At 49.5% G+C, this 50,593-nt stretch carries 47 protein-coding genes, 1 pseudogene and 3 riboswitches; of the genes and pseudogenes, 32 read left to right on the top strand and 16 right to left on the bottom strand.

Annotated elements, in window-relative coordinates:
- The 3 genes and pseudogenes from YWK_RS20225 to YWK_RS0115445 all read left to right on the top strand — a co-directional run.
- Positions 1-312: pseudogene (locus YWK_RS20225) on the top strand (IS110 family transposase); the annotation flags it as partial.
- A gap of 433 nt (positions 313-745) precedes the next feature.
- Positions 746-1,681, top strand: a complete 936-nt coding sequence (locus YWK_RS0115440; RefSeq protein ID WP_026965507.1) for an ABC transporter ATP-binding protein — start codon at positions 746-748, stop codon at positions 1,679-1,681.
- Positions 1,668-2,618 carry an ABC transporter permease gene (locus tag YWK_RS0115445; protein ID WP_026965508.1) on the top strand — a complete coding sequence of 317 codons (951 nt, stop codon included), beginning with the start codon at positions 1,668-1,670 and terminating at the stop codon, positions 2,616-2,618. The genes YWK_RS0115440 and YWK_RS0115445 overlap by 14 nt, the downstream gene beginning before the upstream one ends.
- 73 nt (positions 2,619-2,691) lie before the next feature.
- On the opposite strand, the gene YWK_RS0115450 is transcribed toward YWK_RS0115445, so the two are convergent.
- Positions 2,692-3,336 carry a cation diffusion facilitator family transporter gene (locus tag YWK_RS0115450; RefSeq protein WP_245578638.1) on the bottom strand — a complete coding sequence of 215 codons (645 nt, stop codon included), beginning with the start codon at positions 3,334-3,336 and terminating at the stop codon, positions 2,692-2,694.
- A 1-nt stretch (position 3,337) separates the two neighbouring features.
- A complete protein-coding gene (locus YWK_RS0115455) occupies positions 3,338-3,706 on the bottom strand; it encodes an ArsR/SmtB family transcription factor (RefSeq protein ID WP_084453766.1) in 369 nt (122 codons plus the stop codon).
- A 140-nt stretch (positions 3,707-3,846) separates the two neighbouring features.
- Positions 3,847-3,909, top strand: a riboswitch (Fluoride riboswitch).
- Positions 3,910-3,978: 69 nt separating this feature from the next.
- On the opposite strand from YWK_RS0115455, the gene YWK_RS0115460 reads away from it, so the two are divergent.
- From YWK_RS0115460 to YWK_RS0115470, 3 genes are all read left to right on the top strand, one after another.
- Positions 3,979-4,377 carry a fluoride efflux transporter FluC gene (locus tag YWK_RS0115460; RefSeq protein WP_026965511.1) on the top strand — a complete coding sequence of 133 codons (399 nt, stop codon included), beginning with the start codon at positions 3,979-3,981 and terminating at the stop codon, positions 4,375-4,377.
- Positions 4,374-4,733 carry a fluoride efflux transporter CrcB gene (gene crcB / locus YWK_RS0115465; protein ID WP_051375656.1) on the top strand — a complete coding sequence of 120 codons (360 nt, stop codon included), beginning with the start codon at positions 4,374-4,376 and terminating at the stop codon, positions 4,731-4,733. The genes YWK_RS0115460 and crcB overlap by 4 nt, the downstream gene beginning before the upstream one ends.
- 95 nt (positions 4,734-4,828) lie before the next feature.
- A complete protein-coding gene (locus tag YWK_RS0115470; protein ID WP_026965513.1) occupies positions 4,829-5,362 on the top strand; it encodes a manganese efflux pump in 534 nt (177 codons plus the stop codon).
- Here the strand turns inward: YWK_RS0115470 and YWK_RS0115475 are convergent.
- Both YWK_RS0115475 and YWK_RS21165 read right to left on the bottom strand, forming a co-directional pair.
- Positions 5,324-5,710 (bottom strand): FluC/FEX family fluoride channel, encoded by a 387-nt coding sequence (locus YWK_RS0115475; protein WP_026965514.1) that lies wholly within the window; start codon positions 5,708-5,710, stop codon positions 5,324-5,326. The genes YWK_RS0115470 and YWK_RS0115475 overlap by 39 nt on opposite strands.
- A 41-nt stretch (positions 5,711-5,751) precedes the next feature.
- A riboswitch (Fluoride riboswitch) is annotated at positions 5,752-5,813 on the bottom strand.
- A 110-nt stretch (positions 5,814-5,923) separates the two neighbouring features.
- On the bottom strand, positions 5,924-6,505 hold the full coding sequence (locus YWK_RS21165; protein ID WP_051375657.1) for a LabA-like NYN domain-containing protein: 582 nt from the start codon (positions 6,503-6,505) through the stop codon (positions 5,924-5,926).
- Between the two features lie 490 nt (positions 6,506-6,995).
- On the opposite strand from YWK_RS21165, the gene YWK_RS0115485 reads away from it, so the two are divergent.
- From YWK_RS0115485 to YWK_RS20235, 3 genes are read left to right on the top strand one after another with little or no spacing between them, the layout of a single operon-like run.
- Positions 6,996-7,961, top strand: a complete 966-nt coding sequence (locus YWK_RS0115485; protein ID WP_051375658.1) for a phosphodiester glycosidase family protein — start codon at positions 6,996-6,998, stop codon at positions 7,959-7,961.
- Positions 7,962-7,973: 12 nt separating this feature from the next.
- Positions 7,974-8,987: a hypothetical protein gene (locus tag YWK_RS0115490; protein WP_026965516.1), complete on the top strand. Its 1,014-nt coding sequence runs from the start codon at positions 7,974-7,976 to the stop codon at positions 8,985-8,987.
- 21 nt (positions 8,988-9,008) lie between these two features.
- The gene (locus YWK_RS20235) at positions 9,009-9,830 is read left to right on the top strand and encodes a polysaccharide deacetylase family protein (RefSeq protein WP_245578639.1); all 822 of its coding nucleotides are present in this window, start codon (positions 9,009-9,011) and stop codon (positions 9,828-9,830) included.
- 31 nt (positions 9,831-9,861) lie between these two features.
- On the opposite strand, the gene YWK_RS0115500 is transcribed toward YWK_RS20235, so the two are convergent.
- From YWK_RS0115500 to YWK_RS0115520, 4 genes are all read right to left on the bottom strand, one after another.
- Positions 9,862-10,047 carry a hypothetical protein gene (locus tag YWK_RS0115500; RefSeq protein WP_026965517.1) on the bottom strand — a complete coding sequence of 62 codons (186 nt, stop codon included), beginning with the start codon at positions 10,045-10,047 and terminating at the stop codon, positions 9,862-9,864.
- A 140-nt stretch (positions 10,048-10,187) separates the two neighbouring features.
- Positions 10,188-10,436, bottom strand: a complete 249-nt coding sequence (locus YWK_RS0115505) for a hypothetical protein (protein ID WP_026965518.1) — start codon at positions 10,434-10,436, stop codon at positions 10,188-10,190.
- Positions 10,437-10,677: 241 nt separating this feature from the next.
- Positions 10,678-10,812 (bottom strand): hypothetical protein, encoded by a 135-nt coding sequence (locus YWK_RS22720; RefSeq protein ID WP_281172262.1) that lies wholly within the window; start codon positions 10,810-10,812, stop codon positions 10,678-10,680.
- A gap of 291 nt (positions 10,813-11,103) precedes the next feature.
- Entirely contained in the window at positions 11,104-11,694 is a 591-nt protein-coding gene (locus YWK_RS0115520; RefSeq protein ID WP_026965519.1) for a Uma2 family endonuclease, read from the bottom strand.
- Positions 11,695-11,865: 171 nt separating this feature from the next.
- Positions 11,866-12,003: riboswitch (FMN riboswitch) on the top strand.
- 140 nt (positions 12,004-12,143) lie between these two features.
- Here YWK_RS0115520 and YWK_RS0115525 point away from each other — a divergent pair.
- Together YWK_RS0115525 and YWK_RS0115530 are read left to right on the top strand one after the other, a co-directional pair.
- Positions 12,144-13,097: a DMT family transporter gene (locus tag YWK_RS0115525; protein ID WP_026965520.1), complete on the top strand. Its 954-nt coding sequence runs from the start codon at positions 12,144-12,146 to the stop codon at positions 13,095-13,097.
- 387 nt (positions 13,098-13,484) lie between these two features.
- Positions 13,485-15,254 (top strand): LysM peptidoglycan-binding domain-containing protein, encoded by a 1,770-nt coding sequence (locus YWK_RS0115530; protein WP_026965521.1) that lies wholly within the window; start codon positions 13,485-13,487, stop codon positions 15,252-15,254.
- A gap of 156 nt (positions 15,255-15,410) precedes the next feature.
- Here the strand turns inward: YWK_RS0115530 and YWK_RS0115535 are convergent, their stop codons facing one another.
- Positions 15,411-15,992, bottom strand: coding sequence for a LysE family transporter (locus YWK_RS0115535; RefSeq protein WP_026965522.1), 582 nt, complete (start codon positions 15,990-15,992; stop codon positions 15,411-15,413).
- A 110-nt stretch (positions 15,993-16,102) separates the two neighbouring features.
- Between YWK_RS0115535 and YWK_RS0115540 the strand changes: the two genes are divergently transcribed.
- On the top strand, positions 16,103-16,657 hold the full coding sequence (locus YWK_RS0115540) for a helix-turn-helix domain-containing protein (protein WP_026965523.1): 555 nt from the start codon (positions 16,103-16,105) through the stop codon (positions 16,655-16,657).
- 154 nt (positions 16,658-16,811) lie between these two features.
- Here the strand turns inward: YWK_RS0115540 and YWK_RS21170 are convergent, their stop codons facing one another.
- Positions 16,812-18,095: a L,D-transpeptidase family protein gene (locus tag YWK_RS21170; RefSeq protein WP_051375659.1), complete on the bottom strand. Its 1,284-nt coding sequence runs from the start codon at positions 18,093-18,095 to the stop codon at positions 16,812-16,814.
- Between the two features lie 458 nt (positions 18,096-18,553).
- Between YWK_RS21170 and YWK_RS0115550 the strand changes: the two genes are divergently transcribed.
- Positions 18,554-19,378: an SDR family oxidoreductase gene (locus tag YWK_RS0115550; RefSeq protein ID WP_026965524.1), complete on the top strand. Its 825-nt coding sequence runs from the start codon at positions 18,554-18,556 to the stop codon at positions 19,376-19,378.
- A 54-nt stretch (positions 19,379-19,432) separates the two neighbouring features.
- The gene (locus YWK_RS0115555; RefSeq protein WP_051375661.1) at positions 19,433-21,301 is read left to right on the top strand and encodes an ABC transporter ATP-binding protein; all 1,869 of its coding nucleotides are present in this window, start codon (positions 19,433-19,435) and stop codon (positions 21,299-21,301) included.
- Positions 21,302-21,386: 85 nt separating this feature from the next.
- Here YWK_RS0115555 and YWK_RS0115560 read toward each other — a convergent pair whose 3' ends face one another.
- Complete coding sequence (locus tag YWK_RS0115560; protein ID WP_026965526.1) at positions 21,387-21,827, bottom strand: hypothetical protein; 441 nt, start codon at positions 21,825-21,827, stop codon at positions 21,387-21,389.
- Positions 21,828-22,148: 321 nt separating this feature from the next.
- Between YWK_RS0115560 and YWK_RS0115565 the strand changes: the two genes are divergently transcribed.
- Entirely contained in the window at positions 22,149-22,916 is a 768-nt protein-coding gene (locus YWK_RS0115565; RefSeq protein ID WP_026965527.1) for a YwmB family TATA-box binding protein, read from the top strand.
- Between the two features lie 73 nt (positions 22,917-22,989).
- Here YWK_RS0115565 and YWK_RS0115570 read toward each other — a convergent pair whose 3' ends face one another.
- From YWK_RS0115570 to YWK_RS0115580, 3 genes are all read right to left on the bottom strand, one after another.
- Positions 22,990-24,597 carry an MDR family MFS transporter gene (locus YWK_RS0115570; RefSeq protein WP_051375662.1) on the bottom strand — a complete coding sequence of 536 codons (1,608 nt, stop codon included), beginning with the start codon at positions 24,595-24,597 and terminating at the stop codon, positions 22,990-22,992.
- Positions 24,598-24,600: 3 nt separating this feature from the next.
- Positions 24,601-25,080, bottom strand: coding sequence for a MarR family winged helix-turn-helix transcriptional regulator (locus YWK_RS0115575; protein ID WP_026965529.1), 480 nt, complete (start codon positions 25,078-25,080; stop codon positions 24,601-24,603).
- A gap of 594 nt (positions 25,081-25,674) precedes the next feature.
- A complete protein-coding gene (locus YWK_RS0115580; RefSeq protein WP_026965530.1) occupies positions 25,675-26,457 on the bottom strand; it encodes a tyrosine-protein phosphatase in 783 nt (260 codons plus the stop codon).
- 383 nt (positions 26,458-26,840) lie between these two features.
- Here YWK_RS0115580 and YWK_RS0115585 point away from each other — a divergent pair, with 383 nt between their 5' ends.
- From YWK_RS0115585 to YWK_RS0115595, 3 genes are all read left to right on the top strand, one after another.
- Positions 26,841-28,391: a peptidoglycan-binding protein gene (locus YWK_RS0115585; protein ID WP_026965531.1), complete on the top strand. Its 1,551-nt coding sequence runs from the start codon at positions 26,841-26,843 to the stop codon at positions 28,389-28,391.
- 260 nt (positions 28,392-28,651) lie between these two features.
- On the top strand, positions 28,652-29,254 hold the full coding sequence (locus YWK_RS0115590) for a hypothetical protein (RefSeq protein ID WP_026965532.1): 603 nt from the start codon (positions 28,652-28,654) through the stop codon (positions 29,252-29,254).
- Positions 29,255-29,724: 470 nt separating this feature from the next.
- Complete coding sequence (locus YWK_RS0115595; RefSeq protein ID WP_051375663.1) at positions 29,725-30,810, top strand: LCP family protein; 1,086 nt, start codon at positions 29,725-29,727, stop codon at positions 30,808-30,810.
- A 91-nt stretch (positions 30,811-30,901) separates the two neighbouring features.
- Here YWK_RS0115595 and YWK_RS0115600 read toward each other — a convergent pair whose 3' ends face one another.
- Positions 30,902-31,582, bottom strand: a complete 681-nt coding sequence (locus tag YWK_RS0115600) for a YveK family protein (RefSeq protein WP_026965534.1) — start codon at positions 31,580-31,582, stop codon at positions 30,902-30,904.
- A gap of 18 nt (positions 31,583-31,600) precedes the next feature.
- On the bottom strand, positions 31,601-32,305 hold the full coding sequence (locus YWK_RS0115605) for a CpsD/CapB family tyrosine-protein kinase (protein ID WP_026965535.1): 705 nt from the start codon (positions 32,303-32,305) through the stop codon (positions 31,601-31,603).
- Positions 32,306-32,720: 415 nt separating this feature from the next.
- On the opposite strand from YWK_RS0115605, the gene YWK_RS0115610 reads away from it, so the two are divergent.
- From YWK_RS0115610 to YWK_RS0115680, 14 genes are all read left to right on the top strand, one after another.
- Positions 32,721-34,115, top strand: a complete 1,395-nt coding sequence (locus tag YWK_RS0115610) for a sugar transferase (protein WP_026965536.1) — start codon at positions 32,721-32,723, stop codon at positions 34,113-34,115.
- Positions 34,116-34,196: 81 nt separating this feature from the next.
- Entirely contained in the window at positions 34,197-35,078 is an 882-nt protein-coding gene (galU, locus tag YWK_RS0115615; protein WP_026965537.1) for a UTP--glucose-1-phosphate uridylyltransferase GalU, read from the top strand.
- Positions 35,078-36,286, top strand: coding sequence for a glycosyltransferase (locus tag YWK_RS20250; protein WP_084453775.1), 1,209 nt, complete (start codon positions 35,078-35,080; stop codon positions 36,284-36,286). Before galU ends, YWK_RS20250 begins: the two co-directional genes overlap by 1 nt.
- Entirely contained in the window at positions 36,283-37,590 is a 1,308-nt protein-coding gene (locus YWK_RS0115625) for a UDP-glucose dehydrogenase family protein (protein ID WP_026965538.1), read from the top strand. The genes YWK_RS20250 and YWK_RS0115625 overlap by 4 nt, the downstream gene beginning before the upstream one ends.
- Before the next feature lie 122 nt (positions 37,591-37,712).
- Positions 37,713-38,837, top strand: a complete 1,125-nt coding sequence (locus tag YWK_RS0115630) for a glycosyltransferase family 4 protein (RefSeq protein ID WP_026965539.1) — start codon at positions 37,713-37,715, stop codon at positions 38,835-38,837.
- Entirely contained in the window at positions 38,834-39,982 is a 1,149-nt protein-coding gene (locus tag YWK_RS0115635; RefSeq protein WP_026965540.1) for a glycosyltransferase family 4 protein, read from the top strand. Before YWK_RS0115630 ends, YWK_RS0115635 begins: the two co-directional genes overlap by 4 nt.
- Before the next feature lie 973 nt (positions 39,983-40,955).
- A complete protein-coding gene (locus tag YWK_RS0115645; protein ID WP_342664254.1) occupies positions 40,956-41,636 on the top strand; it encodes a glycosyltransferase in 681 nt (226 codons plus the stop codon).
- A gap of 376 nt (positions 41,637-42,012) precedes the next feature.
- On the top strand, positions 42,013-43,215 hold the full coding sequence (locus YWK_RS21590; RefSeq protein ID WP_084453771.1) for a glycosyltransferase family 4 protein: 1,203 nt from the start codon (positions 42,013-42,015) through the stop codon (positions 43,213-43,215).
- Positions 43,216-43,607: 392 nt separating this feature from the next.
- Positions 43,608-44,540, top strand: a complete 933-nt coding sequence (locus tag YWK_RS20255) for a glycosyltransferase family 2 protein (protein WP_051375665.1) — start codon at positions 43,608-43,610, stop codon at positions 44,538-44,540.
- A 370-nt stretch (positions 44,541-44,910) separates the two neighbouring features.
- The gene (locus YWK_RS22910) at positions 44,911-45,231 is read left to right on the top strand and encodes a glycosyltransferase (protein ID WP_026965544.1); all 321 of its coding nucleotides are present in this window, start codon (positions 44,911-44,913) and stop codon (positions 45,229-45,231) included.
- A 407-nt stretch (positions 45,232-45,638) separates the two neighbouring features.
- On the top strand, positions 45,639-47,207 hold the full coding sequence (locus YWK_RS0115665) for an oligosaccharide flippase family protein (protein ID WP_026965545.1): 1,569 nt from the start codon (positions 45,639-45,641) through the stop codon (positions 47,205-47,207).
- A gap of 13 nt (positions 47,208-47,220) precedes the next feature.
- Positions 47,221-48,297, top strand: coding sequence for a glycosyltransferase family 4 protein (locus YWK_RS20260; protein WP_051375666.1), 1,077 nt, complete (start codon positions 47,221-47,223; stop codon positions 48,295-48,297).
- A 231-nt stretch (positions 48,298-48,528) separates the two neighbouring features.
- Entirely contained in the window at positions 48,529-49,794 is a 1,266-nt protein-coding gene (locus YWK_RS0115675) for a hypothetical protein (RefSeq protein WP_026965546.1), read from the top strand.
- Between the two features lie 564 nt (positions 49,795-50,358).
- On the top strand, positions 50,359-50,593 hold a 235-nt coding region (locus YWK_RS0115680), incomplete at its 3' end, for a transposase (RefSeq protein ID WP_026965547.1).

Here is a 50,593-nt window from a genome sequence, read left to right on the forward strand (position 1 = left end):
CATACAGTAGAGGCCGTAAGAAACCTCGTACGTCAACTCGACGGCGAGGGAGTAAAACTGGAGTTCTGCTACGAGGCTGGACCCACGGGCTATGGCCTGTATCGATTGCTCCATGCAATGGACGTCTCTTGTACTGTTGTGGCTCCTTCACTCATTCCCAAAAGACAGGGCGATAGGGTAAANACNGACAAGCGGGATGCCTTACGGCTGGCACAACTATTTCGAGCTGGTGAGTTGGTTCCGGTCTTTGTTCCGAGCGAGGAAGACGAGTCTCTTCGGGACTTGGTACGGGCCAGAGAAGACGCCCTCGAGGATAAGCTCCTAACGGCGGCTTTCGCCACAGAAGCGCGACTCCAAAAATCTGCATAACCAATCAGAACGCGGTATAAAGAGGAGCCGCGTATTTGTGCATTTTTATGTTGCGGAAAACACCCCATCAAATAGAAAGAGGGCGGCCCGGCCTTACCCTGGCGGGGCCGCCTCAATTGTTAGGTTCACGGGGAACACTGGGATAGCGGCAGAACGTCGGTTACGGGTAGTTTTCAGCGCACGTTTGTGAAGCACTACTGCATTGATTAGCTTCTCGTGGCTTCCAGGCGTCTCTGCCAGTTGTGGAAATGCACTAAAACTGAAGGTCGGGCTTCTTTGCTTGCGAAGTTATCAATCGAAAGTTTCCGTATATTATGGATGCGATTGATCTGGAAAAGAATTGCATGTACGATGGGCTGGGATAGGAGGATGAGATATGGCCGAACAAGCCGCGGTCGAGATTCGCAACTTAACCAAAGTCATTGGTAAGAAAACCATCGTCGATAACCTTTCCTTGACGATTCCCAAGGGAGAGGTATTCGGTTTCCTGGGGCCGAACGGCGCGGGTAAGACGACGACCATCCGGATGATGGTCGGGTTGATCTCCATCACCAAAGGCCAAGTCCTGATTCATGGCATCGATATCTCGAAGGATTTCACAGCGGCCATGAACCACGTGGGGGCCATCGTTGAGAATCCGGAGATGTACAAATATCTCACGGGCTATCAAAATCTGCAGCACTTTGCCAACATGTCCACCGGGGTGACGCGCCAGCGCATTGACGAAGTGGTCAAACTCGTGGGGTTGGAGCAGCGGATTCACGAGAAAGTGAAGACGTACTCGCTGGGCATGCGTCAGCGTCTAGGCTTGGCGCAGGCGTTGCTGAGGAAGCCAGACGTGCTGATTCTCGATGAGCCCACCAACGGGCTGGATCCCGCCGGAATTCGGGAATTGCGAGATCTCCTGAGGTATCTGGCCAATACCGAAGGAACGGCCGTCATTGTGTCGAGCCACTTGTTGTCTGAGATGGAACTGATGTGCGACCGGGTGGCCATCATTCAGGCAGGCAAGCTGATTGACGTCAAATCTCTCCGAGATATGGTGTCCAACGAAGGAGCGCAGCTCGCCACGGAAATCGAGGTGGACAGGCCAGAGGCGGCCGTTGTCTTGTTGCAGACAAAGCATCCCAACCTCGCAGTGAAACAGAATGGCGACAAGATTGAACTGATGGTGGCGCGGGACCAGATTCCTTCCGTGGTACACAGCCTCGTCATGGGCGACGTCAAAATTTACGCAGTACATAGTGTGAACAAGTCTCTGGAAGATACGTTCCTAGAGATTACGGGGGGGAGCTCCGATGTTGTTATTTAACCTGATTCGGAACGAAAACATAAAAATCTACCGTCGGCTCCGGACCTGGATTCTGGTGGGGATCATCCTCTTAGCCACGGTGCTTGTGGCTGTGGTCATGCATAGCCGTCAACAGGACACACCCAATTGGAAACAAACCTTGATCACGCAAAATCAAGAGATGCAGCAACAGTTGAACCATGGTGCAGGACACATGCCCGCGGCAGCGTTGGATGGCATGAAGCAGTCGATTCAGCTGAATCAGTACTACATTGACCACAACATCAACCCGAATCACACCACGGGTTGGAAGTTCGCCGTTACCGCAGAGAACTTGTCTGGTTTGTTGATGGCGTTCATTGTGGTCATTGCCGGCGACATTGTGGCGAGCGAGTTCAGTACAGGCACCATCAAGATGCTGCTCACACAGACCGCAACGAGAGCACAAATCCTATTGTCCAAATACCTGGCCACCCTGCTGTTCGCGTTGTTTATGACGGCGGTGCTCTTTGTCTTTTCGTTGCTTTGCGGATGGATATTCTTCGGCTTCTCCGAAGCGGGGGAACCCCACATTTACGCGGATGCCAACGGGCATATTCAGCACATGAGTACCGCCTCGTACCTGCTCATGCAATACGGATTCTTATTGATAGACATTGTCATCACAGCTACCATCGCATTCATGATTTCCGCCATTTTCCGCAGCAGTACCCTGGCCATCACCATTTCCATTCTCGCTTACTTTGTGGGCAACACGTTGGTCACGGCGCTCAGCAGTTACTCCTGGGTGAAGTACATACTGTTTGCCAACACGAACTTGTCGCAATACGTGGTGGGTGGACCACACATCAAAGGCATGACCTTGGGATTTTCCGTCACGATGCTGGTGATTTACTTTGTGGTGATGAACGTCTTGTCGTGGCTCATCTTTATGAAGAGAGACGTCGCGTACACATAAGGCGGTCTCGGGATGTCAACGCATCCAGCCCACGAGAAAGCCGAGGACATGTTCCTCGGCTTTTTACCTCATCTTAGTGGCAACAGCCACACGCATCTTCCTTTCCCCGCGCCTCCTGAACGGCTTCCCAGCCTTCTTTGACCACAAAATAAACGAGTGCAAGTGACGCAATGGAATCAATCCACCACCAGCCGAGAATGGCATTGAAAACCGCACCCGCAAGAACTGTCCAAGCCATGTACGCACAAACGATGCTGCAGGCACCGTCCGCCCGAAGGGCTGAACTGCCGATTTCAGAGCCAATGTGCTTCTTTGCTCGTGATAAGTACGGCATGATAATCCCTGACGCAACCGCTAATCCAATGCCCAAATACGTCGATTCCGCTCCTTGATGCGACACTAATTTATCAATGGATGCCACCAGGATGTACACCGCGAGCAATAGTAGCGCAATGCCAACCACCCAGGAAGATGTTTTTTCGGCTCGTTTTACCCGAGCCAAACTTGCCCCTTGTGCTTCCACGGTTAATCGCCACAACAGGACCCCGCCCGCGATGAGTTCAATGATGCTGTCTGCCCCGAACGCGACCAACGAAAGCGAATGGGCGATGATGCCGGAACCTATGGCAACCGCCCCCTCAATGACCATCCAAAGGAGAGAAACGATTTCAATGCGAACGCCCTTTTTTACAGATCTTGCGTGCGTGGCAGTGGACACCTTATTCATCCCTTCCCTGTGCATGTGTTACGTGATCCAGCGCCATCTGTAACAATCCAATGATGTGGGCATCGTCACAGGTGTAATACATCGTATTTCCTTCTCGCCTGAACTTCACAATCCGAAGAGCTTTTAGATATCGCAATTGATGAGATACCGCCGACTGCGTCATACCGAGGATTTCTGCTAAATCGCATACACACAGTTCGCGACGTGACAAGTTGTACAGGATTCGTATCCGTGTAGGATCAGCGAGAGCTTTAAAGGATTCGGACAACTGTTCCACAACGGACAGCTCTAGCTGTTCCACACTTTCAATGGCTTCCTGATGAACCACGTTGCAACAAGTCTCTTGATTGACATCAATCATAACGTCACCTCCTATATGAACAATTACTCATATACTCATTATATACACGACAGAACAAAATCGTCCCGCATTTCCTTTCTATCTTCAAACGTGTACGAGCATCACTGGAGCATTGGGCACTTGTCATTTATAATATGCCTAACTGAATCGGTGATGGAGCTCACCGTAAACCGCCCGTAAGGGATGATGGCTCCTGCAAGGAACTGTGGTATCACACGGTGATTTGCAGGAGCCTTTTTGTTTTTTCGAAATCGACGGAGAGGAGAGAGACGATGAACGTTGTTGCGATTTTTCTTGGAGGTATCCTCGGTGGTATTTTACGCTATCTTGTAGGGTTTGCCATCCCTGCGCCCGACGGTTTTCCTCTGGACATTCTCATCATCAACCTAGTGGGCTCGTTTGCGCTCGGTGCGCTGTACGGCATGGCCGCGCGCACCAAAATGAAACCTTGGTTGCGTGACGGTATAGGGACTGGCTTTATCGGTTCATTTACGACCTTTTCGACGTTCTGCTTCGGTACGATTAAGCTAGCCCAATCTCATGCATGGATGGCACTGATCTATGTGGTGGCCAGTCTCAGCTGTGGACCGCTACTCGCTTATGTGGGGAATGGTACGGCGCTATGGATTGGCACCCGCAGGGAAACTCAAGTCGGGGAGGTTTCTGCATGAGCATGCTTCTTCCCGTCCTTGTTGGTGTGGGTTCTGCCGTTGGGGCTGTCGCACGATATGGAGTCAGTTGCTGGGTTGCCAAAGTGAACTCATCGATATTCCCTTGGGGAACTTGGCTCATCAACATGGTTGGAACCGCCCTGTTCGGGTTGTTTACCTTCCGTTTTAAGAACACGTCACCCGATTTGATGATGTTGTTCGGGACAGGATTCTGTGGTGGTTTTACCACGTTCTCGACCCTATCGGTGGAAACGGTGACGCTGTTTCGAAGCAACCGATTGGTGGGCGTCGTTTATCTGGTGAGCTCCCTTGGCGTCGGATGTATCTTGGCTTGGCTGATGGATGTGTGGATGTGACGCGACGGATTAGTCGCATGTCTATGGAGCATTCCACGGCATCTCCATATCCTACTGTAACCGCTTGATTTCGGTGAAATGGGGGTGCCATCAACATGTATGTCGGGTCCATGATGATGAGCGCTACGATTGCTGCCAGTGCCAATATGGGCAACATGGGGATTGGTGTCAAAGGACATCGTTTGCCACTGATGTTTTGCTTTGTTATCGCTGCCTTATCCATGACCACGTGTCTTCTCGGTGGCTTCAGCGCTCTACACATTGAACATATGATGTCACCCAGACTTTGTAGCTTCTTTGGTTCTGGCGTGCTCGTTACCGTCGGTCTTTGGACCATGCTAGAGGCGTTATATCACCAAATTCGCCCGGAAGAAACCACTGGCATGCGATTCGGATTCCATGAAATGATGTTGATGGGACTGGCACAAGCACTCGCTGACTTATCTGTAGGTCTTGGAATCGGATTTTCCCATGTCGCGGTTTGGTTCACGGCCGTCTGTGTTGGTGTGTTCAGCCTACTGTTCTTGCTCATGCCTTCACAGCTCTTCACCCGATGGACCACCAGAATGGGACAACATACCGCGATGGTTTCAGGAACTCTGCTGGTTGTTGCAGGACTGCTCCTCTAGTCCCATCCGTCTGCAAGAATGCTGTGCAAAGATCATGCCAACGGCAGACAGTAGGATGGATCCGAGCGTGACGACCATGCTTTCCACAGCATCCAGCGTGTGTACTGAATACAGGTGAATGGTGTTGAACATCAGCGAAGAAAACGTCGTAAACGAGCCGATAAAACCTGCATTGATGCCAATGACCATCCAAGGTTTGACGCGAATGGCCCGCCACAGGATGGACAGCACACCAAGTGTGACGGCACCCACTGCGTTCAAAATGAGGGTACTCGACCACGTGTCTCCACAGGCAAACCGAATCACACCGCCTAGAAACCCGAACACAAGTACGGATAGGACGTTCATCCGCTTCACCCCTTGTGAAAAGAAAATGGCTCCTGCGAATGATGTTCGCAGGAGCCATTAATCCTTTCGGATGTTCATGGTGAGCTCCATCACCGATTCCATTGTTGCTACAGCGTATGTCGATTTTTACGTCGCGTGACGGGCAGAAGCACAGAACCACGAAATAAGCAGGGCCATCCTCTGTCTGAGAATAGCCCCTTTTCCGATGATACGTTACGCAGTGACGTTGTTAGAGGTGTTGCGCCGCGTTTGATACTGACCGAGCCAGCATTGTTGAAAGTCTTCTTCGGTAAGTTCGAAAACTTCGTCTGCTTCTTTGCGCAATTCCGTTGGTTGACCTGGCGTCAAGACCACTTCCACAATTTTGCCGAGTTTCTTAATCTCCTGAATCGGTGTGATATAGTCTGTGTCGCCACTAAAGATGATGGCTGTGTCATAGCTGTTGGTATATGCACCTATCAAGAGCTGTGTGGCAAGATTTACATCCGTACCCTTTTCGACAGGAATGTAGGTGTTGGGATTGTTGGGGTCAAATGGGACGCCGGGAATTTTGAGCTTCTGAATCCATCCTTGTACAACAGTGAAGCGCGGAATGTGGCTAAGAGCAGCGACGAGGCCTTGCTGTTGCGGATCGTTGACCGTATAGAAGTAAGAGCGCAACAGCTGACGATTGGGGCGTTTGTTCACGACCAAATCACACATTTGCTGGAAGTTGTAACGCGGTGGTTGCTTCAAATAAAACTTGCACGCATGATAAAAGTTGTTGCCGTCAATGAACACCATAACCCTTTCCACAGGATTCCTCCCTTGCGTAGTAAAGAAGGCCAGGCGTACCTGACCTCCCGACATTAGATATGTAGTTAATGAAGCCGTAGCAACATTAACGCCGATATATTCATCACCGACCCGCCGGACGGTGAATATCGTTGCTGAAAATATATTATGCAATCGGATAGAAAAATGCAATACCTTGTCGAAAAAAGGCGATTCCGCGCACGGTTGCGCGCTGGCGGAAAACTACTAAAGCAGACAGGACCTACCGATTCATATGCGAGGAGACCGTCGTTTTTCTGCGCCGTGGCGCGCAGTTTGCCGGGAGGATTGTCCGGAAGTTGACACATCCACCCCCGCTCATGTCATTGAAAATCTTGTCGAACCCGGTATGATGGAAAAAAGGCCAGGCCAGCCGTGAATGGCTGGCTGTATCACAGGATAGTTTGGACAACATATAAGCAAAATACACCCGTGAACCGCTGGTTCGCGGATGGATTCAGGAGGTACATGCGTGCGATTACTGCGAGCCATTACGTTTCTGGTCCTCGTTGGGATATATGCGTTCATCTCGAGTTCTCTCCTCATTTTTCACGGCCCGTTCGACGGTCTGCGGGAATACGTAATTGACTCCTTCACCACCTCGCGGCACGGATACTTGTTGCGGCCGCTGTCCCTGTTTACGTTGTCCCAAAAAGTCATTGATGCACACGATCCAAACCTGATGAACGGACAAGCCGGCATATCGTCGTTGGCGCAGGCGGAGAGAGATTTCCGAAGCCTCACCGGCGATAACCGAATTGAGCTGCAAACATACAAAGGCAGTACGTACACGGCGAATATAATGCTGATTCACGATCCGCTGCGCGTGAAAGTGGCGGTAACGAAATACCTGGGCAACGTCGGCCAATCGGTGAGCGAGATGGTCCAGGAACAAGGCGCCGTAGCGGGGATTAACGGCGGCGCGTTTAAGGATGTCGGTTGGCAAGGGACCGGCGGTGTTCCGCTCGGCATCACGATTGCGGATGGAAAAGTCGTGGAGTCAACCTCCAGTCAGCAACCGATTATCGGTTTGACGAGGAACGGGGCTTTGATTGCAGGAACCTATACGCTGCCGCAACTGAAGCAGCTGAATGTCGATGAAGCGCTGTCGTTTGGCCCTGTGTTGATTCAAAACGGAAAGAATCTCATCCATGGCACCGGCGGGTGGGGTTACGCACCGCGCACGGCCATCGGCCAACGTGCGGACGGAACCATCATCTTCGTCGTGACCGACGGTCGATTTGTCCATGGCCCTGGCAACGTCGGGGCATCGCTCGCGGACATCGCGCAACTGATGCAGAACTACGGAGCGGTTGTAGCCGCCAACTTGGACGGAGGATCTTCTACAACGATGGTGTACAACGGCAAGTTGGTGAACGACCCGACGGACATCCTCGGCCAACGGAAAGTCGCCACAGCCTGGATTGTCACGCGGTAGGGGGTGCGGTACATGACGAAGAGAAGAAGGCGATTCATTGCAGCGTTGATTTTAGCCTGTACACTCGTGACCATCGGAGAATGGGCGATATTTTCCCACTACGACGCCTTGGTGAGTGGCAGGGAAGTCCAGCCATCCACGGCGCAACCCAAACCGATGGAGACATTCAAGAACATCCACGTGCTGAACGACAACCCGAAGCTGGTGGCCTTGTCTGAGCATGGGCAATTGTTGGCTTATGTCGATCCGCAAAATACCCTCCGCGCGGTCGACACCACCAACGGCAAGGAAGTGTTCAGCAAGGCGCTGAATCACCAGGCGACGGAACTAGACTGGATTGGCGACGACAGCGTGTTTGTCGGAACGCAAATTGACGAAGGGTCTTCCACCACGCTGGTTCTCAATACCATCAACGTCAGCTCTGGAGATGTTCGGACCATTCACGAGTTCCAAGGGTTCTCCAAGTCGGCGAAATTCCAGGCCATCACATATAGCCCGTACACCAACGACGTGTACGTGCTCATCAGCGGCGATACAAACAGCGTAATGTATCATTTCGATACTAACGGCGAAATGCACCAAGTCGCTTTAAGTGGTCGCTATGTGACCAATGCGGCGGTCACGCAAACCACGGACACCTTGTTCTTTCAGGACAAGGCCGAAGGTACAGACAACGTGCTGAAGTACGACAAAGGCACGACCCAATTGCTTCACCGTAACAGCCGGATTCTTCGCGTGCTCAACGACACGCTGTTCTTTAGCGTGTTGGACAGCAGCGGGAACGTCGTCCGCATTGACGAAGAGCACGACGGCGTCACCTCGGTCTTCATGACGCTCGCAAACCCGGCGCCGGCAGACAAAGTGTTTGTGGACGACGACGGCCACGTGATTGTCGTCTCTGGCAACGCCTATACGGACGAGCGGACGAATAAAACGACGTCTTTGCCGCAGTATAATAATCTGTCCATCCGTGACAACGCCATGATCTTTTTTGGCGATGATGGCAAAGTGACCGTCGTATCTTAATTCGTCCAGGAGGGATGAGGCATGCACAAACTCAGCGGGGTTCAGCGTGCCTTCGCCCGCAGGTGTCTTGCTTGCGGATGGTGGTTGGGTGTGGCTGCGCTCCTCATTCAGGCTGGCAGTATGCCACACGCGTTTGCGAGCACGGCAACAACGCGTCTGATTTCGCAAACCAACCACCCTCCGAAGTCCGTGGGCCAACACGTGAATCTGAGCAGGATGTTTCCTGGAGTGGTGTACTACCATGGGCCGGCTTCGCAAAAACAGGTTGCGCTCACGTTTGACGACGGACCGGACATGCGATATACACCGCAGATTCTCGACATTCTCAAAAAGTACCACGTGAAGGCCACGTTTTTCGTGCTTGGATTCCGCGCAAAAGCGCACCCTGACATGGTCCGGCGTATGGTGCGAGAGGGACACACCATCGGGAATCACTCGTGGAATCACTTGGACCAAGTCCGCCTGGCCCCGGATAAAGTCCGTGATCAGGTGGTGCGAGCGGATAAAGTATTGTACCCGCTGGTGGGCTATCACCCAGAACTGTTCCGGCCCCCGTACGGCAAAGCGGACCCAGACACCGTTCGCATCATCTCTGGCATGGGGTACAAAGTGATTGACTGGTCGGTCGACACCCGCGACTGGGCCGGCACCCCTGTCCCCGCCATCTTGTCTCTGGTCCGCAAGGAAGTCCGGCCAGGCGGCATCATTCTTGAACACTGTGCTGGCAACGCCAACGTGGACCTGAGTAACACCGTGCAGGCACTGCCACAGGTGATTCAATACTTGAGAGCGCAAGGCTATCAGTTGGTGACCGTACCGCAGCTGATTGGTACTGAGCGATGAAAAAAGCCCGCCGAAGCGGGCTCCATCATTTTTATTTTGATTCCGATTCGACTTGGAATACCGATGTAACCTGACTTGGATTTATCCAGATTCCCTTGTCAAGTTCCACGACAGCTAATCCAGCGTGAGCCGTACGATTCAGCCTGTCTACTACCTCGTTTGCCTTTCGATTACTGAGTTCTAGCTTCTGGCCGTCTGACAGAAATATTCTTACCATTTCTATCACCCTCCAGATATCTCATTGTACACCACATGGGCTTTCTCTGCATGGCTTTGCACACCATGTAGGTCATCGTCTGGGCTGGTCGTGTGGTTGAAAATAAAAAAACTCGCGAAGCGAGCATGTGACGTACGTTGTCACCCGTGATGGCCACCGCCACCGTCAAATCCACCATCAAAGCCACCGTGATGGTGATGAGCGTGATGGTCTCCGTATTGCGAATGATCTACATGATGGTGATGATGTTTGTGACAGTCAGCATCGATAGGGTCATACACGTTGGTGTTGTCATCGATGCGTCTCTTCCTGCTCCACTGCTGCCTTGTTGCTGTCATAAGACTTACGCCAATCAATACAACAAAAACGACGACAATGACCATACCCATAGAAGTCGCCTCCTTCGATGAGAACAGTATAATCGAAAAAACCTGTCAGTCCGAATGGCTCTGACTGTATCATCCGCCCACTGCACGACACCGCCCCGGTATGGTGGCAGGGCCGGTGGACTCGGCCGATTCACAGGGCCAATGTAATAAAAAGAGCACCGGCCGTAGCCGATACCCTGGGTCATATGCAACAAGGCATCCGCCGCAGCGAGTGCTCTGTCAATATATTCACTTTCATGTCTTAACACACAGGCGTTGTTGTGCAAGTCGTCGTATATCCGCCGTGATGCGGAATAATCAGGAAGAACAGCACGAAGATAATCAAGAACACGACTGCCCAACGGGTGAAACCACCAAACACTCCGCCATCGTACAAGGACCTACACCCCCTTCAACCAGCATGACACATTCTACGTATCCATGAACCGATGCGAAGCGGCGAGTGTCCTGTTTGCTGCTACCGCAAACGGCCGCGCCGAAAACAGACAGAACCCGACAATTTCGTTACATTGATCAGATCAGAGGCAGGTGCTCATCGGAGTGCATTTGCCAACTACGAGAGAACAAGCGTGGACTTCCAAGACGCCTACCTGCCAGCGAAGTCCGTTGAATCAGGAATTGAGATTATGACGTTTGATCAGGACGACAAGAAGTGAGGCGGTACTTATCAATTTCTTTCTTTCAACTTCGGAATCCGAGCCATGACGGCGGACATGGTGAATTGGATGCACGGGATGTGTGGGGATTGCACGACATCGTCGCCAAGGTAGACCTGCTCCAGTTCGAAGTGACCATCTTTCAGTAAGTACTGCTCCAGAAGTTCATTGGCTGGATCTACAATCCACATCTCAGGTACTCCGTAATAGGCGTAGATATCCTGCTTTTTGCCTCTATCCCGGACCGCGGTAGACGGTGACAAGACTTCCACCACCAAGTCCGGTGGTCCTTCAATGCCACGTATGGTAACCATGTTCATCCGGTTGCGATGTACCATGACGATATCCGGCTGCAAAGTGCTGTGTTTGGACAGGATGACGTCCAGCGGCGCGTTCAGGACGAGGTATTCTTCATCACATGCGTACAGAATCTTTTGTAGCTCGGTACTGACCATCTGATGCACGGTAGATGGGGCAGACAGTAGGAGCAATTCACCATCCAAGAGCTCGTAACGTCCGGCTTCCTCAGGGATGGCGGCATAGTCTTCGTACGTGTGACCTTGTTCACGAATCAGCGGTGTCCGCGGCTCGCGTTTCGGCATGATGCTCACCTCTGGCTTCATCGTAAATCACCAGGAACTTCCTGTCCATTTTCTGAAGAGGATAGATTTCACAGTTGTCCGCGATGTAGACATGCCATCCTATTGATACGGACACTTTTTTCGTAATACACTTATTACAACGGAGCGATGTACCTATCGCTGAAACTGAATATGAACCTTCGGGGCAGGGTGAGGCGAACGCCAATTCCCGACCGGTGGTGACGCTGCAAAGCGAAGTCCACGAGCCGCAAGGCAGGAACTGGTGAGATTCCAGTACCGACGGTATAGTCCGGATGGGAGAAGGATACGCATAAACCTAGCGATACTTCGAAAAATCGAAGGAACGCTGGGTTACTGTGCTATGCCCTGAAGAACTGCGATTTGTTCTTCAGGGCATTTTCCTTGATGAAGGTTCAATTCAAAACTCTGTGGGAGAGAGGGTTTTCGAATTGGATGGACAGTTGAGTGTACTACAAAAAGGTCAATCGGTATCCGCACGTGGGGTTTACCTGGTCGCGCTTGGCGCAGCGTTTTGGGGACTGGATTCGGTATTGATTACTCCCTTGGTCAAAGCGCTCACCTCGAGTCAAATCGTCTTCATTGAACACGTCATGTTGGCGCTGTATGCCATCCCCGCCCTCTGGGTCACGCGCAAACATCTATGGAAACTCAGCATTCGGCAGTGGGGGGCCATCCTCTTCATCGCCTGGGGTGGGTCTGCGATTGCGTCCATTCTCTTTACCCGCGCGTTTCTGTACGGGAACCCCAATGCGATTCTCCTGTTGCAGAAACTACAGCCTGTGTTCGCGGTGCTTATGGCACGATGGTTGCTGCGGGAGCGGCTCACAAGGCTTTATCCGATGTACCTGATTCTTGCACTGTTGGGCACGTACTTACTGACATTTGGTGTTTCCCTGCCGCACGGCATCTCGGACATCCGGTTGGTTGGAGCTCTGTTGGCGCTTGGGGCTGCCGGGTTGTGGGGTGGATCGACCGTGATGGGAAGGTACCTGCTCTCCGATCTTCCGTTTGAGACGGTCACGGCCCTCCGGTTCATCGTTGCGCTGCCGTTGCTGCTGGCATTCGTCTGGGGGAGCAACTGGGGCACGATGGTCCATCACGCGATGAGCCCGGCCGTCCTGCTGAACCTGGTGTTTCAGGCGCTGCTGCCGAGTCTGGTCAGCCTGCTGCTCTACTACTACGGCCTGCGGCAGACGAAGGCGTCCTACGCGACGATTGCAGAGCTGGCCTTTCCCGCGTGTGGCTTACTGCTGAACTGGTTGGTCTTGCACCAGGCTGTCACGGTGTGGCAGTTCATCGGCTTCGCCGTCATTTGGGTCTGTGTGGCGCAGATTGCCCGGGTAGACGTAAAGCGGCCAGAACAGGCGGTGTCGGTGGCGTAAGCGAGGTAGCATGTGTGAATGAGACCTGAGTGCCATCGCAATAACACAAAAAAGGATGCCTTGATGCTGATGGGCATCCTTTTTTGGTGGTGCCTGACCCACGAGCGAGCGTGTCAGGCGGTTCTATTGGAACGTTGTTCGGCAGTTGGTTGATGCCTGTGCAGTCTCGACAATGGTTTTGCGAAGATTTTTCCATTGATTCAGACCATAAAACTGGACAAGCGCTAAACAAAATGGGTGGGTTTCCTCTGAATGGTTGTTACCAATGAATATAACCAATGTTAACATTTATTACAGTATTTGTTTCATGACAAGTGACATCACGCCGTGCTATTTTTCTCTCGCTTACTAATTTTCTAGCATACATATTAGGAGGAACGAGCACGGATGAAACGTGTATTGGCTCAAGTAGGCGCCATCACAATTGTATTGGGCGCCAGCATTCCCCACGTGACTGCTGCCACCACGAGTTACGTATCGGCACCGAAGACATGGACAGTCAAAAACGGGGATACGCTCTGGAAGATTTCTCAAAGAACCGGTGTCCCTATGAAAGCAATCGAGCAATACAATCGTATCAGCAAACCAAACACGCTAAAGATTGGGCAAGTGATTAAAATTCCACGTATTTGGACTGTGAAGTCTGGTGATTCCCTGTGGAAAATCTCAAAAGCCACGGGTGTATCCGTTCAAAGTATCGCAAAAGCAAATGGTATCAAAAACACGGCTTCCGTCAATGTAGGTACTGTGTTGATTATCCCCAGTTCCTCGTTACCAAGTACCACATCAGCTAATAAGAAGGCACCTTCATCAACTACTTCCGCCTCAGCGACCACAACGTCGAGCCGCACAGCATCTTCGACGATGGCAACTCAGTCTACAACTGCGAAATCCAGTTCTGCAGTTACCCAGTGGGTTGTAAAGTCTGGAGATACCTTGTGGATCATTTCTCAGCAAACCGGGGTCTCTGAGCAAACCTTGATTCAGGCTAACCATCTGAGTAACCCAAATGTGCTCACCGTCGGTCAAGTGTTGAAAATACCAGCGGCGTCCATTGCCTCAACGTCCACCAGTTCACAAACTACTGGTTCAACAACTACAGGTACAACGACCACGGGTACAACGACCACGGGTACAACGACCACGGGTACAACAACAACGGGTACAACAACTACGGGTACAACAACTACGGGTACAACGACCAGCACGCTGCCGATCATTTACGCGTGGGCGGACTACACTTCGTCCATTAACGATGCCATGGCTCACAGTTCAATCACAGATATCGGCAACGACAACTACGTGTTTAACTTCAAAGGAAGTGTTACCGATGGTACTCCGGGTTCAAACAACGTAACCAACTTGACCAATTACGGAAAAAGTAAAAACGTGAACGTGTACGCTACCGTGTCAAACTGGGATGCTCAAATGGGGAACTTTAACGCGACCCTCGCAAGCACGGTATTGAACTCATCGAGTTTGAGGGCAACTTTGGAACAGAACTTGGTCAATATTGCAACGAAAGATGGCTACACAGGCATTGATCTTGATATTGAGCAAGTGAAGCCGAGTGACCAAACTGTTTTCACCGACTTCGTGGACGAGTTGGGTACTCAGCTTCACGCAATTGGAAAGAAGCTGTTGGTTTCAATTCCGGGAGACACTGGCGAGTCGTGGTACAGTGGATACAATCTTCGTGCCATCGGGCAAGCCGCAGACCTTGTTCCTGTAATGACGTATGACTACAACTGGGCGGGAAGTACTGCAGGACCGATTGCCCCGCTCCCGTGGGACGAACAGGTTCTCAAGTATGTGACCTCCCAAATTCCAGCGAACAAAGTGCTGCTCGGTATCGGTACATATGGATATGATTGGTATACAGGGGATAACAATTACGCCAAAACGCTGACACTCAGTCAGATTGATACCCTGATCCAAAATGCCAATCTAACACCGAGCTGGGACAGTGCGGATTCCGTTCCGTATTTGAAATATACCGATTCAAACCATGTGACGCATACGATTTACTACGAGAACCAGGCAAGTATTCAAGACAAATTAGCCCTTGCCAAGGAATATGGAGTAGCCGGTATTGCCTTTTGGAAAGCCGGATTTGAAGACACCGCATTTTGGAATACCATAACCCAAAACAAGTAATGGTTGACCCAGTTCAGTTGTAGCGCTCTAAGCCACGGGTACAAAAAGCCGATCCGCTATGGATCGGCGACTTTGTTATTGTCGCGAAACCCACGAACCACATCGCATTGCCACCGACGATAGCCTCAATTTCCCATACTCACCCGTTCCTACCATTCAAACGAACATGGATATCGCACTGTAGAGGAGCAGCATACCCATGACCATATTGAAAGGGGTTTGGTATCTCGAGAGGAATCTTTGAAATACAGCACCAAATGCTGCCCAACAAGAAGTCGCTAGAAAGACCACGAATGCAAGAAACAGCGAGAAGAGGATGAAACTAAGGTCCGATTTGTAAAATGGAACGATAAATGTCGATATCACCGTGATTCCGTAAATCAATGCCTTTGGATTGATGAACTGTAGGATGAGCCCTGAGAAAAACGTATTGGATTTCTTTTCATCATCATGTTCCATATTCGGTTTGCTTTTCATGATTTTGAAGGCGAGATACAGCATGTAAGCCGAGCCCAAGATAGTCATCACGAGTTCAATCTTGGGTATGAAACTGAATAAGAGCAGGTTGAAATAGCAGCTCAACAGCATAATCACGAAGGAGCCCGCAGATACACCAAGGACGAATTTCAGCGTTTTGAAAAACCCGTACTTATTGGCGTTCGCCATGGACATGATGTTATTCGGTCCAGGGGTGAAGGTCGTCACAAAGACGTAAGACAGAAACGGGACGATATGCATGGGCCACAGCCTCCATTGTGATACGTTATAACTAATCATTTGTGCGTTTTAACGTCTGTACGTTTTGATTATATATTTGTGCGTTATGATATACAAGAGAGGTGTATGTTGTGGAAAACATTAATGAGGTGCTTGGGCACAACTTAAGGGCTTTTCGAGAAGAAAAGAAACTCAGTTTGGATAAAGTGGCTGAACTAACAGGGGTCAGTAAGGCAATGCTCGGACAAATTGAGCGTGGCGAATCGAGTCCAACGATAACAACCGTATGGAAAATAGCGAACGGATTGAAAATTTCCTTTACCTCATTGCTTCAAAAGCCACAAATTGATACAGTTCTGGTTTCAAAGAATGAGGTCCAACCACTGCTTGAGGATGAGGGGAGATATCGTCTTTACCCGTTTTTTACTGTTGAAGCGGATCGACGCTTTGAAGTGTACTCCGTTGAGATGGATAAAGGTGCTCTTCTTCATGCTGAACCTCACATGGAAGGATCACAGGAGTTTGTAACGGTGTTTGATGGGGAATTAACCATCAGCATCAATGACCATCAATATATAGTGAAAAATGGAGATTCGATTCGCTTTCGTGCCGACGTCCCCCATGCTTATCACAATACTGGCGATTCTTTGGTACGCGTGAGTATGGTGATTTACTATCCTGCATGATCCTACAAGCGGCCCCGCCAGGGTGGGCGGGGCCGACTGAATCGTTGCTTTCATTGACTGCTAGGCTGTCAAGGGAAGCTGTTAGTCCGTGGATGGGCGTACGCCACGGCTCTGCTTGTTGAGTTTGAGTAGAGCGCACAGTTGCTGAGTGGATTCACGACACAGTGTTACTGGTTCTAGAAGTGCTGTTGGTACTAGAAGCGTTACTGGTTCCAGAAGTTTTACTGGCTCCAGAACCGCTATTGGTTTTAGAAGTGCTATTGGTTTTAGAAGTGCTATTGGTTTTAGAAGTGCTATTGGTTCCAGAAGCGCTATTGGTTTTAGAAGTACTACTGTTTCCGGAAGCGCCATGGGTTTTAGAAGTGCTATTCGTTCCAGATGCACTATGTGTTGTAGAAGTGCTATTTGTTTTGGAAGCGCTATTGGTTCCAGAAGTACTACTTGTTCCCGAAGCGCTATGCGCCCCAGAAGTGCCATTGGTTTTAGACGCACTGCTGGCACCAGAAGAAGCTGAACCCACCTGCGCGGGCGATACATAGTGTCCGGTGACTGTAACCAGCGTGCCATAGTTCACTAGTGACCACACGGTTTGCGCAGCATTCACAGGCAATTCCACACAACCGACGCTCTGTGGGAAACCATACTGGCTACGATTGAACCCGTGGATTGCGTCACTACCATTAAAATAGTTCACGTACGGTACGCCGGGATCACGATAGTGTGTTCCATCGGGATTCGTTCCCGTCATTGTCTGCGACTGATACCGGAGGTAGATGGCGAAGGTTCCATTCGGAGTGGGGGCCTGTTGTACACCGGTGTTGCAGATGGATGTGTAAACCCAACGCCCTGCTTGCCATACCTGAAGTTTCTCAGGTGCCGGATTCTCGGTCACCAGAACATATGTATACGGATACACATTCTGCTTTGCGTTATTGGCCAGAATGGCCCGCCAAACCTGTGGGCTCACCGTACCGTCAATCGGAAGGCCGTACTGATACTCCACAGCCATCACGGCTCCACGCGTGATTTCTGTAAACGCGTCCGGTATCCACTCATTTTTCAATTCGGCCGGTGTGTTTGGATACCGCCATTCAAATTGAACGCTGGGTGGATGGTTCAGGTTGTTCAACGAGATGAGCGGCGTGGCGTCACCTGAGATTTTCACTGGCAGATATCCCAACTCCGCCAGGCGTTCGTTCAGTGCCAGCACCTCAGGTCCTGTCGCTCCCATACCGAACGATGGATACGTCGGTCCACTACTTTTTTTCACCTTCTCTGACGCGGACCCCATTTTTTTGGACATGCCCGGATCTTTGGTCGGTTGCGCAGCGGATTGCTCATGTGGGAACATTTTGCCCCAAAAAGCCGCCGTGGAGCCCGCGAACGCGACTCCAAGCACTATTACCGTTCCACTGATAATGACCCCTTTTGCTCGCATGTTTCATCCACCCCACACTCGCACAGCCTATGTTTTAGGCTTGTTCTATCTTTGTATGCCAACGCTATTGAAATTTTGCCTAACGTAACATGACGTATGACACACGTCAACGCACGCTTCGCGAGCTGTTTATACGTATAAGACGACCCAAGGCGTGATCCTGTTTCAACTCATCACAGAGGATCCGCAGCAGCGGCGGATGTATGGAGTTAAATATCTCGCATTTTCTGTCCGGCCATTCCATGTGAAATCGTCTGAAAATAAAGTACCACAGTGATTACGCTGTGTCTAAACCACATTTGATATTGCATAGTCATCGATACGGGGCATTGTACCTCTATTGGGCGTATGCGACACAAGGAGTTGCCAACGAATCGGAATTTTAAGCGGTGACATCACCACAAAATTCGGCGACAATAGGGGAAAAGTTGCGTCACCAAGTTGAGGAGGTAGTGCTCGTGATTTTGGTAACCGGTGCGACAGGTAACGTGGGCCGTGAAATCGTAAAGGAACTCCACCGTGCAGGGCATCAAATCCGTGTTGTAAGTCGGAACCCGGCGAAAGCTTCATTTCCTCCCGACGTCGAAGTGATGGCAGGGGACTTGACCGACCCGGCCATCATGAAAGCCGCGTTGGATGGAATTCAGAAAGTGTTTTTGATACGAGTCCCGGGCAGTGAAACGTTCCCCCAAATCGCGAAACAGAGCGGGGTTGAGCACATTGTCTTTCTCTCTTCCAGTGCCATCGAGGCACGAACAGAGAATGCCATCGGTCGCATGCACCTACAGACGGAAGAGTTGATTCGCCAATCCAATATCCAATGGACATTTTTGAGACCAGGGGCGTTTATGTCCAACGCGTTGCAGTGGGCCCCGGCGATACGGTCCGAAGGGGTTGTGAGAGCGCCATTTGGTGATGTGCGAACGGCCCCTATCCATCCACGGGATATTGCTGCCGTGGCGGTGAAAGCACTTGTATCTTCAGGACACGAGGGTAAGATTTATACCTTGACCGGACCTGAGGTGCTCACCCCGGTTGAACAGGTTCAAACGATTGGTGAGGTACTTGGCAAACAGATTACGTTTGAGGAGATTCCTGAAACGGTGGCTCGGGAGCACATGAAGCGCTTTGCGCCAGTAGACATCGTGGATGCGATATTTCAACTCATGAGGGAGGCGACCAACCATCCTGCCACGGTGTTACCTACCGTGGAGGAGGTAACTGGGCAAGCGGCCCGTGGCTTCAAACAGTGGGTTATCGACAACGCGGATGCTTTTCGTTGATACGAAAGACCTTTTTGACCATTCAATTCTGTGTAGGCAAGGTGATGTGAATTCATGAATGCCCACTGGCAGGGGATGGGACTCGGACATGGTGCTGGAGGGGGCGGGACAGGCGGCGGTCAGCGGTGGAAAATGCGCGAATTGGCCAGTCAAGAACATTTGGACAAGGCCATTATCCAGCGTGCTCTAAAAGCGTTTGTCCCGTATTGGCCGCATGCCATCCTGGTTACGCTGGTGATTGTGGTGACCTCCGTGGGCGGTGTCATCCCGGCGTGGTTAACCCAGAGAATCATTGACGATGGGATTACAAAAGGGCGGTTCTCCGTCGTCATTTGGCTCACCATCACCCTCGTTCTTACAGCGATTGCCACTGGGTTGCTCAGCGTGTGGCAAAACTGGCTCTCCAACGTCATTGCGCAGAATGTCATGGCGGATTACCGGCTCGCTTTGTTCCGTCACCTGCAGCGGCAAACCGTACAATTCTTTGCGTCACGCCAGGCGGGTGACCTTGTCTCGAGAGTGATGAACGACGTGACCGCCATCCAAAGTGTCATCACAACCACATTGGTGGGATTCGTGAGTAACTCACTCACCATTTGTACGACGCTGGTGCTGATGTTCGGCATGAATTGGAAGATGTCTCTCCTCGCCATGATTGTCGTGCCGGGGTTTGTATTCCCAACGCAAAGAGTTGGGAAAACGCGCCAAAAACTACAAGCCGAGATTCAAGAGTGGCTCTCAAAAATGACCGTTCAGCTGAGTGAAACACTCGGTGTGAGCGGCGCATTGTTGATTCGAATCTTTAACCATGAACCACACGAAGAAAAACAATTTTCGGATGCAAACCGCACATTGCGTGACTTGCAAGTCCGGCAAACTCTGGTTGGACGATGGCTATTCATGTGGTTAGGGATGTTTTCGTCTATCGGCCCAGCTTTGTTGTGGGGATATGGTGGATGGTTGGTCATTCACCATCAGATTGGGCTCGGGGTGATTGTCGCCTTCACCACACTGCTGTCACGGCTGTATGGCCCACTCAGCCAACTCGCACAGTTACATGTCAGCGTGTTGTCGTCCATTGCATTGTTTCGACGCATTTTCTTGTTGTTGGATTTGAAACCAGAGGTGGAGGACGGTCCCACAACCATTCCCCCCAGCAGCGTTCAAGGCCGCATCAGCCTTGAGGGTGTTTCGTTTTCATACAACACGGAGGCCCATCCAGAAGAGCGCAAGGTGGCTCTACAGGACATCGATTTGACCGTGGAACCTGGGCAAACGGTAGCCATCGTGGGGCCGAGCGGGGCCGGAAAGACGACGTTGCTAAACTTGATTCCTCGCTTTTCAGATCCAACCTCTGGCCGCATCCTGTTGGATGGCATGGACTGTAGAACACTGACCCTGAAGTCATTGCGAGGACAAATGGGACTCGTACCCCAAGACCCGTTCTTCTTTCACGATACCGTGTTTAACAATCTGCTTTTAGCCAACGAAAATGCCACGCAAGAAGACATGGAGAAGGCCTGCCGAGCTGCGCAGATTCACGAAACTATCGCTGCCTTGCCGCAGGGATACCATACCATCGTCGGAGAGCGGGGGTACCGACTCTCCGGTGGAGAACGGCAGCGACTTGCGATAGCACGCGTACTGCTTCAAGGACCACGTATTGTCCTGTTGGACGAGGCGACCAGTGCCTTGGATACGGTGGTTGAACGGAAAATCCAAGATGCTCTCGCTGTTTTATTGGAGGGAAGAACGGCGATTGTCATTGCCCACCGTTTGTCCACTGTGCGTGCAGCTGACAAAATCGTTGTACTCGACAGAGGTCACATTGTGGCTATCGGTACGCACGAGACTTTGGTTGAGGAAAGTCCCTTATATCAAAAGTTGTACGAGACTCAATTCGGAATCGTATCGCACAGGTGACCTTCTCCGAGATTCAGACATCTTGGGATAAGCACGTGATAGCGTAAAAGGTCATTCAAATGAGTGAGCTTTCGCGTCCTCAAGGCTATATACGGGAACTCACAATCCCCAAAACCGTTGCGATGACGATGGTCACTATCCATAGAAAGATATTTAAAAGGTTGAATTCTCGATGTAAGGTTTCGATGGGTTCATTCAACGCGAGCCGCTTTGATAAACGTCTACTTTGCAATGTCACCGCGATAATTGAAAAAATGATTGTTAAGCCGCCGATTTGTGTCATAAGGACGACCCATAATGGTCGGGAATCACTGAGAGAGAGCAGCACACCGCCACTGATGAGCATTATCACTGCCCCAGTATTTCCGACAATCGTAATGGCTCTTTGCGCTTTGTTGAAGAGTTGCATTACTTCAGTCCCGATATTCACCTTTCGTAACGAAACCAGACAAATCGCCATAGCTACAAACGACCCCATCCAAATGGACAACCCAAACAAATGTAGGAACCAAAACAAATGCTTCAAGGTATCTCACTCCTTTGTTTCGCCATACAGCGATGCTCCGTCAAAGGCGCAATCGTAGCCGGAAATGACTTGGCTCGTGGCTCATTATAATCGAATAGGACGTGCCGGATAGCGTCAATGATGCTCTTTGCATGACTTGTCATGCTATGTTTGCAGATCATTCTCTGTTTAGACAAACATTTAGACAATGGATGGAGGGTGGCACTATAAGTAGGCGAGCTTGGCATATCGTAAATCTACCAAATTCGAGAAAGATACGTATATCTCAGTAGACTCCCGTGAAGACTGACTTCCATAAGGCTTGATTCGGGAGTGAGCGTCATGAAGCGAATCATGGGTGTTGGAATTGTTGCTGGGGCAGTAGCACTTTTGACGCATATCATACCAGCCATGGGTGGCACAAGTGGCGATGTGACGAAAGCGGAGGCACATTATCTTGAGACCAGCTTTGGGGCAACAGGCGCAACTGTGATAGGATACATGATTCACGATTACGGTACACTCAGTCATCAGTTTCTGTCCCAAACCGAATTGGCACACGTTTCGAGTGGAATCGCCAAGAACTTGGGTCTTAAAGGAACGAAGACTGAAGGAAGAAGTGTAAACGGGGAGAACGCCTACCAGATGACTGGGATTTGGGAAGGGAATACCACAGTATCTATCTTTCTCAGTAGTTTTCATATGACGGATGGTATGTCAGATGAAACAGACATCGTGATTCGAGCCAGTAATAATCAACACAGTATTCGCCGATTACCCGCGCAGATGAAGGAAATCGCCAATGCACTTCAAAACGTGCACGTCGTCCCACACTTGGATGCGTATATCACGGGGTTTACATCGAAAAAGCTTTCAGAACAGGAGACAGAAGACACCGTTTCACGGGCTTTTCAGTCGGTACATGCAGTGCGCACAGAAGGGCTGAACTCTGCGCTTGAAACCAGTATATCTGGATACTCTAGTGAAGCACCCGATTATATCACCTCAGGTGGTAGGAAGATAAATCTACAGGTGGCTCTTCATTGGGATGGTTACGACAAACGCACTAACGTAGTGGTCGGAACGCCCATTATTGTGGATCCATATTAAATGCAAGAGCCACCCCATAGGGATAGCAGGACGGCCCTGCCACACCCTGGCAGGGCCGTCTTCGGTAGATGCTTTACGCCTGTGCAGGCTCGACTTTTTTCCGGGGATCGGAAATTCTCATTTTGCCCAGGAAGAGCGTCAAGACGGTACCCAATAGCACAAAGACCAAGCCGAAGAGAAACACGCTGTGCAGCGAATCCACCAACGACGATTTGAGGATGGGCACAAACTGCTGGGCAAACACGGCCGGCATTTTCCGGAGCGCGTCTGGGTTCAACAAAGACGAATACAGTCCTTGTGCGTTGTTGTGAATCATGTTCTTAAACTGCTGGGTCATCGGGTTCGCAGGCATGTGACTGAACAGCGGCGCCGTTTTTTCGGTCAGCAGCGAACTCGATTTGGCATTCAAAACAGCACCCAGAATGGTCATGCCGAACGTACCGCCGATTTGTCGGAAGAACTGGCTGGACGATGTGACCACGCCCAGTTCAGACTTCGGAAAACTCTCCTGCAAAGCGATGGTCAGAACCGGGAAGACGAGGCCCATGCCGAGTCCAAGAACGATCATGTAAATGGCGACTGTTACGCCGGACGTATCCAAGCCGAGTGTGGACAGCAGAACGAACCCTGCCGCCATAATCAGCATACCCATGGCCAGCTGCAGCCGAACGCCGATTTTCATTACCAATTGCCCGCCGACAATACTGCAAAGCATCATGGAAATCATCATGGGCGTCATGGCGGTACCGGATGCCGAGGGACTGACGCCGATAATCCCTTGCAAGAACAGCGGAACAAACATGATGGATCCGAACATGCCAACGGCCATCAAAAAGCCAACGCCATTGATAATGGTAAACGCCTTGCTTTTAAACAGTCGCAACGGCAGGATGGGTTCTGCTGCTTTCGATTCCGCAAAGACAAATGCACTGAGCGATACCAGAGCCAAAGCAAACAGTCCGAGAATCTGCCAGGAGGACCAAGCGTAGTCCTTGCCGCCAAACGTCAACGCCAACAAAATGCTGACGACACCGACCACCATGGTCACAATGCCAGCGAAATCGAATTGAACCTTCCCTGTCCGGCTGTGACGGGGCAACCCCAGCGCAATTAAGATGACCGCAACAACCGCAATCGGCAGGTTAATATAGAATACCCATCTCCAATTCAGCGCATCGACAATCCACCCGCCGATTTGCGGACCCACCACCGACGAAAGACCGAAGATGGCGCCAAACACGCCTTGCCACTTTGCGCGCTGTTTACCAGTGAAGAGATCCCCGATGATAATCATGGCCATCGGCATCATGATTCCGCCGCCAATCCCCTGAAAGCCGCGGAACCAGATGAGCTGCGTCATGTCGTTCGCCATACCACACAATGCGGAACCTACCATAAAAATAAGCAACCCTGTGAGATAGACGACCTTTCTTCCGAGCAAGTCCGCCAACTTCCCTGCAATCGGAACGATGGTGGTCGATGTCAGCATGTAGGCGGTGGTGAGCCAGGTCATGAGGGACAGGCCACCGAGTTCACCGACAATCCGCGGCATCGCCGTTCCTACGATGGTTTGGTCCAGTGCCCCAAACAACATGGCAATGATGAGACCCGCGATAAGAAAGCCACGGTGTCGGACATGCACGCTGGACTGGTCTAGTACCAGTGTTTCTGATTGCGCCATTCTCTACTCCTCCATATCTTTCGATGTACACAAAATGGTCTTCACGTCCATGGACGCTGAAACACTTGCGACTTTTTCCAAAGTGGTCAGAAATGACTCCAATTCGTCCGGGATCAGTTGGCATAGACAATGCTGGACAACGCGTTTGCGCATGTTCATCACCGCATCGAGTGCCTGCTCACCGGCCTCCGTCAATTCGACGATGACCACGCGACGGTCTTCACGGTCACGTGAACGGCTCACGTAGCCGTGGTTTTCCAGCCTATCCAGCATCACCGTAACCGCACTCGGATTCACCTCCATTTTTTCAGACAGAGAGGACACGGTGCAGTGATCCTGTTCGCGAATGAAATACATCATGAAGCACTGGCCCGGTGTGAGATCCGTTTGTGCGCGCTTGATGAGTTCTGGCCCCAAATTGTGCATGGTCGTGTGTAACGCTCGCTCGAAGCGTTCCGTCCATGCGTCCAGCGGATTGGACATTTCGCATACCTTCTTTGAACGGGACAAAATTTAATGTGTGCAATGTTTTAGTAAATGAACGTTTATACAATATAACCAAAGCGGGTGGAGAGTCAAGAGGGAAATGTGGTCGTGTTCACGACAAGACAGAAAGTGTGAATGCAATACCTATCTTATAAGTTGGAAGATATTCTGAAATTCACGTGCACTGTCGACAGCAGTCGACACATAAGTACATATCCGATGGATTAGAATGTAAGGAATCCAGGTGTCGAGACTGCGTGCACATGTACCCGTCCGGTACATCAGAGTTGGGAGGTGCGCGTTTGAGTACAGTCGTATATTACCTATTTTGTGAGGCGTGCGGAGGGGATACCGCAGCGTATGATCTGGTGACCGTATGCCCATACTGTCACACGAAGAAGCGTATGCGCGTGATTTCAAATTCACAAGAAGAGACGAACGCTTCAAGTATCCAAGCCCAATTGGAAGCTGTACGGGCGAACTGGATGTCCCAAAAGCGCAGATGGAAAAGAGCGTCAAAATCCAAGCGCGGCCTTCGGTGACGGCGGCGAGGCGCAGATGAACAGAACCAGTGGGAAGGTGAGCGAACGCTCACCTTTTTCGATGGAACAGGTTCCCGAACAAAGAACGCCTTGGTTGCGAGATGGCGATTTCAGAAACCGGTTGGTTCTCCCAGATGGCGTTTGCGTTTTGTATCAGTTGGTCCACCACTTGATGTCCGTACTTATCCGCAATGGCACCATACGCCTCGAGGAGACCCGGTGGTCGTAACGAGCAGTCGTGCGCATCGGATGCAATCACGGCTGCTTGACCATTCTCCAGAATGCGCCAAGCCAGCCTTTCCGCCATCCGTGACGGACCACGGCCATGAAAACAGTGCGCCGTGAGTTGCATGATGGCCCCTCTCTCCATCAGCTCATCCACCAGTCCAGGCGATTTTTGGACAGCAATATTCCGCTCCGGGTGGGCGACAATGGGGACCAATTGACGAACAACCAGTTCGTGCATCAGGTCGAGTGCTCGGGTGGAAATCCTGTCACTCCGAAACTCGACAAGTACGTACCTCGTGTTCCCCAGCGTGGGAACTCGATCCGCCAGAATCACTTCCTTTAACGCGGAGGACAAACGGACCTCCGCCCCCGGCGCCATCTCGATGGGCAGAGAACCGTGACTTGCGACGAGACTATAGGCCTCTTCCAGGCTCTCCCGCGTCACCTCAAAATGGGGGCTACAAAAATGCGATGTACAGAATACACGGTCAGTGCCGAGCCTCGAGAACGAGGCCATCAGTTCTTCTGCATCTTCCATCGTGTCCGGGCCATCGTCGATGCCTGGCAGAATGTGCGCATGAATGTCCGTGATCAAGGAAGTCATTCAATCACCTGTAAGGGAAGTAAAAGTTTATGTATAGCCTCATTCATTTTATCAACTCTCCTTATCTACTGCATTCGTGTTTACGCTCAAAACACGTCTTCCGGGAGAAACAAAAAAGCAAGTGCCTCTAAGAGATTCATCGCCGCACAAACATGCGCTGCAAAACTGGGGAAGTATTGTTCAGAAGACGTAAGCCCGTAGTTCGTGCTATTCATCGTCAAGCCGTTATCGGCAGCCTACGTCCCTAAACCTTTAAACTCTGTATTGACATACTCGAAATATGATGAAAAATAGAAGAAGATTCGAATACATACGAAGGACGTCCGAGTGTCGTCCTATTTGCGAGAAAGCGATTTCACTTTTTAACAATGGAGGTAAGGAACGTGAGAGTAGCATACCGGGTATTATCGAAAAAGTTTGTGTCGCGATTAACCGTTGCCAGTCTCCTGGCGGCTTCGGGGGCAGGAGCAACCGGAATCATCAACACGCCTTTGGTTGCGCAAGCGGCGCAAACCCAGGTTGATGCGAACGTCCAAAGTCTTGTTAAGGATTTGAGCACTCTTCGAACGGAATTGGTGGTTACGGGCGGCGCACAAGCTGTACAAGAAGCGCATGTTCGCGCCCAAAGTGTTGACTGGAACAAGGTGATCTTTGGGACGGACCAACCGACCCAACCGAACGCAGCACTTACAGTGAAAATGGTTCGGGACTTCGTCAACCTGGTTTACCAAAGTAACACCACAACCACGGCTTCGGACATCCAGGCATTCATCAGTGATTTGAAACAGGTAAACCCATCTGTTACGAGCAAAGACGTCTACCACCTCTATCAATCTGTCAAAGGGAACTTCCTGACTGGACTTCTAACAGACAACACCGATTCGATGACGACGATTACACAGCGGTCCATCGAAGAAGCCGTTATCGCAAATCCGGTGTTTGTTGACGTATTCTCGAAACTTGGCCTCTCGCCCCAGCAACTGCAAACTTTGAAGACTTCCGTGGTACAAGCGGTGGATCCGGATCTCCACGCCAGCCGCGCCGTGTTTGCGGCCTTCGCTGCTTACGCAGGCAGCTTCGCTGCGACGCCAGGCCCGAGTGCTGTGCCCACCGGCGCATCCGTGCAGTACGCTTTGATTATCAAAGGAACGGCTGGAGTTCCGGGATTAGAAGGTAAGAAGCTGACGAACTTTGATTGGAGCAGCAGCAACACATCCGTTGCCTCCATCAACAGCCACGGTGTCTTGAAAGCGCTGAAGCCCGGCACTGTCACCATTACTGCAAAGGCCCATGGGTATATCGTGACCCGTTTCTCCGTCACAGTAAAGAATACCGATAAAAATCACCGAAATATCTCAGTGAACGGGCTGTACAAGATGACCGTTCCGGCCATTGTGCACAACAACACAACGTATGTGCCGATTTGGTATGTATCGCAGGCGCTCGAATCCCTTGGTTTCACGTACAAATGGGACGGTAGCCATTGGTCGTTAAAGACGCCGAGTTCGATTCATCCAAATCTGTATCATGTCAATCCTGGACGCGGTAGCATGGAAATTTCTCTGAACGGAACTGCCGTGTATCGAGTGAACGGGATTGTAGCGCTGGACAGCGGGCATAAAACGACGTTCATGCCGATTTGGTATGTTATGCAAGTGCTTGACCGGTGTGGCTTTTCAAACAGTTGGGACGGAACAAACTGGAACATTAGCGGACCGCATGCAATTCCCCAACCTCCCAAAATGAACTGGCCCACATTACAGCTTGGGTCCCGTGGCTCGGCCGTAGTACAGCTGCAGAAGGACCTTCATATTCAGGCGGACGGTGTATTCGGTCCCGGGACGTTATCAGCTGTGAAACACTTCCAGGCCACGCACGGTTTAGTTGCTGACGGAGTCGTAGGTCCGGCAACTTGGGCGGCATTGGAGAAATAAGGATGTCATATTGCGCGATGATTTGTCCCTATGTAGTGACTGCTTAGGGTAGGCACAACGTGGTGGAAAGAGGAGGGAATCCCTCCTCTTTCCTTTAAAAAGGATAGGCCTTCCGGAAACACATTGGAAGATGGAGGGGGTCAGTGTATCTAGTACACTGACGGAATGAACTGGAACTTGATTACCAATCAATCTTGTAAGGCACGGGGGCGGTGCGATTCGTGATTTCCCCTTTTTATAAACGCAAAAGGAGACCGACCATGAAAAAGTGGATCATCGGCTCAGCTATAGGGGTAGTTGTGATAGTGAGCGGAGGTGCGTGGTATGCGTACCATACCGTTCAGGAGAAAATTGGGGAACAAGTGGTGACGATATTAAAGGACTCTGCGACTCAAAACGAAATTAACAAGATCACTGCGAATCTTCCACAGAACGTGGACTCCTCCGTAAAGAATGTGGACACCTCGATGCAGACCTCCATATCCAATGCAGTGACAAGGAATAGCTCCATATCAAAGGTAATTACTAGGAATCACTCCATTTCCAATGGAATTCCAAGCGATTTTTCTGGAGTTGGAGGCAGAAATGCTGCCGGTAGAGTTCAAGGCACTGGCTCGGCGAAGTCCACGAGTGGCAACAACGATTCTAACGAATCCATACCGATATTCACCAGCCGTGCGCAGATTATCGCTTACGCTGAAAGCCATTTTACACAGAGCGAGATCCTGCACTATCTGGAACTGTACGAGCGCAGAGGGAGTTTGACGAAGGCAGAGAAGGATGAAATCAAACGGGAAATTCTATCACATTTTACACCCGCAGAGATTCAAGCGATGGCGGCTGCATTGAAGAAGTATCCGTAAAGGAAACACCTTGCAGATGTGTGTCACTAGAACAATATAAGTGCTCCATAGAACGCGCAAATGAAGATCTAAAAAAATGTGCTAATATCCGTTAATATGAGGTCAAAAACATATCACATAAAAGTATAAAAGGGCCAAATCGTAGAAAAGCGGCAACGCAAAGCTTCAGGGGCTATGTGGGAGTTGTATCAGGTCAGAGCTGCTAGACAGAAGCCTATATAGCTTTTATGTGGGAGTAGGGGTGTACTATGAATGTGGTGTGTTTGTGGGTTTTATGTTTGGAATGTTTATCATGGCGATGCTCTTCGTGAGTCGCGACGATGAAAGAATCCAATTCCAAAGGCAATTAAGTCAATAATCAAAGGGGTGTCCAAAAGCCATGGTAAGATGGCTTTTGGACACCCCTTCTAAGTTCGCGCAGAACTCGTTCAATGTTAAGATGTAATTGAATTGCATGTGAGGAGGTACGTATGTCCGATAAGACATTCAACACAGAACATGGACCCAATCAACCAGACAGTACCTCGGCCAGTGACACGATAAACAAAAATAACTCCACGGGGCGTCTAGGGACAAAAGCTCGGTCTGAAAGGCGCCGCAGCCGGAAACGTGTTTGGTTGTATGCCATTTCCGGTCTTTTACTTGCCGGAATTGCGGCTGCAGGCATTGGATACTATGAGGTGCGTCCTCAGCAACACTTTAAGCACAACAACATCCCTGTGCTCGCTACTCCGACGAACGGTTCTTCGGCGGTTCCTCACGACGGGGAATTTAACGTGTTGTTGTTGGGCATTGATGCACGGGCCAAGGATCAAGCTTCCCGTACGGACTCCATCATGATTGTGCACGTGAACCTGAACAAACGAGACTATGAAGCCATCAGCATTCCTCGGGATACCATGGTGTATTTGCCGGGATACGGGAACACGAAGATTACACATGCGAACTACATGGGAGAGCTGAAAGGCGGGTTATCCCAGGGAACGAAGGATGCTATCCAAGCCATCAGTAATCTGACTGGCTTACAGATTAACTACTACGCAGAAACAGATTACTGGGGTCTGCAAGACATCGTAGATACCTTGGGTGGTATCACAGTCGATGTACCGTTTGACGTCAAACTGACACATCCCTGGTACCCTGAGGACAACGGTAAGGTGATTAAGAAGGGCGAGCAGTTCCTGGATGGCAAGATGGTCACGGAACTTGTCCACGAGCGGTATTCGCTGCCCAATGGGGAGTTTGACCGCCAGCGCTTACAGGAAGTCGTGCTGATGGGAATCGCGAAGGAAGTCTTTAAGCCAGCAAATATCCCGCATATCCCGCAGGTCATCCATGAAATGTCAAAGTACCTGGTGACGACGAATCTATCCCAGGAGGATATGCTCAGCTTGGGGCTCGGAGTGAAAGGGTTCCAACCGGATCAGGTGCACTATTATCAGGTTCCTGGACACGCCGCCATGGAAATGGATCCGATTGTCAAACAAAAGCTATACTACTGGATTGCGGACAAGGACAAGCTGTCCTCCATCATTCAGGAACACTTTCTCAATTGAGCGGTTTACCGAACGAGGGCACATTCAAAGCGTCGTGTTTCGTCAAAAAAGGAAGGGGAGAAGATCCCCTTCCTTTAACATGATGCCGTGGTTATTCCACGTCTTCGTAATCCACAATTGCTCCAAGTACCGGCAACCCCAAGTACCTTGTCACGTCTTCCTCGGTTCGCAGACGATTGTCCAGATACTCCAGCAAGAACGCAATACCCACACTCACCATTAATCCCAGGATAAACGCGATGGCAATGTTCAGCTTCTTGTTGGGTTTCACCGGTGAAGGGTTGGAAACCACCTCCGCCGGGTCTACAACCTGTACGTTTTTGACGTCCATGAGCGTCTCGGCCTTGCTCTGGAATACGGAAGCCAGCGCATTGGCAATACGGGCTGCTTCGGCCTGACTACCGTCAACCACTTTCACATCGATGACCTGCGACTGATTCGGTGACGACACAGTAATCATTGCGTCAAGTTGCTTGACGGTATACGGGAGATTCAGGTTGTCAATGACAGCCTGCTCAATGGTTCTGCTCTTAATAATGTTGCTGTATGTCGTTACAAGGGCTTGGTTGGCCATAATGGTCTGATACTGGAGTGACAGATTGCTGTCTGCCTTTTGGTTGACCAAAAGCGTCGTATCGGCCTCGTACTGCGGCTTGAGTACGAAGAACGACAACACGCCGCTGACGATTGCAGCGATGATTGGAATCGAAATGACGAGAATCCACCGCTTGCGTATGATGTTCCAATATTGTCTGAGTTCTAGTTCTTCCATATCGGCACCTCTTCGATGTTACACACTCGCAGGTTCGCCCGAGCTGTAGTAGTTGTAGTAATAGTACTCTCCGGCCACCTTCTTTTCCAACCGATTCAAGACCACACCGAGAATCCTCGCGTTCACCTGTTGGAGCGCCAGAGTCGCCTTCTTGGCATGCGCCCGATTTGTTTTCTTCGCATCTACGACGAACACAACCCCATCGGCACTGCGAGAGATCATTAACCCATCTGCGACAGACAAAATGGGTGGACTGTCCACAATAACTACGTCATATTTTTCTTTGCATGACAGGATGAAGTCGGAGAACATCTTACTTGCCAACATCTCATATGGGTTTGGTGGGATGGGGCCGCTGGGAAGTACCATCAGTCCAGGTGTTTGAGACTCAACAACGCATTCTTCGAATGACCTTTCCTTAATCAGAACAGAAGTCAGTCCATAGAGGTTTGAAACCTGGAACCTCTGATGAACCTGGGGTTTTCTCATATCAGCGTCAATCAAAAGGACGCGCTTACCGGCCTGAGCCGAAACGACAGCGATATTGCAGGCGGTCGCGGTCTTTCCTTCAGACGGTAGAGAACTCGTCACAAGGATGACGCGGACGTCTCCGTCCACACTCGCAAACTGAACATTGGTACGCACTGTCCGATAGGCCTCAGTGATTGGTGAACGTGGATTGGTCTGGGCAATAGGACGCGGGTTTCGGTTGGATAAAGCCATAAAAACACCCTCTTCACACAATGTGGGCACAAGTTGACTTGCTAGAATTCGACGTGAATATACAAAATCCTTTTTCGGTGTTGTAAAAATCCTTTATCGGTATTGTAAAATTTCTCCCTTGAACACGTTAAAGCAGCGTGTAAAATAATATTTGTTTCTGTGCATAAATGGATGTGGTACCATTGGCTTCGAGGGGCGAAATACTTCGACATAAGAACATTAGGACCGGTACATAACGGGCTCATTCGGAGACAAATCTTCGACACAGTCGAGGACAGATGAATCCGATGCTGAGGATGCGATGGTTCAAACTATTACGAGCATTACGCCGTAATAACGGGGAGCGACCCATTGTATTCTTGGTTTCGGTTCTATTTATAGTTGAATACTGATACGGGGTAGTGGGACAAGGGTTATGGAGCAAGCAAAAGTCAATGCAAGGCTGATGGGGTTGTTAGTTGATGTAGTCACAATAGTCCTTGTTTTCGTGCTGATCTATTATGTTTGTTACGCAATCTACGGCCATACGGTGTTCGTGAAAGACACCGCCATGTACTACGAAGCATTGGTGTTGCTTTCGTGGTTATCCGCGTTGTTGTTTGCTGCGGAGTACCCAGTACGCAGACTTACAAGCTTTCGTCAGGACTTATACATCGTTTTACGGGTGAACGCATTAGGACTCCTCATATTTGGCGCTGCATCCTTCATCCTCAAGGCGCACAGCTTGAGTCGCTTGTTCGTCGCGCTTTTTCTGGTGTCCATTGTGCTGTGTATGTCCCTAAATCGCATCGTCGTTCGCTGGATGCTCGCGACGTTACGGGGATCTGGATGGGACTCACGTACACGACTGATTGTTGGCGACGGTTCTCTTGCCAATACGTATCTATCCAAAATCGAAGAATACCCCGGAACCGGAATTCGCGTACTTGGATTCGTGAGGGCTGGGAAACTAGCAAACGGATTGGCTGCGCCGTGTCTAGGTGATATCTCCAACTTTCGGGATATTCTCGCAAAGCACCCTGTAGATGGTGTTGTAGTCGCTTTGCCCATCACGGATCCTCTCGTTCAACAGGTAGTTGACGAGTGTAAACTGCAAGGTGTATCTGTGGAAATCTTGCTGGACGAGTTCTCGTCACTAATTAATTCGAGCCGACTCGTGCACGGAATGGGGGTTCCCCGGCTGTTTATTTCTAGTATTCCTCACACCAATGTTGCATTGGTGTGGAAGAGGCTTACGGACATCGTCATTAGTGCTTTGGCTCTCATTATTTGTCTACCTATCTTCGCTGCTATTGCCATAGCCATCAAGTTAGACGATGGTGGACCTGTGTTTTTTGCGCAAGTGCGCGTTGGCTTGCGGGGAAAGAAGTTCTTCATGTACAAATTTCGGAGCATGTGTGTTGACGCTGAAAAGAAGCGGAAGGAATTGCTTCATTTGAATGAGATGTCCGGGCCTGTGTTCAAGCTGAAGCATGATCCGCGTGTGACACGCGTTGGCAGATTCATTAGACGGACAAGCCTCGATGAGCTTCCACAGCTCTGGAATGTTCTTAAGGGGGAAATGAGCATAGTAGGGCCTCGGCCGCCTCTACCGTACGAGGTGGACGAATACGACTATGCACATCGTAGGCGACTTAGCGTGAAGCCAGGACTCACCTGCCTATGGCAAATTAGTGGACGTAACGATATTGACTTTGATAGATGGATGGACTTGGACATGGCGTACATAGACAATTGGTCGTATTTGAACGACTGGAAGATCATCGTCAAGACGATACCGGCCGTATTCAAGCGGACTGGGGCGAGTTAGGAAGTGAACGTTAACTTCTTTACCGCTCTCGGCTGTGGCACGACGAACACGTTGTTTTGATTGCGATAGGGGTGAGGATACATGATGGTACGTAAGGCAATCATCCCGGCTGCGGGTCTCGGTACGAGATTTTTGCCAGCAACGAAGGCGATGCCGAAGGAAATGTTACCTATAGTAGATAAACCGACGATTCAATACATCGTTGAGGAAGCGGTCGCCTCTGGCATTGAGGACATCATCATTGTTACCGGAAAAGGGAAGCGTTCGATTGAAGATCATTTTGATCGTGCCGTTGAACTTGAAGAATTGCTCGTGGAAAAGGGAAAAACAGATCTTCTGGACGAGATTGAAGCCATCACAAACATGGCGAACATCCACTTTATTAGGCAAAAAAAGCCGTTGGGTTTAGGTCACGCGGTCTGGAGTGCCCGCCGATTCATAGGTGATGAGCCTTTCGCCGTTCTGTTGGGGGACGACATTGTATGCAGTGAAGTTCCCTGCCTTCGTCAACTGCTTACCGTACACGAACGAACTGGAAAGTCTGTTATCGCTGTTCAAAATGTTCCTCTGGAAATGGTTTCTCGCTACGGTATTGTAGATCCAGTAACATTAGGACCGAGACTCTCGGAAGTGCGTGCTTTGGTGGAAAAACCAGATTCGTCAGTTGCCCCGTCAACTCTCGCAATAGCAGGTCGCTACGTTCTATCTCCATTAATCTTTGATTACCTGGAAAATGGTCATATAGGTGTCGGGGGAGAAATCCAACTGACCGATGCACTCAATGAATTAAACAACGTGGAAGGAATCCTGGCATACGAGTTTGAGGGGCGCCGTTATGATGTAGGTGAAAAACTCGGTTTTATACAGGCTACGTTGGAACTTGCGTTGGAAAATCCTAATCTGCGAGAGAGCCTCGAACAATTAATGGAAGGTTTACTAATGAGGGCGGGCGTAAGCTTGTGATGCAGTCATTCCATGCTAATGATGAGCGGGCGAAATACTACAGGGCAGACAGAACGTTTCGGGTCGTTCTGGTGCATGATTACCTGAATCAGTTGGGGGGAGCAGAGAAGGTCGTGGGTGTACTCCATGAGATGTTCCCAGAGGCTCCTGTGTATACCTCCATCGTTGATAGAAATCGTTTATGGTCCAACCTGGCTGACGCCGATATACGGCCCAGCTTCATGCAGCACATACCCTTGATTCGGAAGAAGTTCAAGTGGTTTTTCATGCTCTATCCCTTTGCTTTCAGGATGCTCAGAATCCCCGATTGTGATGTGGTGATATCGTCGAGCAGTGCATATGCGAAGGGCATAAAGCTGCCGAGACGTTCTCGACCTGTTCACATCTGCTACTGCCACACTCCCATGCGTTTTGCATGGAACTTTGAACAATACATTCGGAACGAGACGTCTTCCAAAATCCTTAAGATTCTTGCCCGATGCTTCGTCCCGGTTCTCAAGCAATGGGATAAGGCTACCTCGAAGCAAGTAGACCTGTTTATTGCTAATTCCCGAACGGTGCAGGAGCGGATTAAACGGGTTTATAACCGGGAAGCGATTGTCGTCCATCCGCCGGTTGATTTGCCTGAGCGTCTTGTACGAAATCCTGAACCGTATTTTTTGATTCTGTCACGCCTCGTCTCGTATAAACGGCTGGACTTGGCCGTAGAGGCCTGTACACGTGCAGGGTTGCCGCTGATTGTGATTGGGGACGGCCCAGACAGGGCTAGGTTACAGGCTTTGGCGGGTGATAACGTCAAATTTCTCGGCTTTCAGCCGCAGGATGTCATACTTGAACACCTGGCGCGGTGCAAAGCGCTCATTTTTCCTGGTGAAGAGGATTTTGGAATTACGCCTGTCGAGGCTCACGCGCAAGGACGGCCCGTAGTTGCCTATCGCGCCGGTGGTGCTCTAGATACCGTCATTGAAGGAGTCAATGGGCTGTTCTTCGAAAAGCAGTCACCAGAAGCGTTAATCGAGGCATTAATGAAAGTCGATAGCTATGATTGGGATCCAACGGTCATTAGACAAGCTGCAGAACGGTTTAGCCGGAGCCGGTTTGAAGAAAGAATGAAGCAACTATTATCGAGGGTTGTACTTGAAGGAAGAAAACGAATTGAATCGGTAGCTTTGCCGGCTGACATGCTTGAGAAGGGGATAACACAATGAATGTGCTCGTGATTGGAACAGGTTATGTGGGACTTGTGACCGGCCTTTGCTTTGCAAAGCTCGGGCACAAGGTGACCTGCGTGGACAAAGACTCGGATAAGATTGCGCGACTCCAGCGCGGGCAGGCGCCCATCTATGAACCTGGACTTGAAGGGCTGTTGCAGGAGCAAATAGCCGCAAATATGGTAAAGTTCTCAACGATCATCCCTACACCGAACGATGCCGATATTGCGCTCATCGCAGTGGGGACGCCTGCACTCGCCTCTGGTGAAGCTGACTTGAGCGCGGTGTTTGCCGCAGTGGACGAGCTGGCGCACAAGCTTCCTCGGAGTGCTGTGTTGGGTACAAAAAGTACGGTTCCGGTTGGCACGGCCCTCCGAATCCAGGAGCGACTGAGCGCTGCAGGCCGCACGGACATTTCTGTTGTCTCAGTGCCTGAATTTCTTCGCGAAGGCAGTGCCGTCGAAGACACTTTTCATCCTCATCGCCTCGTGTTTGGTGTGATGGACCAGCGTGGCACAGATGTGCTTTCGGCGCTGCATGAGGGATTGGATGCACCCATCGTGGTCACGGACACGTCAACCGCAGAGATGATCAAGTATGCGTCTAACGCCTTTTTGGCAACAAAGATCTCCTTTATTAATGAGATCGCAAATATTTGTGAGCGGGTAGGGGCTGATGTGTCCAAGGTTGCAACGGGCATGGGTCTCGACCCAAGAATTGGGTCTTCCTTTCTCAGGGCTGGACTAGGCTACGGGGGTTCATGCTTTCCTAAAGACACCCGAGCTTTGGTTAATATCGCGGGCAGCGTACAGTATGACTTCCAACTTTTAAAGGCTGTAGTAGAGGTGAATCAGCGCCAACGGCTGCAACCCATGAATCGACTGCGTGAATGGCTGACACAGTTGCAAGGAAAGGTTGTAGTACTTCTGGGGGTTTCTTTTAAACCAGGGACTGACGATATTCGAGAATCGCCGGCGCTGGAGCTCACGCGTGATCTCAAGAACGCAGGGGCTATCGTACGCCACTGCGATCCGGTCGTGAAGGAATTTTTGGATGACGATGGTCAACCTATCACTGTGACAGACGATCCATTTGAGGCCCTTCAAGGGGCGGACGCTGCTGTCTTGGTCACTGAGTGGCCATTATTCACTAAGCTGGATTGGAACGCTGTAGGGAAGGTTATGAACCAGAAGTTCCTGTTTGATGGACGCAATGTTCTCCAACGAGAAATTGTGGAGTCCGCTGGATTCGTGTTCTCGAACGTTGGGTATAACCCTTCAGTAGCTTATGCCACGATTTAGATGATTTATAAAGTGTAACTGAATTGACGAATGTGAAGCGTTCGCTGCTTGTTTTTGCGTTCATCAAGGGGACAAGGTGCTGAAACTTCCGTGCCTTGGACGAGAATGGAGCTACTCTAGGTATGAAGCTTCTTATTTTGAGAGGTTCTTCGCAATACGTCAATCCACTAGTTTACAATGTTCAGGAAATCGGTTTGGCTAAGGTGCTTGCCAGTCGAGGGTGGAAAGTAAGAATTATTTCGTCTGGCAAGGCGCCTAAGACAGTTGCCCCTATAGATGGGGTAGAATGGGTTGAATGCAAAAGGGTTGGTCTTTCGAAAAACCTGGGTTGGCCCAGTGGTACCTTACGCAAAATTCGGGAGTTTGGCCCTGATATTATCCAGGTCCAAGATATTCTGACACCCTCGACCATACTTGCAGCAGTGGCCAAGGCACAAGCGAATGTTCCGTTGGTTCTATCGATGGGAGAATATCCAAGTGGCAGGATGACCCGCAATTTGGCTCGTGAAGCATTAGCCTCGTTCATGAAACGCAGGTATTCCGCGGTTCTGTGCAAAACGACAACTTCAGCGACATATTGTGAAAAGCTTGGGTTACCTCAAGTGACAGTCTGTCCAGTGGGCATAGACCCCGAAGCCTACGCTCCCGGATCCGAGCGTTCAGAGATGGCGTGGGTTCGGGGGATTCAGGAAAAACGCTCTCGTGGGAAACGTATATTGTGCCATGTCGGCAGACTGGACAAGTTTGACAACATTCCGTTCCTCATGCAGGTCCTGCAACAACTGCCTTCTGAATACGAGATGCTTATTGCGGGAGAACCTCGTGAGTACGGGGCGAATGTTGCTAATCAGTTTGGTGTATCAGAACGAGTTACATTTGTGGGTTCGGTCCCGAATCGAGTGATTGGGACAGTGTTCAACAATTCGTTGGCAACGCTATCCTGTTCTACATTTGAACCCTTTGGTCTTTCGGCGGTCGAAAGCTTGTACTATGGGTGTCCAGTATTTGCACATCCGACCGGCGGCCTTCTCGACATCGTCGCGAATGAACAGAATGGGATTCATATACCCGATAGGGAGCCACGGACATGGGCCCTCGTTATTAGGAAGACAGTTGAAGAGGGTACTCTAGAAACGCTAAGGGCCAATGCTACGAAAAACAGGCATCAGTTAACATGGCCGCACCGAGCATTGGCTTATGAAAGGGTGTATATGAAAGTTTTGCAGATAAGTAGGTCGATGTCATGAGCCGAACGCGTGTCCTGGTTGTCAATCACACCGCCCGACTCGGCGGCGGAGAGCGAGTCTTGCTGACATTTCTGTCCCAGTTGAGCATGACTTCACTTGAGGCCAAGTTAGTCGCACCTGCAGGACCATTGCTTGAAGAGGCAAGGCGGCTAGGAATAGAGTGTTTTCCTCTAATGTCCGAAGAGCTGCGAAGTACCCGAAAAGCTCTCGCCCCAACTGACCTTTTGAAAACTGTTCAGTTGTACCGTACTCTCACAAAAGTGACTAAGGCGTATGCTCCTGACATTTTGTTGTCGAACTCTGTGAAGGCGCACGTCCTCGCCAACTTTGTTTCGCGAAGACTAGGGATTCCATTAGCCATACGACTGCATGATCAGTTAAGTACGTTTTCCACCGTGGCTCAAAAATTAATGATGGGACCACTCCGCCGTGCAAGGCTCGTCAGCTGCGTATCTGAGAGCGTGGCGGACGACGTTCGAAACATAGTCGGCGCGCAGTGCAAGGTCAAGGTTTGTTACAACGGTGTGCCTTTTGATACGGAACCTTGTGAGGCGCATGTGCCGAAGCCGCGGATCGTAGCAGCTGGATGGATGCTTCCGTGGAAGGGATTTGATATTTTCATCCGAGCTATGGAAATCGTAGCGGAATGCACAGACGAATGGGAATTCGTTATTGCTGGTGACGTCGCGAGCGACGTGGCCGAAAGCCTTTCTTACAAAGAACAACTTAGACAAGCTGTTGAGCGGTCAAAGTGGAGGCATCGGTTTATCTTTGCGGGCCCTTATGAGAAGTTACGGGATGTCGTATGTTGCCCCAAGCACACCATATTCGTGTTGCCGTCACAGAGACCCGACCCACTACCTACCGTGGTATTAGAAGCGGGTGCGCTTGGGCTGCCGGTAGTGGCAACCAACCTTGGCGGGTCACGAGAGATGATCTCCAGTGGGCGAACGGGCATCTTGACGGACATGGACCCTCGAGCTATATCGGAAGCAGTTCAATCTTTGGTTATGACACCGGAACGGCGGATGCGCTGCGGTGAGGCACTCCGTGCACATGTGAAAGCACGATTCTCAGTAAAATCGTATGTCGATCAGTTGAACGTGGATATCCTCTCGTGTGTAGCGGGGCTCGACGGAACGTAATTAAAGTTAGAACACGCGACAGAACTGCTTCGTCGTGCACTTAGGCTCCGTTTCTTGGCGGAGGGTGTGCTGTTTTTAGCGGTGGTTTCGTGGCGGGTGGGTACAACTGGAAACTTCGTTTGCATTATAAAACCTAGGAAGCCAGAATGGATTACGCTAGCCCTTGGAATTTGCTTGCGTGTTGTGTTGCCTTCCTCATTAGAGTGTCAGTAATGTTGTAGCACTTTAACCAACCACGTCGCAGTTAGACGTGTTGTAGTAATGGTGATTGGCACCGTGGTGAGAAATGGATATGTTTTGCTTACTTGTGTATGCTGTACTAGGCAACTTTCTCTTTTGGACTCAACATGGTTTCAGTCTACCTACCGATTTACCTTAGAAGTTTAAACTAACTATGTAACGCTTGTAACCTGAGATACTGAAATTCCTAGACAGTTCAAATTTAGGACTGTTGGCTCTATGTGGGTCGGGAATACGTACGAGACAGTATCAAGAAATACAGGCCTTACACAGGCTTTTACGAAGTGAACATCGGTACCACTGAGACCGCGAAAATTAACAAGGATGAAGATGGTATGATCTGGGGGGAGTTACAGTGGAAAGTTGTCAAGCACCTAGAGTTTACGCATGGCCCCGCAGGTTACCGAGCAACAAGTACCCGGAGCTTCTGTATGGTGCTCTATCTAAGCAAGGAGTTGACGTACGTCCGTTGCGTTGGCGAGTTAAAAGTATTTTGCGTGCAGCGGGTGAACGCCATGCAAACAAATGGCTCCATTTTCACTGGGTCGGGTATTCTGGAAGGTCCCTTACGGTGACATGTGCTTATTGGATACTTATTTTTCTTGGAATGACAGCCCTCAAGTTTGGTGGTTTGAGGCTGGCCTGGACCGTACACAATCTAACACCCCATAATAGCCGTTGGCGCAAAATTAACCGTCTAGGCTATTCCCTCTTACTTTCAAGAATGGTTGATGTGGTATTTACACACGCCGAGTGGACTAGAGAGAGATTAGAGCAGGAGTATAAATGGTCTGGTAATACGGTGGTCGTCCCACACGGAAACTATTGCGGCGTATATCCAAACACCATTTCAAAGGCTGCGATCAGAGATAGATATTTGTGCCCTCATGACTCTTTCGTCTTCCTTTTCGTAGGCAGCTTAAGCAACTATAAGGGGCTAGATGTACTCATCGAAAATTTTAAGAAACTGAATGGGGCAGACTTGAGGTTGTGGATTGTGGGTGCGGGAAATGAAACAGTATGTCGTCAGCTTAAGAGTCTTTCTGCTGGGGACCCCCGTATTATGATCGACACGCGTTTTGTACCAGACGACGAACTTGGTTCGCTCCTGAGTGCAGCTGACGTTGTTGTTCTTCCATACAAAGAGATTACGACTTCAGGTTCCCTGGTCCTAGCATTATCCTTCGGAAAGCCTGTTATAGCTCCGGCCGTTGGCTCTATACCTGAGTACGCAGATTCCGATTGCGCCTTCCTTTACGATCCGGACATCAGAGAAGGCCTGATACTAGCTATGAGACAGAGCCTGACTGCTGATTTGCAAGCCATGGGTCATCACGCTGTTAATTTGGCTTCCAAGTGGAGCTGGGACATTGTGGCCCGTAAGTTCGCCGATGTCTTTGTGCATAATTCTTAGTCATCAGCGTCGCGACACGACGTGGTGAAGTTAGGAAGACTCCGCGGGCAGTTCGAGGGAGTGCCGCGTGCTGAATTCGCGTCTAGTGAATGGGTGTTGTATGTCATTGCTGCGTGTAGTCTCAGAGAGACATTGACTTCTTTGCGTACTGTCACGCGTAATGAGTTGTTGGCTACCGTATTTTATTACATTGTGAGAAGAAGGCTGTTAGAGAAAAACTTGGTCTTCCCATTGGTGAAAGACTAATTCTATATACCGGGAGAAATATATACAGAAATGATTGGGCCGACGTACTCGTGACTATGTGCTGACACAATAGTTACGACACGATGTGCCAGCGCTACCTGGAAAATAATTAGACAGCGAGGGGTGTGTTATGAAAATATTGGTCGTAACCCCGGAAGTACCCTATCCACTCAACAATGGAGGCAGGCTGCGTGTCTACCACCTGGTGAGGTGTCTCGTATACAGTGGACATGACGTCACTGTGATAACATACGGATCCGGACCATCCTCTTTGAAATGTGATTGGTTTGGATCAGATAGGGCCTTTCGTCTGGTCCAGGTTCCTAAGCCAAGCAGACTGGTACGCATATTCTCTTTTCTCCGAGCACTTGGAAGTGGTGTGCCTTATCGCTTCGCATTTTATTCAACCGGAGCAATGAGAAAAGCCGTACGGAGACTACTTAACAACGGTCAAGACTTGTGCCTGGTAGAATACCTGGCAATGGTCTGTAACGTTTCTTTCCGTGGCCGTTGCCAATACGTCATTGACACACATAATGTGGAGTACAGACGTGCTGAGCAGGCTTTCTCGAGAAAGCCGTCGTTGTTGGCTCGATTATATGTCGCTCATGTTAAAAGATACGAGGCTAGAAAATTAAATATTGCAGATTGTGTCTTGGCGTGTTCCGAGACGGATGCCGGCTACTTCAAATCGCTGACAACACGCGCACCTATTCACGTTGTACCTAATGGAGTCGATGTACAATTCTATGGTACACGCTACAAAACGGAATCAACTCATAAAACTGTACTGTTTGTTGGAAGTTTGGATTACCGTCCGAATATTGAAGGACTACAATGGTTCATAAACGAAATATGGCCGAAGGTTATGTCTCACTACCCTGAAGCAGAGTTTCATATCGTGGGGAGAAGTCCGAAAGAGGAGGTGACAATGTGGAACATGAGAAGTGGTGTAAAGATTTATGCTGATGTGCCTGATGTACGGGAGTATCTCCAAACAGCATCAATTGTGGTCGTCCCTCTGAAGAGCGGTAGTGGAACACGACTGAAAATATTGGAAGCCATGGCATCAAGGAAGCCAATAATTTCAACTACTATTGGTGCTGAGGGAATCAACTGTACTCACGGGAAGAATATCGTCTTAGCAGATAATAGTGACGCATTTGTGGAGGCAATCCTACGACTATTCGCGGATGCAGAGTATCGAAGCAGAATCGCAGAAGAAGCATGGAGGCTAGTTTCAAAAGAGTATGATTGGCGTAGTGTGGGGGAGGAACTAGACCGTTGTGTTAGGGAAATTGTACGAGCCAGACCAAAGAGTGAATCCAGGTAGGTCAATGGGTTTCAATAGACATTGTTTGATCAAAATACACGTCAAAGGGATACGTTGACTTGGGAGCCTTCAAGTTTCCTTGATTGCCCGGGCGGGGATTTACACAACACTGTTCGCTGAACACATGCCATTGAGCGTATCAATGATTAAAGCAAAAAACGGGGTCGACAGCTATATGGAACGGCATAGGATATTTCTCAGGGTTAAAAGACCGCCTCTCTTCATGCTACGTTGGTTTCCTTGTTTACAGTAATAAGCTTCGGGTCGATTATTTCCTACTTTATCACGTCTGGGCCATATTAACGATCGCGCCCTCTCACCGAAAAGTAACACAATGTAAGAATTCTGATGAATTAGCGACGATGACAATGTAAAGGGTGGGGTGAATACTGTTGTCTAATCCAAAGGTTAATATAATCATAGTTAATTGGAATAACTATCATGATACAATAGAATGTCTTGAATCTCTTAAGTCCATTAGTTACCCGAACTACCACGTTACAGTTGTTGACAACGGATCCGTGAATGACTCGGTAGACAAACTTCTTTCGTATGACCCAGAGTTGGACCTCATTCAGGTAGGTGACAACATCGGATTTGCAGCAGCAAATAATTTGGCGATGGGTATAGCTGTGGAACGCGGCTTTGACTACGTATTATTACTAAATAATGATACTGTCGTTTCACCGGATTTTTTAACTAGGCTGGTGCGTTTCGCTCAATCTAACCCGAATTTTGGCATGTTAAGTAGTAAAATCTATTTTTATCAAGAGTCAAACTTAATATGGTTTGCCGGTGGATACATTAACTGGGCTCGAGGAAAAACATCTCATTATAAGTATGGTCAGAAGGACAGTACATCCACTACCAGTATCGAATTCAGGGAAGTCGATTATGTCACTGGGTGTTGCTTACTTGTTGCCACATCCTTGATCCGCAAGATTGGCCTCTTGCCGGAATGCTATTTTTTGTATTTCGAAGAAACTGAATGGAATCTCCGTGCAACCAGATTAGGTTACAAATCGGCTGTCGTGCACTCGTCGCACATTTGGCACAAAGAGGGTGCATCTCAAGGCGGTAAAGGTAATTTTGTGTTTCAATACTACTTTACTCGGAATAGGCTTCTCTTTATGGCGAGAAATGCTCCTAAAAGGTATATTCCAATATTTATATTATACTTGATATTGGATATAGGGCGTGTATTAACTCGACAGGTATGCACAAGGTCATGGAGTCAACTGGCTGCTACAATATTCGCTCTATGGGATTTTGTGAGCGGTAGAACTGGTAAGAGTGAACGTATCACAATCAAAACTTTAGGTTAAAGGGTTAAACATTGCTAAAGATATTATTCCTATCTCCTGTGGTACGTTTCCTCGAGACAGCGGTGGAAAGCAACGGATCTTGTATTTGTTAAAGACACTAGCAAGGGAGCATGAGGTGTATCTGATTTCATTTTCAGTTGACACAGATAAAGATAAAGATATTTTAAAAGACATACGCAAGGAAGCTCATATGGTTCCTTTTCTGCATAACTATGGTAAATAGAATCTAACCACGCTATGGGGCAACAAAAAGTGGCCACTATTTATCGGATTTGGTGGCCGCGAATATCGGAATCACTGGCCCGCATATTTCCGGAATCGGTCGCCGATTTCGCCGGACTACGCAGCATGCACACAACTCAGGTGAGACGTGCAAGCGAAAGCTCTTGAGCGTTATCTGGAAGAGCAACTCAAGAGTTTAGCGAGACAGACTGTGTTTCCGCAGGAGCTGGTTGTCTGCGACGAGGGGTCTTCGGATGGTATGCTTCGCATCCCGGAGTGTTTCCGTGAGGTATTCCCTTTTCCAGTCCGAGTAATCAAAGATTCGGAACGCAAAGGATACAGCAATAATTTTCTGTGGTACGCGAGCTTTTGTGAGGCTGACTTAATCGCATTTGTAACCAAGATGACGTGTGGTTTGACAAAAAACTCGAGAGCGTCCTGGATGGATTCAGAGCACAATCGGATTTAACGCTAGTTGTTCATAATGCGGTTATTGTCGATGCTCATCCACCGGTACTGACGCTATATCGACAGCATGGTAAATACCAGTGGATCGCAACGTGCCTGATTTGAAACGTGAATTCACACAGGCCCTGAGAGAACGTGGACAACGCTACTAGCACATCAATGCGGTAGTGAGTATCCCGATGATTTCACGCGGTTGGTCAGACTATATGTGTGGCTGGCAGAAATGATGAAACGTCGTGCCCTACTATATGATAAGAGGGGGATAGAACGTTTGTTTAAGGGAAGCTATCGGAGACGCATACACGTGGGGCTTGGTTTGGCAGTGCTTACACGGGACCTCGTTGTAGTGGCTGCTCCAATATTTTTTGAGGGTTAGGTTGTTCACAAGTGAGGAGGAGCGCACGCGACATGAACGCCACGAGACGTGTGTTTTTTAACACCACAGCCCTTACTGCCATGAAACTATTGGGTTTGCTGGTTAGTTTTATAGTGACGCCTTTTACTATCCATGAGTTGGGAATGGCTGATTACGGTCTCTGGGCCATATTGAGTGGAATGGTGAACTACTTTACGTTAGTGGACTTTGGAGCAGGCAGCACGTTTATCACTCAGTTTTCTCTTTTTTATGCAGAGAGTAATCGTCAGGGAATCCGCGAGGTCATGACCTTTGGCATAGTGTTCTATCTGACTCTGGGGCTAATTCTCGTTCCTGTGGCATGGTTTGTGGCGCCCCACTTGACGAACTGGTTTCATGTGGCACCTGTGGAGTCTTCCATGGTCACTCGCGTGTTCTGGTGCACATATGCATACCTATTCGTATCCCAGGCGGTAGGTGGATTTGGTACCTTGCTCAATGCTGCGCAAAAGATGGTATTCACGTCGGTACTGGGATTCGTCAGCCAACTTCTTAATTCTCTAATTTTGATCGTTTCCTTGGTTATGCATTTATCGCTGTATTCATTCGTGATCGCAAATTACGCCTCTCTTGCGGCGAGTACGGTTGCAACTCTCCTAGCCGCTCGGCGGTGCGTGTCTGGTCCGTTGACGTGTCCTCCATGGCGTATTCGACCGGAAATCGTAAAGAAGCTGTTTTCCTTTGGGGCTTGGATGCAAATTAATAATCTGTCGAACCAGGTGAACATGGAGACAGATCGGGTTTTGATAGGAATGGCCGTTAGCGCAGAGGCGACAGGCGTTTACCAGCTGGCTAATAAACTCGCCCTGTTATGTCGCTACTTGCCTCTGAATCTGCTGGGTGCCCTCTTGCCAGCTTTCTCGGACATGGAGGTGCAGGGTGAGAAAAGCAAGATTCGCATGGCCTACGTGGAGGGAAGTCGTTATCTGGCTTTGATGTCCTTTTACGTCGCTGGTTTTACCCTTGCTGCTAGTGCTCCAATCACTGTAGTGTGGCTTGGTAAGTTGCAACCTAGTTTAATTCCCATGTTGGCATTGCTACTTGTATCTTACGTGATCAATAACCTAACGGGTGTAGGGACAACCTTCCTGCGCGCGGTTGCCAAGCCAAGATTAGAAACGTATTATGCTGTTCTCGGCTCCGTACTAAACATTATACTTACGTTGGTCCTTGCTCCGAAATTCGGTATGTGGGGGATTTTGTGGGGAACAGTAATTGGTTCTGCAATTGGATCGGTATATTTCCTGTGGATTTTCAACAAGTCTATTCATGTGTCGTGGTGGGAGGGACTGCTTGCCTGGATTTGGCCAATCGCCGCGACAACGGTAATATCAGGAGCGTTGGTTTATTTGTTTTCGACCTTATCTTTGGGAGCCATAGGTGATAGCCGCTTGGTGGCTGCGGTGGCTACAGTAGGGCTAGGAATAGTATATACGATATCGTTTATTGGGTGTCTCCGGGTATTTCGATGCTTTTCCGAAGAAGACCGAGCTAGGTTCCTTTCTGTCCTACCAGACAGGCTGGTGAGGCCGAGCATAAAGTGGAAATGGGGTCAGTATTGAGAGGAGTGTTCCCGTGAGGATCACATTTGTTCTTCCAGGGTTCAGTGGCCATCCCATTGGTGGGTTCAAAATTGTGTACGAATATGCTTCCCGCCTTCAAGCGAGGGGTCATCAGGTCACCGTCGTGCATCCAAGGCGACTGGAGAAGGGGAACTTTGGTGTCGTTGATCAAATAAAGAGAATACTTTGGCCACTTAAATTTAGATTAAAATACGGGGGACGGGTCCCTTGGCTCGAGGTTCACAGAGGGGTCAGACTTTTACTGATACCGGACCTTGATGAGACACTCGTTCCAGATGGTGATGCGATTTTTGCTACTGCCTGGCAAACAGCTCCCCCGGTGATGCGTTTGCCGCGTACAAAAGGGGCTAAGTTCTATCTGATTCAGCATTATGAAACCTGGGCCGGACCAAAGGACAAAGTAGACGCGACTTGGAGAATGCCGTTTCACAAGATTGTGATCGCTAAGTGGTTGTACGATCTTGGAGTTAGGTTTGGCGAAACCTCCAGAATGACTTATATACCTAACGCGTTGGACTTCGATGTGTTTCATGTCACGTTGCCGATTCATCAACGAGACAGGTTTCATGTAGCCATGCTTTATCATGAAGCTGAATGGAAGGGATCTCACGATGGAATTACCGCGTTGACTGCGGTGAAACACAACATCCCACAACTACGGGCTACGCTGTTCGGTGTCCCGGAAAGGGGCTCCAACATTCCGGAATGGGTTGAATACGTCCGCGAGCCCTCTCGTGAGCAATTGGTACAAATTTATAATCATGCTTCAGTATTTTTGCAGCCAAGTTGGACCGAAGGATGGGGGTTGACGGGGGCTGAGGCGATGGCGTGCGGGTGTGCACTGGTCTCAACAGAGAACCAAGGCGTCATGGACTTCGCTGAACACGAGAAAACAGCGCTTCTGTCTCCCGTAAGGAATCCACAAGCTCTAGCCGACAGTCTAACACGTCTGTTGGCAGACGACGAACTGAGGAGGGAGATAGCTTATGCCGGAAACCGACGGATTCGCGAGTTCACGTGGGACCGCGCGGTTGATAGCTTGGAAAACGTCTTGAAGAGAGAATGTTGAGTAGTAGTGCTGCTTTCATACCATCTGCAATCGATAACACAGAAAGTATCTCCATGCTGCTTGACTTCATGTGTACGTAATTACTTGTCACTGCAGAAGAGGTCTTTGCAAATACGTTTCTGTAAAGACTGAGGTTGAGCAAGTCGTGCCTTTTATGGATCAGTGCCACGATGTTTACTCTCGACCTTCATGTGGATTTAAAAAATAACTGTGTCACGAGGGGAACATGTCATGGAGACTATACACGGGCGTATAACAAGGATGTTTTTTGGCATTCTTATAGTAATGTTGAGTGTTAATGATACCGTACTACAAGTTCATGTTCATCATTCCGATTTATTGGACTTGATCAGCTGCGTTTTTATGCTTGTCATTTGGTTATCAGAAACTAAATTATCATCATGGAAAAAATCACATACTTACTGTTTGGTGTGGTTGGCTGTTGCATTGGTGGTAGCGTGGAGTCTAATTGTGTTCGTTCATAGTCCCAATCACTATGATGCAGTTAAGGACATATTTAGTATCAGTCTTGTTTTCTTGGTTTCGCTTGAGGTTATACCGAGCATATTTTCCTTTTCATCGTTTGTAGATTTCTTTAATAAGGTGTTGCTGATTATTATTACGCTGGCGGTATTATTCGGACAATACAATCACCGCAGATTTTTGGGGTACGAAAATCTGGGGATTTCTGTGACAAGATTTTCAGGGCTGTTTTATCATCCCAACTTAGCTGGCTTATATGCGGCTATGTTGGGTATCTCTGCATTGCTATTGTTTGCGCAGAGGCACCGTCTACGTATATTTGTCTCGCTTGCGATTTCTGTTTGTATACTATATTTAACCCATGACCGTACGGCACAAATTTGCTTTCTCTTCTATGCTGCAGGTCAGTTCGCTTGGACTGTTTATTGTAGGATTAAATCTAAGGTTTTACGGTGGACATTGTCGACAGAATTCATCATGGCACTTCTTATTTTAGTATTATTGGCAGTTGATTATTTGAAAACGCACACTTCGTTTTATGAGTTAAATTATCTCTTATCGGGGCGCTTAAGCATCTGGAATTTAGTTCTAAGCAACATGAACGACAGGCTTTTTGGAGACGGCCTATTCCTTCCAGGACAAAACCAAATATTTGACATGCAAACCACAGGATATGGAATTGATGGACTGTATGTAGATATAATTTATCAAGAAGGGATAATCGGACTAGGTGTTTGGTTGTTGTTGTTCTTCGTATTGCTAGTTGTGGCCGCATTCCACCGTAATAAATTCAAAGTATATGGGGTTTTATTTCTGTTAACGGCGTTGGTGCATTCCATAACTGAGACACATTTTGCGATTTGGATGAATGTGTTCACAATCTTTGTTTTAGGAACTATTTCTTTTTTTGTTCGGTATGGTAATGAATGGGATAAAGAAACTGAACACTGGAAAATAAAGCGTGACGATAAAACCTATGGAGCTACAAAAGTGGATACCGCAATATCTACCTAGCCTAGGACCTTCTGAGCGGCCGAAAGGCTCAGTATCGACAAAGATCTTGGTCATTCATCGCAAAATCTTCTGCATCGATATTTCGGTGTCTTTGCAGTCTAATTGGACCTTGGGATGGGGGTGACGGGCGCTAAAGTTATGGCGTGTCTTTATGAACTGGTCTCAACGGAGGACCTAGACGGCATAGACTCCACTGAACACGAGACAACAGCTCTTCTGTCCCCCGAAAGGAATTCGAGAACTCTGGCCGATAGTCTAAGGCGTCTATTAGCAGATGACGAACTCAGGAGGGAGATGGCGCACGCACGAAACCAACGGATTCATGAGTCACGCGGACCATGTGGTTGACGGCTTAGAAAGCGCTGTGAGGAGTAAAGGTTGAGTAGTAGTGAGACTTTATGTTATCTGCAATCAAAGACACACAAGGCACCGCAGATTTCATGAGTGAAGTCCATATCATTGTGTAAAAAAGGCTCGGTGTCGTAAGTAGCAAAATGAGCCATTTCGTCCCTCTTCGGTAGAATGGAATTTGGCCGAACCCATTCACGAGGAGGAGAACGAACAATGGCTCTTTATCAGATTAACCTAGATGACGCGCTTTTGCACGGGCTCTTTCAACAAGACGGGGGTGTAGCCCGACTTCTTGAACAGGTTTTGAACCAGATCTTGCAAGCTCAAGTCGCGGAGCAGATTCAAGCCGCTCCATACGAGAGAACCGAAGAACGCCAGGGCTATCGCAATGGTACCTACCCGCATACCCTGACCACTCGCGTGGGTCGCTTGACACTACGGGTTCCTC

This window comes from Alicyclobacillus pomorum DSM 14955 (assembly GCF_000472905.1).
Lineage (GTDB): Bacteria > Bacillota > Bacilli > Alicyclobacillales > Alicyclobacillaceae > Alicyclobacillus_A > Alicyclobacillus_A pomorum.

Coding starts and splice junctions, on each gene's coding strand:
- YWK_RS0115455 (WP_084453766.1), bottom strand. CDS start 3,706: ATGATTGATGTCAATCAAGAGACTTGTTGCAACGTGGTTCATCAGGAA.
- YWK_RS0115535 (WP_026965522.1), bottom strand. CDS start 15,992: ATGCATATCGTCCCGTTTCTGTCTTACGTCTTTGTGACGACCTTCACC.
- YWK_RS0115625 (WP_026965538.1), top strand. CDS start 36,283: ATGAATGTGCTCGTGATTGGAACAGGTTATGTGGGACTTGTGACCGGC.
- crcB (WP_051375656.1), top strand. CDS start 4,374: ATGAGCATGCTTCTTCCCGTCCTTGTTGGTGTGGGTTCTGCCGTTGGG.
- YWK_RS0115590 (WP_026965532.1), top strand. CDS start 28,652: ATGAAAAAGTGGATCATCGGCTCAGCTATAGGGGTAGTTGTGATAGTG.
- YWK_RS0115630 (WP_026965539.1), top strand. CDS start 37,713: ATGAAGCTTCTTATTTTGAGAGGTTCTTCGCAATACGTCAATCCACTA.
- YWK_RS0115470 (WP_026965513.1), top strand. CDS start 4,829: ATGTATGTCGGGTCCATGATGATGAGCGCTACGATTGCTGCCAGTGCC.
- YWK_RS0115575 (WP_026965529.1), bottom strand. CDS start 25,080: ATGTCCAATCCGCTGGACGCATGGACGGAACGCTTCGAGCGAGCGTTA.
- YWK_RS0115565 (WP_026965527.1), top strand. CDS start 22,149: ATGAAGCGAATCATGGGTGTTGGAATTGTTGCTGGGGCAGTAGCACTT.
- YWK_RS0115595 (WP_051375663.1), top strand. CDS start 29,725: ATGTCCGATAAGACATTCAACACAGAACATGGACCCAATCAACCAGAC.
- YWK_RS0115635 (WP_026965540.1), top strand. CDS start 38,834: ATGAGCCGAACGCGTGTCCTGGTTGTCAATCACACCGCCCGACTCGGC.
- YWK_RS0115505 (WP_026965518.1), bottom strand. CDS start 10,436: ATGGGTATGGTCATTGTCGTCGTTTTTGTTGTATTGATTGGCGTAAGT.
- YWK_RS0115445 (WP_026965508.1), top strand. CDS start 1,668: ATGTTGTTATTTAACCTGATTCGGAACGAAAACATAAAAATCTACCGT.
- YWK_RS0115440 (WP_026965507.1), top strand. CDS start 746: ATGGCCGAACAAGCCGCGGTCGAGATTCGCAACTTAACCAAAGTCATT.
- YWK_RS0115530 (WP_026965521.1), top strand. CDS start 13,485: ATGAAACGTGTATTGGCTCAAGTAGGCGCCATCACAATTGTATTGGGC.
- YWK_RS0115520 (WP_026965519.1), bottom strand. CDS start 11,694: ATGCCGAAACGCGAGCCGCGGACACCGCTGATTCGTGAACAAGGTCAC.
- YWK_RS0115610 (WP_026965536.1), top strand. CDS start 32,721: ATGGAGCAAGCAAAAGTCAATGCAAGGCTGATGGGGTTGTTAGTTGAT.
- YWK_RS21170 (WP_051375659.1), bottom strand. CDS start 18,095: ATGCGAGCAAAAGGGGTCATTATCAGTGGAACGGTAATAGTGCTTGGA.
- YWK_RS21590 (WP_084453771.1), top strand. CDS start 42,013: ATGAAAATATTGGTCGTAACCCCGGAAGTACCCTATCCACTCAACAAT.
- YWK_RS0115605 (WP_026965535.1), bottom strand. CDS start 32,305: ATGGCTTTATCCAACCGAAACCCGCGTCCTATTGCCCAGACCAATCCA.
- YWK_RS0115570 (WP_051375662.1), bottom strand. CDS start 24,597: ATGGCGCAATCAGAAACACTGGTACTAGACCAGTCCAGCGTGCATGTC.
- YWK_RS0115555 (WP_051375661.1), top strand. CDS start 19,433: ATGAATGCCCACTGGCAGGGGATGGGACTCGGACATGGTGCTGGAGGG.
- YWK_RS0115665 (WP_026965545.1), top strand. CDS start 45,639: ATGAACGCCACGAGACGTGTGTTTTTTAACACCACAGCCCTTACTGCC.
- YWK_RS20235 (WP_245578639.1), top strand. CDS start 9,009: ATGCACAAACTCAGCGGGGTTCAGCGTGCCTTCGCCCGCAGGTGTCTT.
- YWK_RS0115580 (WP_026965530.1), bottom strand. CDS start 26,457: ATGACTTCCTTGATCACGGACATTCATGCGCACATTCTGCCAGGCATC.
- YWK_RS0115460 (WP_026965511.1), top strand. CDS start 3,979: ATGAACGTTGTTGCGATTTTTCTTGGAGGTATCCTCGGTGGTATTTTA.
- YWK_RS0115490 (WP_026965516.1), top strand. CDS start 7,974: ATGACGAAGAGAAGAAGGCGATTCATTGCAGCGTTGATTTTAGCCTGT.
- YWK_RS0115675 (WP_026965546.1), top strand. CDS start 48,529: ATGGAGACTATACACGGGCGTATAACAAGGATGTTTTTTGGCATTCTT.
- YWK_RS20250 (WP_084453775.1), top strand. CDS start 35,078: ATGCAGTCATTCCATGCTAATGATGAGCGGGCGAAATACTACAGGGCA.
- galU (WP_026965537.1), top strand. CDS start 34,197: ATGATGGTACGTAAGGCAATCATCCCGGCTGCGGGTCTCGGTACGAGA.
- YWK_RS0115600 (WP_026965534.1), bottom strand. CDS start 31,582: ATGGAAGAACTAGAACTCAGACAATATTGGAACATCATACGCAAGCGG.
- YWK_RS0115475 (WP_026965514.1), bottom strand. CDS start 5,710: ATGAACGTCCTATCCGTACTTGTGTTCGGGTTTCTAGGCGGTGTGATT.
- YWK_RS0115500 (WP_026965517.1), bottom strand. CDS start 10,047: ATGGTAAGAATATTTCTGTCAGACGGCCAGAAGCTAGAACTCAGTAAT.